40 protein-coding genes and 4 pseudogenes are annotated in these 50,840 nt (G+C 66.7%); 15 read left to right on the top strand and 29 right to left on the bottom strand.

Annotated features, from left to right (window positions below; genetic code table 11):
* Window positions 1-202 precede the first annotated feature (202 nt).
* Window positions 203-2,380: a DEAD/DEAH box helicase family protein gene (locus tag IEW13_RS16255; protein WP_229745259.1), complete on the top strand. Its 2,178-nt coding sequence runs from the start codon at window positions 203-205 to the stop codon at window positions 2,378-2,380.
* A 289-nt stretch (window positions 2,381-2,669) separates the two neighbouring features.
* On the opposite strand, the gene IEW13_RS16250 is transcribed toward IEW13_RS16255, so the two are convergent.
* Entirely contained in the window at window positions 2,670-3,059 is a 390-nt protein-coding gene (locus IEW13_RS16250) for a heavy metal-responsive transcriptional regulator (protein ID WP_188551966.1), read from the bottom strand.
* 152 nt (window positions 3,060-3,211) lie between these two features.
* Between IEW13_RS16250 and merA the strand changes: the two genes are divergently transcribed.
* On the top strand, window positions 3,212-4,534 hold the full coding sequence (gene merA / locus IEW13_RS16245; protein WP_236021854.1) for a mercury(II) reductase: 1,323 nt from the start codon (window positions 3,212-3,214) through the stop codon (window positions 4,532-4,534).
* 222 nt (window positions 4,535-4,756) lie between these two features.
* On the opposite strand, the gene IEW13_RS16240 is transcribed toward merA, so the two are convergent.
* From IEW13_RS16240 to cmtR, 4 genes are all read right to left on the bottom strand, one after another.
* A complete protein-coding gene (locus IEW13_RS16240) occupies window positions 4,757-5,359 on the bottom strand; it encodes a cadmium resistance transporter (protein ID WP_100810821.1) in 603 nt (200 codons plus the stop codon).
* Between the two features lie 76 nt (window positions 5,360-5,435).
* Window positions 5,436-6,011: a signal peptidase II gene (locus tag IEW13_RS16235; protein ID WP_100810822.1), complete on the bottom strand. Its 576-nt coding sequence runs from the start codon at window positions 6,009-6,011 to the stop codon at window positions 5,436-5,438.
* Window positions 6,008-7,912 carry a heavy metal translocating P-type ATPase gene (locus IEW13_RS16230; RefSeq protein ID WP_100810823.1) on the bottom strand — a complete coding sequence of 635 codons (1,905 nt, stop codon included), beginning with the start codon at window positions 7,910-7,912 and terminating at the stop codon, window positions 6,008-6,010. Before IEW13_RS16230 ends, IEW13_RS16235 begins: the two co-directional genes overlap by 4 nt.
* Window positions 7,909-8,268, bottom strand: coding sequence for a Cd(II)/Pb(II)-sensing metalloregulatory transcriptional regulator CmtR (gene cmtR, locus IEW13_RS16225; protein WP_026926287.1), 360 nt, complete (start codon window positions 8,266-8,268; stop codon window positions 7,909-7,911). Before cmtR ends, IEW13_RS16230 begins: the two co-directional genes overlap by 4 nt.
* 120 nt (window positions 8,269-8,388) lie before the next feature.
* On the opposite strand from cmtR, the gene IEW13_RS16220 reads away from it, so the two are divergent.
* Window positions 8,389-8,715: a hypothetical protein gene (locus tag IEW13_RS16220; protein WP_100810824.1), complete on the top strand. Its 327-nt coding sequence runs from the start codon at window positions 8,389-8,391 to the stop codon at window positions 8,713-8,715.
* Window positions 8,716-8,722: 7 nt separating this feature from the next.
* On the opposite strand, the gene IEW13_RS16215 is transcribed toward IEW13_RS16220, so the two are convergent.
* Window positions 8,723-9,847, bottom strand: coding sequence for a DNA cytosine methyltransferase (locus IEW13_RS16215; RefSeq protein ID WP_229745258.1), 1,125 nt, complete (start codon window positions 9,845-9,847; stop codon window positions 8,723-8,725).
* Window positions 9,848-10,094: 247 nt separating this feature from the next.
* Between IEW13_RS16215 and mobF (IEW13_RS16210) the strand changes: the two are divergent.
* Window positions 10,095-11,768: pseudogene (gene mobF / locus IEW13_RS16210) on the top strand (MobF family relaxase); the annotation flags it as partial.
* A 17-nt stretch (window positions 11,769-11,785) separates the two neighbouring features.
* On the opposite strand, the gene IEW13_RS16205 reads toward mobF (IEW13_RS16210), so the two are convergent.
* From IEW13_RS16205 to IEW13_RS16195, 4 genes are all read right to left on the bottom strand, one after another.
* The gene (locus IEW13_RS16205) at window positions 11,786-12,403 is read right to left on the bottom strand and encodes a M23 family metallopeptidase (RefSeq protein WP_229745257.1); all 618 of its coding nucleotides are present in this window, start codon (window positions 12,401-12,403) and stop codon (window positions 11,786-11,788) included.
* Between the two features lie 146 nt (window positions 12,404-12,549).
* Entirely contained in the window at window positions 12,550-14,616 is a 2,067-nt protein-coding gene (locus tag IEW13_RS17605) for an AAA family ATPase (protein WP_229745260.1), read from the bottom strand.
* Between the two features lie 409 nt (window positions 14,617-15,025).
* Window positions 15,026-16,024 carry a MobF family relaxase gene (gene mobF, locus IEW13_RS17600; RefSeq protein WP_229745256.1) on the bottom strand — a complete coding sequence of 333 codons (999 nt, stop codon included), beginning with the start codon at window positions 16,022-16,024 and terminating at the stop codon, window positions 15,026-15,028.
* Between the two features lie 196 nt (window positions 16,025-16,220).
* On the bottom strand, window positions 16,221-17,024 hold the full coding sequence (locus IEW13_RS16195; protein ID WP_188551963.1) for a hypothetical protein: 804 nt from the start codon (window positions 17,022-17,024) through the stop codon (window positions 16,221-16,223).
* Window positions 17,025-17,161: 137 nt separating this feature from the next.
* On the opposite strand from IEW13_RS16195, the gene IEW13_RS16190 reads away from it, so the two are divergent.
* The 4 genes from IEW13_RS16190 to IEW13_RS16175 all read left to right on the top strand — a co-directional run bounded on the left by IEW13_RS16190 (window position 17,162) and on the right by IEW13_RS16175 (window position 19,621).
* On the top strand, window positions 17,162-17,656 hold the full coding sequence (locus tag IEW13_RS16190; protein ID WP_188551962.1) for a hypothetical protein: 495 nt from the start codon (window positions 17,162-17,164) through the stop codon (window positions 17,654-17,656).
* The gene (locus IEW13_RS16185; protein ID WP_188551961.1) at window positions 17,656-18,129 is read left to right on the top strand and encodes a flavodoxin family protein; all 474 of its coding nucleotides are present in this window, start codon (window positions 17,656-17,658) and stop codon (window positions 18,127-18,129) included. Before IEW13_RS16190 ends, IEW13_RS16185 begins: the two co-directional genes overlap by 1 nt.
* Before the next feature lie 45 nt (window positions 18,130-18,174).
* Window positions 18,175-18,501, top strand: coding sequence for a TM2 domain-containing protein (locus IEW13_RS16180; RefSeq protein ID WP_188551960.1), 327 nt, complete (start codon window positions 18,175-18,177; stop codon window positions 18,499-18,501).
* Between the two features lie 253 nt (window positions 18,502-18,754).
* Window positions 18,755-19,621, top strand: coding sequence for an exopolyphosphatase (locus IEW13_RS16175; protein WP_188551959.1), 867 nt, complete (start codon window positions 18,755-18,757; stop codon window positions 19,619-19,621).
* 360 nt (window positions 19,622-19,981) lie between these two features.
* Here the strand turns inward: IEW13_RS16175 and IEW13_RS16170 are convergent, their stop codons facing one another.
* On the bottom strand, window positions 19,982-21,439 hold the full coding sequence (locus IEW13_RS16170; RefSeq protein WP_229745255.1) for a recombinase family protein: 1,458 nt from the start codon (window positions 21,437-21,439) through the stop codon (window positions 19,982-19,984).
* A gap of 83 nt (window positions 21,440-21,522) precedes the next feature.
* Between IEW13_RS16170 and IEW13_RS16165 the strand changes: the two are divergent.
* Window positions 21,523-23,397: pseudogene (locus IEW13_RS16165) on the top strand (ATP-dependent DNA helicase); the annotation flags it as partial.
* 73 nt (window positions 23,398-23,470) lie between these two features.
* On the opposite strand, the pseudogene IEW13_RS16160 reads toward IEW13_RS16165, so the two are convergent.
* A pseudogene (locus IEW13_RS16160) lies at window positions 23,471-23,935 on the bottom strand (bifunctional DNA primase/polymerase); the annotation flags it as partial.
* Window positions 23,932-25,049, bottom strand: a pseudogene (locus tag IEW13_RS16155) (ArdC-like ssDNA-binding domain-containing protein). The pseudogenes IEW13_RS16160 and IEW13_RS16155, both read right to left, overlap by 4 nt.
* A 50-nt stretch (window positions 25,050-25,099) precedes the next feature.
* On the opposite strand from IEW13_RS16155, the gene IEW13_RS16150 reads away from it, so the two are divergent.
* Complete coding sequence (locus IEW13_RS16150) at window positions 25,100-25,246, top strand: hypothetical protein (RefSeq protein ID WP_188551956.1); 147 nt, start codon at window positions 25,100-25,102, stop codon at window positions 25,244-25,246.
* Window positions 25,247-25,290: 44 nt separating this feature from the next.
* On the opposite strand, the gene IEW13_RS16145 is transcribed toward IEW13_RS16150, so the two are convergent.
* Complete coding sequence (locus tag IEW13_RS16145; RefSeq protein ID WP_229745254.1) at window positions 25,291-26,079, bottom strand: helix-turn-helix transcriptional regulator; 789 nt, start codon at window positions 26,077-26,079, stop codon at window positions 25,291-25,293.
* A gap of 520 nt (window positions 26,080-26,599) precedes the next feature.
* Window positions 26,600-28,552: a heavy metal translocating P-type ATPase gene (locus tag IEW13_RS16140; RefSeq protein ID WP_188551955.1), complete on the bottom strand. Its 1,953-nt coding sequence runs from the start codon at window positions 28,550-28,552 to the stop codon at window positions 26,600-26,602.
* 30 nt (window positions 28,553-28,582) lie between these two features.
* Between IEW13_RS16140 and IEW13_RS17845 the strand changes: the two genes are divergently transcribed.
* A complete protein-coding gene (locus IEW13_RS17845; RefSeq protein ID WP_054683002.1) occupies window positions 28,583-28,825 on the top strand; it encodes a hypothetical protein in 243 nt (80 codons plus the stop codon).
* A 217-nt stretch (window positions 28,826-29,042) separates the two neighbouring features.
* Here IEW13_RS17845 and IEW13_RS16130 read toward each other — a convergent pair whose 3' ends face one another.
* From IEW13_RS16130 to IEW13_RS16115, 4 genes are all read right to left on the bottom strand, one after another.
* Complete coding sequence (locus IEW13_RS16130) at window positions 29,043-29,948, bottom strand: NADP-dependent oxidoreductase (RefSeq protein WP_054683000.1); 906 nt, start codon at window positions 29,946-29,948, stop codon at window positions 29,043-29,045.
* An 82-nt stretch (window positions 29,949-30,030) separates the two neighbouring features.
* Window positions 30,031-30,456, bottom strand: a complete 426-nt coding sequence (locus IEW13_RS16125; protein WP_119076073.1) for a cupin domain-containing protein — start codon at window positions 30,454-30,456, stop codon at window positions 30,031-30,033.
* Window positions 30,457-30,561: 105 nt separating this feature from the next.
* A complete protein-coding gene (locus IEW13_RS16120; RefSeq protein WP_054682996.1) occupies window positions 30,562-32,565 on the bottom strand; it encodes a heavy metal translocating P-type ATPase in 2,004 nt (667 codons plus the stop codon).
* 94 nt (window positions 32,566-32,659) lie between these two features.
* Window positions 32,660-32,905: a heavy-metal-associated domain-containing protein gene (locus tag IEW13_RS16115; RefSeq protein WP_054682994.1), complete on the bottom strand. Its 246-nt coding sequence runs from the start codon at window positions 32,903-32,905 to the stop codon at window positions 32,660-32,662.
* 176 nt (window positions 32,906-33,081) lie between these two features.
* On the opposite strand from IEW13_RS16115, the gene IEW13_RS16110 reads away from it, so the two are divergent.
* Window positions 33,082-33,765, top strand: coding sequence for a Crp/Fnr family transcriptional regulator (locus IEW13_RS16110; protein ID WP_054682993.1), 684 nt, complete (start codon window positions 33,082-33,084; stop codon window positions 33,763-33,765).
* An 84-nt stretch (window positions 33,766-33,849) separates the two neighbouring features.
* Here IEW13_RS16110 and IEW13_RS16105 read toward each other — a convergent pair whose 3' ends face one another.
* The 5 genes from IEW13_RS16105 to chrA all read right to left on the bottom strand — a co-directional run bounded on the left by IEW13_RS16105 (window position 33,850) and on the right by chrA (window position 39,061).
* Window positions 33,850-34,641: a ZIP family metal transporter gene (locus IEW13_RS16105; RefSeq protein WP_119076071.1), complete on the bottom strand. Its 792-nt coding sequence runs from the start codon at window positions 34,639-34,641 to the stop codon at window positions 33,850-33,852.
* A gap of 13 nt (window positions 34,642-34,654) precedes the next feature.
* Window positions 34,655-34,987: a ferredoxin gene (fdxA, locus tag IEW13_RS16100; RefSeq protein WP_119076069.1), complete on the bottom strand. Its 333-nt coding sequence runs from the start codon at window positions 34,985-34,987 to the stop codon at window positions 34,655-34,657.
* A 48-nt stretch (window positions 34,988-35,035) separates the two neighbouring features.
* Window positions 35,036-35,764, bottom strand: a complete 729-nt coding sequence (locus IEW13_RS16095; RefSeq protein WP_188551954.1) for a VIT1/CCC1 transporter family protein — start codon at window positions 35,762-35,764, stop codon at window positions 35,036-35,038.
* A gap of 53 nt (window positions 35,765-35,817) precedes the next feature.
* Entirely contained in the window at window positions 35,818-37,749 is a 1,932-nt protein-coding gene (locus IEW13_RS16090; RefSeq protein ID WP_188551953.1) for a heavy metal translocating P-type ATPase, read from the bottom strand.
* An 85-nt stretch (window positions 37,750-37,834) separates the two neighbouring features.
* A complete protein-coding gene (gene chrA / locus IEW13_RS16085; RefSeq protein ID WP_188551965.1) occupies window positions 37,835-39,061 on the bottom strand; it encodes a chromate efflux transporter in 1,227 nt (408 codons plus the stop codon).
* Between the two features lie 218 nt (window positions 39,062-39,279).
* On the opposite strand from chrA, the gene mobF (IEW13_RS16080) reads away from it, so the two are divergent.
* From mobF (IEW13_RS16080) to IEW13_RS16070, 3 genes are all read left to right on the top strand, one after another.
* Window positions 39,280-42,825 (top strand): MobF family relaxase, encoded by a 3,546-nt coding sequence (mobF, locus tag IEW13_RS16080; protein WP_444544411.1) that lies wholly within the window; start codon window positions 39,280-39,282, stop codon window positions 42,823-42,825.
* 119 nt (window positions 42,826-42,944) lie between these two features.
* Complete coding sequence (locus IEW13_RS16075) at window positions 42,945-43,901, top strand: AAA family ATPase (protein ID WP_055344166.1); 957 nt, start codon at window positions 42,945-42,947, stop codon at window positions 43,899-43,901.
* Between the two features lie 140 nt (window positions 43,902-44,041).
* A complete protein-coding gene (locus IEW13_RS16070; protein ID WP_229745252.1) occupies window positions 44,042-46,510 on the top strand; it encodes a S8 family peptidase in 2,469 nt (822 codons plus the stop codon).
* A 19-nt stretch (window positions 46,511-46,529) separates the two neighbouring features.
* On the opposite strand, the gene IEW13_RS17705 is transcribed toward IEW13_RS16070, so the two are convergent.
* The 5 genes from IEW13_RS17705 to phnC form a co-directional block, all read right to left on the bottom strand.
* On the bottom strand, window positions 46,530-47,108 hold the full coding sequence (locus IEW13_RS17705) for a DNA-processing protein DprA (protein WP_188551950.1): 579 nt from the start codon (window positions 47,106-47,108) through the stop codon (window positions 46,530-46,532).
* A complete protein-coding gene (locus IEW13_RS16060; protein ID WP_075850138.1) occupies window positions 47,105-48,142 on the bottom strand; it encodes a phosphonate dehydrogenase in 1,038 nt (345 codons plus the stop codon). The genes IEW13_RS17705 and IEW13_RS16060 overlap by 4 nt, the downstream gene beginning before the upstream one ends.
* The gene (gene phnE / locus IEW13_RS16055; RefSeq protein ID WP_019481144.1) at window positions 48,139-48,975 is read right to left on the bottom strand and encodes a phosphonate ABC transporter, permease protein PhnE; all 837 of its coding nucleotides are present in this window, start codon (window positions 48,973-48,975) and stop codon (window positions 48,139-48,141) included. Before phnE ends, IEW13_RS16060 begins: the two co-directional genes overlap by 4 nt.
* Window positions 48,972-49,868: a phosphate/phosphite/phosphonate ABC transporter substrate-binding protein gene (gene phnD / locus IEW13_RS16050; RefSeq protein WP_050994815.1), complete on the bottom strand. Its 897-nt coding sequence runs from the start codon at window positions 49,866-49,868 to the stop codon at window positions 48,972-48,974. The genes phnE and phnD overlap by 4 nt, the downstream gene beginning before the upstream one ends.
* Window positions 49,869-49,950: 82 nt before the next feature.
* Window positions 49,951-50,751, bottom strand: a complete 801-nt coding sequence (phnC, locus tag IEW13_RS16045; RefSeq protein WP_019481142.1) for a phosphonate ABC transporter ATP-binding protein — start codon at window positions 50,749-50,751, stop codon at window positions 49,951-49,953.
* Window positions 50,752-50,840: the final 89 nt, after the last annotated feature.

The following is a 50,840-nucleotide window of genomic DNA, read 5'->3' as shown; positions in this document are numbered from 1 at the left end:
GCTAGTGCAACTCACATAACTACTGGACCGAATCTAGGGGGTCACTCCAGTGCGCCAACGGCTGATCGACAAGGGCTTCGAGAACCCGATCTTCGGCTCAGCGCGAGAGTGGATGCGGTGCACCCCAGACGATGTGCGCACGGCGATCACTGAGCTTCGCACAGGCGTGAAGCTCAGTGGAACCCATCATGAGAAGTTTCCGATGCGCCCGGAGCAAGCCAGCGCCGTGGACAAGGCCGAGGGCTACTACGAGTCCATCTGGGCCGAGGACTCTCACGCGGTGCCACGGTTCCTGTGGAACGCCAAGATGCGCTTCGGGAAGACCTTCGCCTCCTACCAACTCGCGAAGCGGCTCGGCGCCAAACGCATCCTCGTGGTCACCTTCAAGCCCGCAGTGGAGGACGCCTGGCAGACCGACCTGGAGTCTCACGCCGACTTCGACGGCTGGCAGTACCTCTCCTCGGCCACCGGGGGCAACCCAGATGAGGCGGACAAGACTCGGCCACTGGTCTACTTCGGTTCGTTCCAGGACCTACTCGGGCGAGATCGGAAGACCGGCCTCATCAAGGCGAAGAACGAGTGGGTCCACACCACCAACTGGGACCTCGTCATCTTCGATGAATACCACTTCGGTGCGTGGCGAGAGTCCGCCAAGGAGCTGTTCGAGGGCGAGGACGAGAAAGTCAAGCAGAAGGAACTGGCCGCGGAGTACAACGACGGCCTCGTGGCTTTCGACGAGGAGCTTGACGAACTCGGCAACGACGAGGACGACTTCCTGCCGATCACCACCCGCGCCTACCTGTACCTGTCGGGCACGCCATTCAAGGCGCTGGCAACCGGTGAGTTTATCGAGGAGCAAATCTTCAACTGGACCTACACCGATGAGCAGCGCGCCAAGGCCGAGTACGCCGTCGCGCAACCGGACGCCTGGAACCCGTACGGGGCACTCCCGGAGATGCGTCTGTTCACGTACCAGATGCCTGACGAGTTGATTGCCGTTGCGAATCAGGGAGAGTTCGACGAGTTCGACCTCAACGAGTTCTTCGAGGCAAAGGGCGCCGGCAAGGACGCCGAGTTCACCCGCAAGACCGACGTGCAGAAGTGGCTCGATCTCGTCCGCGGCGCTCACCTGCCCACCCAGGTCGACGCGATGCGAATGGGCACCCGCCCGCCATTCCCGTACTCCGATGTCCGACTCCTGCCGTACCTTCAGCACTCGTTCTGGTTCCTGCCCAACGTTGCTGCCTGCGAGGCAATGTCGAACCTGCTCGCGGAGAAGCAGAACGTGTTCTGGCACGACTACAAGGTCCTCGTCGTCGCGGGTCCCGGCGCGGGCATCGGGCTGGATGCTCTCCCGCCAGTGCGGGCGGCGATCGGCGACGGCCACGACACGAAGACGATCACCCTGTCGTGCGGCAAGCTCACCACGGGCGTCACCGTCAAGCAGTGGTCCTCGATCCTGATGTTGCGCAACCTCAACTCACCCGAGACCTACTTCCAGGCAGCCTTCCGTGTGCAGTCACCGTGGTCGATCAAGAACCCCGACGGCGACAACCCAAGCGCCGAAGCCGTCCTCAAGCCGGTGTGCTTCGTGTTCGACTTCGCGCCGACCCGCGCGCTGCGTCAGATCGCCGACTACGGCGCGGGCCTCTCACCGGAGACGCCGAACCCCGAGCAAGCCGTAGAGGAACTCGTGAAGTTCCTGCCCGTGTTGGCCTACGACGGGTCGAACATGACCCAGGTCGATGCCGGCGGCATCCTCGATATCGCCATGTCGGGCACCTCCGCGACCCTCCTGGCCCGCAAGTGGGAGTCCGCGATCCTCGTCAACGTCGACAACGAAACCCTGCGCAAGATCATGAACAGCCCCGACGCCCTCGACGCCGTCATGAACATCGAGGGTTTCCGTGCACTCGGCAACGACATCTTCGAGACCGTCGTGAACAAGAGTGACGCCGTGAAGAAGGTGAAGAAGGAGAAGGGCGAGGACATCACTCCGGCGGAGAAGAAGGAGCTGACGGCGGAGGAGAAGGAGTACAAGTCCAAGCGGAAGCAGATTCAGGAGAAGCTGGTCAAGTTCGCCACCCGCATCCCTGCATTCATGTACCTGACCGACTTCCGTGAGAACACTCTTACCGACGTCATCACCAAGCTCGAACCCGGCCTGTTCCGCACCGTCACCGGACTGACCGTCGAGGACTTCCACCTCCTCGTGAATCTCGGCGTCTTTAACGCCACCCATATGAACCAGGCCGTCTTCGCCTTCCGCCGCTACGAGGACTCCTCCTTGTCCTACACCGGCATCGAGTCCCACAAGGGCCTGCGTCGCTACGGCCTCTACGACACCGTCGTCGCCGTCAACGACGAGACCGTAGTCTGACCACCCGTCAGCCCGTATCGAGAGAGCCGCATGTCCTTCCAGACCCGGCGCAGCATCGAGGAGATGCTCACCGCCATCCACAAGCGCGAGTATCTGATGCCAGCTATCCATCGTGAATTTGTCTGAAGCACGGATACCCTGTCGGCTCCTTCCTGCTCTGGAACTTCAAGCCCGAGACCGCGCAGTCGTACACGTTCTACGAGTTCCTGACGAACTACCACGAGCGCGACAACCTTACGCGGACAAGACAACGGTTCCCTCCGGGCAGCAAGACCCTTCAGCCGATTGGTCAGAGGTACCGGCAGATCGACTCGGGTGTGCAGGCCTCCGGCGACGTCTGTGCTGCGTTCGCGCGGAGCTCGGCGACGCTGGTACGGAGCAGGCGGAGATGCTCAAGCTGCTCGTCGATCTCGACCAGTCGCCGGTCGAGGAGGTCTCGAACATGACCGCACGGCGACCCGCCCGCGTCACGTACTTCGAGGATCTCGGCGGTTTGCGCGAGGGTGAGCCCTGCTGCGCGGGCCCGGTCGATGAACTCGAGCCGCTGCACCGCCTCGTCGCCGTAGTTGCGGTACCCGGCCGGGGTACGCTCCGGAGGTTGGAGCAGCCCGCGCTCCTCGTAATACCGCAGCGTGGACGCCCTCGTCTTCGCCTTCCCCGCGAGTTCTCCGATCCGCATCGTCACCTCCGCCACCGACTTGACCTTCAAGCATACTTTAAGGTCCATTCTTTCAGGAGTGGCCGCATGAGTGGCCGGTTCGAACTTGAGGAGGCATCGTGACACAGCACACAGAGGTTGATCTCGTGGTGATCGGGACGGGCGGGGCGGCGATGTCCGCAGCGATCCACGCGCGCCTCGAGGGGGCCAGCGTGGTCGCCATCGAATCGGGAACCCTCGGCGGTACCTGCGTGAACGTGGGTTGTGTGCCGTCCAAGACGCTTCTCGCGGCCGCGCACACCCGGCACTCCGCCCTCACGAACCCGTTCTCAGGCGCCCCCAGCTCTGCTGGGATGGTCGATCTCAGCGCGCTCATCGAGCAGAAGGATGATCTGGTTGGGATGCTCCGCCAGACCAAGTACGCCGACATCGCCGCTGCCTACGGGTTTGACATCCTCCCGGGCACTGCAACGTTCACAGACGCGGGAACCCTGCTCGTGGATGGACGACCGGTGCGCGCGAAGTCGTATCTCGTCGCCACCGGCGCCGAGCCGCACGTGCCGGCAATCCCTGGGCTTGAGCAGGTTGATTACCTCACGTCGACCACAGCGATGGAACTGACGGAACTGCCCGCGTCGCTCGTGGTGATCGGCGGTGGCTTCGTCGGCCTGGAACAGGCGCAGCTGTTCGCCCGGCTCGGAGTAGAGGTCACCGTCATCGGTCGGCTCGCCCCGCACGCCGAACCGGAACTGTCATCCGAGCTCCGCAAGGCCTTCCTGGCCGAGGGGATCAGCGTCATCGGCGACCGCGCAGCCACGATCACCCAGCACGAGGGCCTGGTCCAGGTGACGACCCGCAACGGGAAGGACGCGACCGGTGAACGTGTCCTCGTTGCCACCGGTCGCACCCCGCGCACCGAAGGGCTCAACCTTCCTGCTGCGGGTATCGCGACCGACGAGCGCGGCTTCGTCATCGTAGACGAGCAGCAGCGGACCACGAACCCGGCTGTGTTCGCCGCCGGTGACGTCACTGACGTGCCCCAGTACGTGTACGTCGCCGCGAGGACTGGGAAGATCGCCGCGCACAACGCCCTGGGTCACGACGAGCGAGTCGACTACACCGGGTTGCCGTCTGTGCTGTTCACCTCACCCCAACTGGCCTCCGCCGGGATCACCGAAGCCAGCGCCATCGCCGCCGGATACCGGTGCGCCTGCCGATTCCTACGACTTTCCGACGTGCCCAGGGCCATCGCCAACCACGACACACGCGGCGGCATCAAGGTCGTCGCCGACGCCGACACCGGCAAAGTCCTCGGTATCCACGCCCTCGCCGACACCGCTGGGGAGATGATGCTCGCCGCAACCTACGCCATCACCGCCGGATTCACCGTCACCCAACTCGCCGACACCTGGGCCCCCTACCTCACCATGGCCGAAGGCATCCGCCTCACCGCGAACCTCTTCCGCAACGAACTCCCCACCTCCTGCTGCGCCTGACACAAGAGCCGGGCCCAGCGATGTGGTGATCCAAGTGATATCCGCGACGCCTTCAACACCGGCACCGACCGCGTGATCGACGCCTACGCGGTCAGCGTGGGCTCAGTTGAGGCAGCGGCGCCGAGCACGTCGTCTGGGCCGCTCACACGCGGAGCGCACCGGGACACTCAGCCGCCAGGTAGCAACCACAGCACGCTGCCATCTACGCAGTCGGCTACGAGTTCAGAGGCCGAAGGCACCACCACTGACGAGGATGAAGATGCCCAGGCCGATGAGCACGATCGGGAACAGGATGTGTTCCCAGCGTTCCAGGAGTTCGGCGATCGGTCGGCGGGTGGCGACGAACTTGCCCAGGCCGACGAGGGCGGCGACCAGGGCGAGGAACACGATGCAGTACGCCACCACGGCCGCTGGGCCCACGCTGAGGAAGACCGGGACGTAGACGCCGATGTTGTCCCCGCCGTTGGCGAAGGTCACCCCGGCCACCGTCCACACCCCAACCTTCTTGCCCTCGACCTTTGCCTCATCGTCATCGTCGGCACCGCGGTTGCGCCAGGCTTGCCACGCAGCCCAAAGTCCCAACCCCAGCGGAATGAGTCCGAAGTAGGGGATGACCTCCGGCGGCAGGAACGCTCCCGCCCCGAGCGTCACCAGCACGGAAGCGCCCAGGATGCCAGCGAACCCGAGGTACTGTCCGACCAGGATTCGGGCGGTGGTCCCGCGCCGGCCCGCGCCTCGGGCGAAGAACAAGGAGAGCACGATGATGTCATCGATGTTCGTGGCGATGAATAGGCCGATCGCCTGCAGGACGGAGGACAGGATCATGCGCCCACCGCCGCGTTACAGCCGCCTGGCGACCCAGCGGTTCCGGCAGCCGCGTGCCGTTGATACTCTGCGACCATCATTGTCCGTTCCTGGTGTGGTTTGGGCCTCGGAGGTAAAGCAGTACGCCCAGGGCGACGCCGAAACCGAGGATGACGTCGGCAAGGTTGCCGATGAACAGGTTGCCGTAGGCGAGGAAGTCGGTGACATGACCGCGGCCGAATCCGGGAGGGGCGAACAGCCGGTCCAGGAGGTTGCCGACTGCGCCGCCCCACACCAGGCCGATCGCGACCGCCCACCCGGCCGATGGAGCGCGCGCGGCGGCGATGAGCAGGGCGATGGACGCCGCGGTCGCGATGACGGTGAGCAGCCACGTTGAATCGGACCCTAAGGACATGACGGTGCCGGGGTTGAACGCGAGCTGTAAGCCGAGCCAGTCTCCCAAGAGCGGGATTGCGGTCATCCTCGCTGAGCTGAGCTGAGCGAGGGCGAGTGCCTTGCTGCCTTGGTCGATCAGCACCGCGCCGGCGGCGACGGCGCACGCGAGCAGGAACCAGCGGAGCCGGACGCGCGCCGCCGCCGGGCCGGCAGAACTCGCTTCCACGGCATCCGCTTTTCCCGGGGAGGGAGCGGAGCCGTCAAGGGGATCGGTCATGCCTTCGTGCGCCGCGCCGCGCGGAGCCCGTTGAGGATGACGACGACTTCAGCGACCTCGTGTACAAGCACGACCGCGGCGAGCCCGAGGACTCCGGTGATCGCGAGCGGCAGCAGCGCCACGATGATCGCGATCGACAACACGACGTTCTGGTTGATGATGTTGCGGCCGCGGCGGGCGTGGGCGAGGGCCTGTGGGATGAGGCGCAGGTCGTGGCCGGTGAACGCGACGTCGGCCGACTCGATCGCAGCATCGGCGCCCTTGGCTCCCATAGCGATCCCCACATCCGCGGCCGCCAGCGCGGGAGCGTCGTTGATGCCGTCCCCGATCATGGCAGTGGGCTGAGACTTCGACAACTTCGCGACGGCGGTGGCCTTGTCCTCGGGGCGCAGCTCGGCGCGCACGTCCCTGATGCCGGCCTGGTCGGCCAGCGCTGCGGCGGTGCGGGCGTTGTCGCCGGTGAGCATCGTCACCCCGATCCCGCGGCGGTTCAGCGTGGCGATGACCTCGGGAACCTCTGGGCGCAGTTCGTCACGCACCCCGATCGCCCCGGCCGGCTGGTCGCCTCGGTGCACGATGACGACGGTCATCCCCTCGGACTCCATCGCCCGCACCTGGTCGGCCAGTGATCCGGCATCCAGCCAGCGGGGGCTACCGACGGCGAGACGGGCACTACCGAGCGTGCCGGTGATGCCGCGCCCGGCGGTCTCGGTGACGTCGTGCGCGGTCGGGGCGTCGGGGACGGCCTTCGTGATCGCGGCGGCCAGCGGGTGCGTGCTGTGACCTTCCAGGCTCGCCGCCCACGCCAGCACCTCATTCTCGGTCGCGCCGGTGGTGACGACGCGGGTCACCGTGGGCTCGTTGCGGGTCAGCGTGCCGGTCTTGTCGACGGCGAGGTGGCGGATGCCGCCGAACCGCTCGAACGCGGCCCCGGACTTCACGACCACACCGAACTTCGACGCCGCGCCGATCGCGGAAACAACGGTGACCGGGACGGCGATCGCCAGCGCGCACGGCGAGGCTGCGACCAGCACCACCAGAGCGCGGGTGATCCACAGCTCAGGGTCGCCGCTCAACAGCGACCCAAGCACGCCGACCAGCACGGCGAGGATCATCACGCCGGGCACCAGCGGGCGGGCGATCCGGTCGGCCAGGCGGGCACGGTCGCCCTTCTCGGCCTGCGCCTGCTCGACCAGCTCCACGATGGTGGTGAGCGAGTTGTCGGTGCCGGCGGCGGTGGCCTCGACCTCGAGCACGCCGGTGGTGTTGATTGACCCGGCCGAGACGTCGGTGCCCGGTTCGACCTCGACCGGGATCGATTCACCCGTGATCGCGGACGTGTCCAGGCTGCTTCGCCCGGCCCGCACGGTGCCGTCGGTGGCGATCCGTTCGCCCGGCCGGACCACCAGGACATCCCCGACGCGCAGCTCCTTCGCCTCGACCTCGGCGGTGGCGTCGCCGCGCTTGACGAGTGCGGTGTCGGGCACGAGCTTCAACAGCGCCCGCAACCCTGCGCGGGCGCGGTCCATCGCCTTGTCCTCCAGCGCCTCCGCAATGGAGTACAGGAATGCCAGCGCGGCGGCCTCCTCGACGTAGCCGAGGATCACCGCGCCGGTCGCGCTGATCGTCATCAGCAGCCCGATGCCGAACTTGCCCTTGGTGAACAGCTTGCGCAGCGCGCCCGGCACGAACGTGTAAGCGCCCAGCAGCAGGCCGATCCAGAACAGCACCAGGCCCGCGGTCTCCGCGCCGGTCCACTCGCACACCAGGCCGGCGGCGAACGCGACGCCGGAGGCGATCGGGATCAGAACGCTCGGGCTCCGATACCACGGCCGGTCATCGTCATCATCGTGGTCGTCGAGGTCGACGTGCTCGACCTGCGAACCTGTGACCGCGCTCACGCCCGCACCTCCCCCGCCTGGCAACCCTCGACCCCGCAGTCCGGGTCCATGCACGGCACGCTCTCGTCGACCGCAAGCGTGACATCCACCAGCGCCGTCAGCGCGCGGGCCAGGTGCGGGTCTGCCACCTCGTAGCGGGTCTGTCGGCCCTCGGGCTCGGCCACCACGATCCCGCACCCGCGCAGGCATGTCAGATGGTTCGACACGTTCGAGCGCGACAACCCCAGCTCGCGGGACAGCACCGCCGGGTAGCTCGGCCCGGCCAGCAGGGTCAGCAGAATGCGGGAGCGGGTCGGGTCGGCCATAGCTCGGCCGAGCCGGTTCATCACGTCGAGTCGATCGGAAATAGTCAGCATACGATGACTATACACTGTACGATGTATATTCGGCGCCAGGTGTCCTCACGAGCGGCGAGTCAGTTGACAGCTCCCTACCAGCGAGCGTGGCGAAGTGCTCGAAGATCCGTCGTGGAGAATATGTCCCGTTCCTCGGTGCCGGCGTCCCGCTCGATTAAGGTCGACGACTACTTGGCCGCCGCATGCCTGCTGCCGAACCTTCAGTTGCTGGGTGGGGCCGCCAACATCGAGAAGCAGGATGGACTGCCTGCGGAGTGGATGGACACCGCCTTCCCGAGCGAGAACAAGCGAGCTACGTACCTTGCCGAGGACGACCTCGACGGCCTTCCGCTCGACTTGGCCGACTTCACCTCGTTCTTCGAGCAGCGCAAGCAGCGAGTCCGGGTCCGCCTGCTCGCCGCTCTGGGAACGACACCGGGAGCACCGGAGGACGCCGCTCTCGCGTAGCCCACGTTCACGCGGCGAGCAGTGACAGCGCGGACACAGCCTGGAGGGGTAGCACTCCGTTGCCGAGGGCGGTGATCTGTTGATTCTGCGTCAGGTCGCCGCTATCGGTGACCCATCCAGTCGGCAGGCCCATGAGCCATTCGACGAATGCCGGTGCTGGGCGGGGGCCGTCGGCGTCGTTCAGGAGGGCTGGCGCTTGCGCGGGTCGCCCGGTGATGTGTTCCCAACGAGTGATGGCGTCGGCGTAGCGTCCCCATCGCTGAACAGTCCGTCGATCAGCGACCACAGCGTCTCCGATTCGGCTCTCCTGTTCGATGAGCCACCCGGTCCGTGGAGGGCGAAGTCGATGATCTGGTGCGACAGCGCAATCGTCCCTCGTCTCGCTCGCACCTGGTCGAGAGTCTCTCCACCGCGCGATGAGTCCGTCGCCAGCGGGGTGCGGAACAGTGCGCCGGGCGAGGGCGAAGATGCGGAAGCGTTGGTGAGGAGCGCCGACAAGGGAAGCCGGTAAGCCGATCCATCCTGCATCCAGCCGCAAGTCGGCCAGATCGCCGAGAACGGCGCCGAGAGCCCGAAGAGGTCGAGTTGCGTAGTCTCCCAGATGCCACGGGTCGGGTTCCACGTTGCGAAGGGTTGCGCCGTCGGGGGATGCATCGCCTGGGTTGCGTCGGTCATGGTTATCTCCTTCTGCGGATGGCCGCGTCGCGGGTGAGGACAGCAGCCCGCGGACGTTCTCGATGACGACCCATTCGGGCTGGAGCGCGTCGATGGCTACGGCCATGTGCGCCCAGAGACCCGAGCGCGTACCCGGAGCAAGGCCGGCGCGCTTGCCTACCGTGGAAACGTCTTGGCACGGGAATCCGCCGATGAGGATGTCCACGGGCTCGACCTGACTCCAGTCGATGGCCGTGATGTCGCCAAGATTCGGAGCTTCGGGCCAGTGGTGCGAGAAGACGCGGGCGACGGGCGCGTTGAGTTCGGAGAACCACACGGTCGTGGCGTTGAATACGTGCTCGACGGCGAGGTCGAGGCCGCCGTAGCCGCTGAACAGCGACCCGATCCTGAGTCGTGGTTCGCCGCTGATGTCGAGGTCGTGCATAAAGTCTGCTCCGGTGAAGGTCGTCCCCGGCATCCGTGCCTCGTTGAGCACTGATGCCGAGCTGGCCAACTGTCAGGTGCACAACTCCGGCACGCCCGCAGCTCGTCGAGCCACGCGAGCGACACCGCCCGACGCCCCCATCTCCGGCCTTCGCTCTGACCGCCATCCGAGGTCACACGCGTCTTGCAGATCGAGGTGTCAACCAAAGTTGACAGCGCGTTCGCGTGGTCAGCGTCCGCTCACCTGACCGTCGAAGGGCGGTGTCGTGGTGACGGTTTCGATGCGCGTGATGAGCGCGGGCGATGGCTACAAGTACCTGCTGCGCACGATCGCGGCCGCGGATGGGGATCGTGAGCTGTCGACGCCGTTGACGAGGTACTACGCGGAGGCAGGTACGCCACCGGGCCAGTGGCTCGGGTCCGGCGTCGCCTCACTCGGCAAGGGTCAGCTCGTCGTGGGTGATCGGGTGTCGGAGGCTCAGCTCCAGCTCTTGATGGGCATGGGCCGTGACCCGATCACCGGCGACCCCCTCGGGCACGCGTTCCCCGCTTACAAGTCGGTGCCGGAGCGGATCGAGGCCCGGATCGCCGACCTTGACCCGGACCTGAGTCCGGGCGCGAAGGGTGAGGCGGTCGCGCAGATTGAGGCGGAGGAGACCGAGCGCGGCAGGCGGCGGGCGGTGGCGGGGTTCGACTTCACCTTCTCGATCCCGAAGTCGGCCTCGGCGTTGTGGGCGGTCGCCGACGCCGGCACGCAGGCGCTGATTGGGGAGGCGCATCATCGGGCGGTTGCAGAGGTGGTTGCGTTCATGGAGCGGGAGGTTGCGGCCACCCGCACCGGTGCAACCGCGGGCGACGGGGCCGTTGCACAGGTGGATGTCGCCGGCTTGGTCGCGACGGCGTTCGATCATTTCGACTCCCGCGCCGTCGACCCCCATCTGCACACCCATGTCGTCCTCAGCAACAAGGTGCAGACCGTGCTGGATGGGAAGTGGCGGAGCTTGGATGGGCGCCCGATGCACGCCGCTGTCGTCGCCCTGTCGGAGCTGCACGAAGCGGTGTTCGCCGATCACATGACCCGCACCTTCGGCGTCGAGTGGGAGGCCCGCGACATGGGCCGGGACCGGAACCCGGCATGGGCGATCAGTACCGTGCCGGAGGAGTTGGTCCAGGAGTTCTCCACCCGTGCCCGGCACATCGACGCCGAGAAGGACCGATTGATCGCCGAGTACGTCGCCAAGCACGGCCGCCAACCCTCCACCGCCACGATCATCAAGCTGCGCGCCCAAGCCACCCTCGCCACACGCCCGGAGAAGAAGGTGCGGTCGCTAGCCGACCTGACTGCCGAGTGGCGCACCCGCGCCACCGGGGTACTCGGCCAGGACGCCACCGACTGGGCGCGCGCCGTCACCGACAACGACAAGCCGCTGTTGCTGCGCGCCGATGACGTGCCCCTGGACGCCATCGGTGAACTCGGGCAGACCGTAGTCGGGGTGGTGGGTGAGAAGCGGTCCACGTGGCGGCGGTGGAACCTGATGGCCGAGGCGTCCCGGCAGACGATGGACTGGCGCTTCGCCACCATGCAAGACCGCGAAGCGGTCGTGGGGATGATCGCCGACGCCGCCGAGCAAGCCTCGCTGCGGTTGACGCCACCCGACCTCGCCACCTCACCCGTCGCGTTCCGGCGGGTGGATGGCACGAGCGTGTTCCGGCCCAAGCACTCGACCGTGTTCTCCTCCGAGCTGCTGCTGACCGCCGAGGATCGTCTGCTCGACCGCTCCCGCACCATGACCGGACCGGCCGTGCCGCTGGCGGCGGTCGAGAAGGTGACCACGAAGCCTGATCGTGAGGGGCGGATGCTCGGTGAGGACCAGGCCGACGCGCTGATGAAGATCGCGGTCTCCGGTCGGGTTCTCGATGTGCTGGTGGGACCTGCCGGCGCCGGGAATACCACGTGTTGGGTTTGACGCCACTACTCGCTGACGTCGATGACCTCTCCGTTGCGCGGGAGGGTGCCCCTGAACGTGAGGGGCACGGCTATGGCGCGCTCGATATCGGGGGTAGTGATCGCTTGGATGTGGACGTGCGGCTCGGTGCTGTTGCCGGAGTTCCCGCAGCGCGCGAGCTCGGCGCCTATCTGCACGCGCTGTCCCGTCCGGACTCTCAGGCTGCCTTGTTGGAGATGGCAGAGGGCGACCACGACACCACCGGCCTCGATGAGCACGTGGTTACCGGCAAGTGCGATCCACCCTGCTCGGGCACGGCGCTGCTGGGTGAGGGCGTAGCCGATAGACGGTAGTCCGCGATATGCCGGGTGGTCGGGTTCGGTGTCGTGCGCGGAGACGACGATCCCCTCGACAGGTGCCAGGATCATGCGTCCGAAGCCAGGGAACTTCTCTGTCGGTTCGGGCCGTATGAGCGAACTGAACGTGATGGGCGCGGTGCGTCCGGCGTCATCGGTGGGAACGAAGTCGATGGCGTAGGACGTGGCCAGCAGCGCCGTGCCGTGGCTGGGCACTCGGTTGGCGGGGCTGTTCTGGACGAGCCATCTGCCTGTGAACGGGTATTCCAGATCGACAGAAGCAGCCACGCGGCTCCTTTCCATCGTCTGGCGTCAAACCCGCGAACGGGACGCATCCCTAGACCGTTGCGCGTAGCCCATTCTCCCATCGTCCGCGTAGCGGCACCGCCGAGTCAGTGTCGTCCTGATTCGGAAGGTCAGCCGCACCACGGGGTTCAGAGCCTGCGTTCTGGGCCGTCACGGCGTGGACTGCCGCGGTAGGCGTCATGGTCGAGCGGGTCGTGGATTTGCCGTGTCCCTTGAGCCGCATGCCGCTGCGTACGCTCCTTCTCGGCACGCTTGGTCTCGATGCGCCTGGCGGCGTCGCCCGTGGGGAGGCTGCGGAGTTCGTCGGCTTCGGCCCGGACGAGGGCGGCTCGCGTTCGGGCGTCTTGGGCGTTGCGGTGGGGGTTGACCGTGCTCATGCCGAACTGAGCGCGGCGGGCTTGGTCGGCCCCGACCTCACGGGCCAGCAACGCCCTCCGCTCGTGCTGGTGTCGCTGCCTGGTCGCCTTCTGGTCTGCGCGTGCTGTTCCGACGGCGCGGTCGGCATCGGTCACGCGGGGGTCGCTCTCGGCTCGCCGTGCGGCTGCCTGGGCCGCCCATGCGATAAGTGCGTCGCCGGTGCGGGGCGGCTCACCGCCCCAGGCGTCGCGGAGCTGCGCCCGGACGGTGCGCGCTTGTTCGGTCGCGGCATGTTGCTCGGTGCGAGCCTTGCGCCTACCGAACCGCCCCGCCGTTGAGAGGCGAGCACTCGCGGCCGCCTCGTCCTTGATAGCGGCAAGGTAAGCGGCGCTACCCGCCTCGGCCTGGACGATGTGCGGCTGAGTGACCTCGGCACGCACACGCTCGGCTTCTGCCTCGGCGCGGTGCAGTATGTCGGCCTGTTCGCCATCCTCGGCACGATGCGCGGCGCGTTGGGCATCGAGCCGATTGGCAATCTGTTCCCACCGTTCCGCCGCCTGTTCCGCGCGTTCGGCCTCGGTGGTGAGGCGTGCGAGTTCATCGGTGACGAGACGCACGGGGCCGTCTGCGACGAGGCCCTGCACGGCTTGGGCGGCTTGGGCGGCGGCGTGGTCGAGGCCGCGGTCTGACGGGTCGCGTTTTATCGCGTCGATGAACTGTCCCCGAGCATCCGCGAGGTTCTCCGCGACGATGTGAAGCCGGTTCGCCTCGCGGCCTCGGGTCATCCCGACGTAGACGCCTGCCGCGCTCGTCGCCTCCGACAGCACCGTGTGCGAGGCGTCGACGGTTGTGCCTTGGACGCCGTAGGCGGTCGCCGCGTACGACAGGTGCGCATGCTCAGTCACGTACTCGGCGGGCAGGGTGACGGTGCGAGCGTTCCTGCGCCCGCTGCCGACTTCGCGGGCATACACGGTGCCGTCATCGGTGACGCGCTGGACGGCCCACTGCTGCCGATTCGTCACCCCCAGGGCGTTGTCGTTGCGGCGGGTCTGGATCAGGTCACCGGCCCCGATGCGCAGGCCGTCGCTGCCGGTCGCCGTCGTCGTGTCGTCGACCTCGCCGCGCTCGACCCTCCCGGCACGGATGCGCTCGTTCACCGCAGCGGCTTCGTCGTTGGTGGCAACGGTGATCGCGTCCCCGTTCTCGACGGTCTCGGTGATGTGCTCGCGGGCCGCGTCCTCGTCGGCGTGCAGCCTGACGAGGCCCAGGGCGGCGAGCCGGTCGAACACGTCACCGGGATGCGCCCTGTCCCGCATCGTCAACGTCAACGAGGCGTACTCGGCATCAGCGAACCGGTGCAGTTCGGTCATGTCGTAGGTGCGGCCCCTGATCTGCGCGGCCATGTCGAGCACCCCGCCACGGCCGACCGCAGGGAGTTGGGCTCGGTCGCCCACGAGCGCGACCGTCGCGCCTGCTTCTTGGGTGATGGTGAGGAGGGCGTGGGCGGTGTCTTGGTCGAGCATTCCGGCCTCGTCCACAATCACCCGTGTCCCGCGATCCAGTCGCGCGTCGTCGGGTGGCCCGGTGTAGGTGCCGCCGGTGGCGGGGTCGGTGTCACCGGGGTTCAGGCGTGTCCACACTCCGTCGTCGTTCCATCGCCACCCGTGCGCATGCACCAGCGCCGCAACGCTCGTCGCCGGGACGCCGAGTTCGTCATGGGCAACCTGCGCCGCCCGCAACGTCGGCGCAACTACCCGCGCAGCTCTGCCGTGCTCAGCCGCGACCTCTATGGCGATGCGGAGCATGGTGGTCTTCCCGCTGCCTGCGGCTCCCTCCACGATCACGAGCGGGTCGGTCGAGGCGACCGCGGCGGCGGCGACGGTCTGCCCGGCATCGAGTCGAGCGGCTTGCGCTGCACGGGTCACGTCCGGGTGCTCCGGCTCCTGCTCCGTTGCAGCGGAGGTGATCTGGTCGCGCAGCGCTGTCTCGGCGGCGACGACGCTCAGGCTGGTCAGATGCGCAACATGCTCCGGGGCGGGCGCGCCAGGCGGGAGCACGGAGAAGCAATCGGAGGTTGCTAGCCCGGTTGCCAGGGTGATGAACTCCCGCAACTCCGCGGGAGTTGCTTGCACGCCCGCCTCGGTGGTGATGCGGGTGACGTGCTCGGCCACGGTGTGTCGGGTCCAGGTCGATGCGGCAGCGGCGCTCCGGTCCAGTGCACGGCTGGCGACCTCCTGCACCGCCAGGTCATCCAGCGATACCGAGGCAGGCACCTCCCGCCGCCGTGCGCGGGTCGGGTCGTAACCGGCGTCTGCGAGTTCTTGTTGCCACCACTGCTCGTTCTTCAAGGTGGTGGGCTTCTTGCCGGGCCGCTGATGCGCCCAGGCCGCATCCTGCAACCGCGCCGTCAGTGCCGGGCCAGCCACCTCGCCGGGATGCTCCGCCTCCCACTCGGCGACCATGCGGTCCAGGTTTCCGCCTGATCTGCGCCGACCGCTTGCTCATCACCTGGTTGAACGGCTCCAGTTCCGCGAACTCGCCGGATACCGGGTCGAGGGTCAGGCCATGATCCGCGAGGGTCTGCGCGAGTTGGGTGTGTGCGGCGATCACCGCCGTGCCGAGGGCGCGGATCGCTCCTTGCTGCTTGAACAGGGCCGCGGTGGTCAGTGCTCGCCACTTCCCGCCTGCCCACACCCGTGTGCCGATCTGGAAGTGGATATGCCGGTGCGGATCACCCGCACGGCTCGTCTTGTGCGTGATCGCGACGGTCTGCATGTGCTCGACCGGGAGGACTTCCTGCGCGCCGCGCGGCCCCGCCAGCGTGACCGAGTGTCGGCCGAGGAACCGCCGTATCTCCCCGGCCGCGTCCTGCTGCGCCACATCCAGCGCCTCCGACACTTCGGGGTGCAGAGCGGCGGCGACCGACAGGCTCTTGGGGGCGTTGATCGTCATCTCCGCGAACAATGGCGACCCCTTCCGAACCTCGCCGGGCTTGCGTGGGGTGCCCATTGACTCCCCGGTGACGGGGTTGATCCAGTCCACCCACCCCTCGTACTCATCCGCCGACAGCGACCGGGCGGCGGTGACTTCGCCCCTGGCGTCGATCACCGTGTACTCGGCCACCGCGTTGTCCGCGCCGAGGTAGTACTCGTCGGCGCGGGAGCGGTCGGCCTCGACGTACCGTCGCGCGGCAGCACCTGTGCCGCGGAACAGGAGCACGCCGCCCTTCATCCTGGCCTCCCTCATGAGTGGTCTCATGAGGGAGGTGTGCACTACGGCCCCGCCGTAAAATGCGTGCATAGCTTTGTTGGGCAGGAGTGCCGGCGCCTGCTCGGGGGAGGTGAGTTCAAGGAGGAGCGTCGAAGGCGCTGTGGGGCGGGTGTTATCCGTTGTCAGGCATGCGGGATTGTCCGCGTGTGTCGTCAGAGAGTTTGAGGCAGTGTCATGCGTCTTGCGTGGCGAGGATGCTGTTGAGGGTTGAGGTGGCGTCGGTCAGTCGGGCACGGAGTGTCGTGATGCGTTCCGGGCTCCATTCGATGTCGGGATCGGGTTCCCATTCGCTGAGGATCACTCCGGCTTCGGCGTGCGTTGCGGGGCTCCATTTGGCCGGGTAGGTCGATCCGAACGCAGTGCGTTCGGTCGTCTCAGTGACTGCGGCGGGGTCGGAGTAGGCATGGATCAGCATGCCTGTCGCGACGGCGTTAAGGGTGAGGGAAACCTGTTCCCAGGTTGTGGTGGCGGGATCGCGCAATCGGTATCCGAGAAGCTTGGCCAAGGCGTGGAATGTCTGCGACCGACGCTTTGTGAAGCGACGCTCGGTCTCGGAGAGTGCGCGGGCGACGCGGGTGCGGAGTTCGCCGTCGAGAACGCCGATGTACGCGGCACGCAGGGCGATGTATGCCCTCCATTCGGTGGAGGCCAGCATCGCCGTGAAGTCCGTGCCCATGACGATGCGCAGCACCTCGACGGTCGCGTCCCGCCGTCCTTGCGGGGTGCCGAGCCGCGCGAGGAGCGTGCTCGGGATCGATTCGAGGGCTTCTGGCAGCCCCGGCACGTCGCCAGAGAGGTCGGTGGCTTGGGCGATCCTGATGAGCAGGTCGGCGGCGAAGAGACTCTTGGTCGGCCAGCGTCGGTAAGAGGACGTGCGCGAGACGCCCGCAGCCTGGATCAGCTCCTCCATCTGCACGTGTTCGAGGCTCAGCGAGAGCCCTTGCTCCGCCACGAAGCTCAAGCCCGCATCGAGCATCCGCTCCTCAGTCTCGGCGTCCGACAGTCGCGGACGCCGCCGGGGCCGTACTTGCATCTTGTCTGTCACAACGGCTACTCTATCAGTCTATTGGTACTACAAATACCAAGTACCTAAACAAGAGGAGAGGACCTACCTTGGACACCTTCGCCACCGTGCTCCGGTACGTGCACACGACGAACTCATGGCTCGTCCTCATCGTCGGATGCGTCGCTGCGGGCGTGCTGATTGTGGAGGCCGTCCACCGGAGCAAGACGAAACGCGGGGGCCTCGCTCTCGGCGCCTTTGCTCTCCTCGTATATCTCCAAGTCGTGCTAGGTGCCTCCACCGCGCTGGTCAAGAGCGCCGATCACGAAGCACTCTTCGACGGCAACACGGACAAGACGTTCTGGCACGCCGCGCTCGGGGTCGGTGCCGCGATCCTCGTGACGCTCGCGGTGTGGATGCGACGCAAAGACTGGCGCATCGCAGCGATGCTCGGGACGATCATCGCGCTAGTCGCCCCAAGCTTGGGTCGGCTGATCCCGCTTCTTCTGATCCTCGCCATCTGCTGGGGAGTTGCCGAGATCCTCTGGCGACGGTCGACCCCCGCGCGACCTCCCGTTTCCAGCCCTGACAGTAAGGAACACTGATGAAAGCGCTGATCGTCATCGAGACCTGCTTCGGCAACACCGAGCAGATCGCGCACGCCATCGCGGACGGACTGCGTACCGGCGGCGCTGACATCGAGGTCATTCAAGCGGCCGATGCCCCCACGCCCCAGGGATTCGACCTGCTCCTCGTCGGCTCACCCACGCACAGCATGGGCCTGCCCAAGGCGGCGACCCGTCACCAGGCGCGCGCAAAAGGCGGCCACCCCAACGACACCGGCATTGCGGAGTGGCTCGACGCGCTTACGAGCCTGGCCGGGCAACGCGTTGCCGCGTTCTCCACCATCACCGGGGGCATCTTCTCCGGGTCGGCGAGCAAAGCCATCGAAAAGCGCCTCCGCAAGCTCAACGCCACAGTCGTCGGCCGCGAAGACTTCACAGTCCGCGGAACCGAAGGCCCCCTTGCCGACGGAGAAATCGAGCGTGCCAATAACTGGGGAACCTCCCTCACCTGACCGTCTGTACGACCCCGGCCGATCCAACAGAAAGAACAACACACGATGTCCACCACGCCGATCGAACCTCCCCAGCCCGACTCTGGCGTCCCTGGCGGCGGACAACAAGGAGTCAACGCCGCAACCCCGCACGAGCACCTCGATCCCGACGCACGAAGCCGAATCGCAGCCGGAGTCTTCGCCCTCACGCTCGGCTGGGCCGGAGTCCACCGCTTCTACCTCGGATACACCGCCATCGGAATCGCGCAGATCAGCGTCACCATCATCACGTTCGGCATCGGATGGATATGGGCCATCATCGAAGGCATCCTGATCCTCACCCGCGACCGCCGCTTCCTCACCGACGCGACCGGCCGACCGCTCCGCGACTGAAACACCACACCGCGGACCGATCATCAGAGGTTCACGAAGCTGAGTCAACGAACGGCACCGTGCGCTCATCTCCGATGCCAGCGGTTCGGCCACTGAGCGCGACCGGCTCCTGACAACCGTGCCACCGGCGTCAAGACCTTGCACGGCGTGGCATACGCGGCGCACTCGCCCGTGACAGCAGGCATCGCGGCCACGCTAGCGATCGTCCGAGTTTGGACCCTGGTGGGCCACCTCCTTCACGGGAGGTGCCACCGTGACCGAACACACTTCACCCGCCGACAGCAACGACGCTCCGGCACAAACCGGCTCCGCCAGTCACGACCTCGAAGACCCGGAGGCGCTCGGCGCCCTGCTGATTCGACTCCACGAGTCCGGACCAGAGGCCTGGCGGCATGATCGCGAGGCGGCGGAACTTATGCGATACACCGCCGTCCGATACAGACACTTAGCACGGAAGCACGGCCTTGACCCGTGGGAGATTGCCTCAGCCGCATTCGAAGTGATGCTCGCCCCCTCGACCCGGAAAGCTCGGAACCCGTGGGCGGTGGTGACTCGGGCGGTGCAGATCACCTGCGGCGTCGAGCTTCGGGCAGCGGGAATGCTGGTCTCATCCGGGAAGGTACGTCACACGTCCCGGGTCGCCGGTTTCCACGACGCGATCCGGTTCGCCGAGCGCGAGCACCTGGCCGACTACCACCCGGCCTTCGCGGTCAACCCCGCGACCGACAACGAAGACGACGCCGACGACACCAGCACCCGCGTCGCCGCCGCGTTGTCGGCGATAGTGGAGTTGTTCGCCTCGACGGGCTGGGATGCGGTGCTCGTCGCCGACTGCGTAGAACATGTCGCCTACCGGCTTGCCGACCTGAGCTCTCGCGCGAACGCAGTCGAGGTGCTGCGCCGCGACCACGCCATCTCTGTGCTTCTCGACATACCTGCGAGGTCGTGGTCGGCGCTGCTGCGCATCGTGCTCGGGCACCCTGACAAGAAGCACGCGGGTACCCCGACCGGTGACGGGGTTCTCCTGCGCCTCCTCGACGGGGAACCCCTCGACTCCTTGCGCTGCGACACCGGTGTGTTGGCCGCTATCTGGGCAGGCAAGCCCCGAAGCGACCCCTGAACCGTGAGCCCGACCGGAACCACATGTAGTATCTTGATGTGAGCGTGGGTACCACATGTGGTGGTTTGTGGTGCGTACCTGTCTGGCATGAAGGCGACCACAGCATCACCCAGCACACCCAGAAGCACCGTGACTCCTTCGACCCGTGAGCGGCGGGGTCAGGCGCGGAACGGTCTGCCGCCGGGCTTCAACGTGGCGGCGTGGACGCGCCAGGCCTGTGAGCGTTCCGGGGTGCCGGTCGGCGTGAGTGATCCGGTGACGCTAGCTAAGCTCCGTGTGCTGACCCGCCCCGAACGCTGAGCAGTACGCACGAGCGCCGCCGTCCTTCATCGGGGCGGCGACGCTCTTGCCATGGCGGGGTCAGGCCTTGAAGGTGAGTTCCACCCGTTCGGGCCGGAACCTCGCCCCGCGCTTGCTAACCGGTGCTGGTTTGACGACGAGGGTGTCGATCAGGGCAGCGATGATCGCGCGCTTCTGCGGGATCGACCACTCCTCATCCCACGCCGCCCGCAACGCCTCCTCGTCACCGATGGGGATACCCTTCAACGCCGACGACTTCGCGCTACGCCCGAGCACGAGTTCCGCACTGCTGATGGTCGCGGTGGCGGCGGTCTTCGCGGCGTGCAGCTCGGTGCGCGAGAGGAGGCCTGCGCCGTAGTCGCGGGCCATGTCCTCCATGCGCTGGCGTGCGGCGGTGATCTGTTCCATCGCCGCCGACACTCCCGCATCCTCACCCGGCGCAGCAGCGGGCAGGGTGGTTGCGGCCAGGCGGGTGACCATTGCCTCGCTTACGAGGGTTTCGATGCCGTGCGCGGACACGACGAGCCCGCCACGCTCGGGCCTGCCGGGGAGGGGGAGGCAGCGGTAGAAGCGTCGCTTCCCGATCGAGGTCTCGCCCCGGTGCAGCCCGGAGGAGACGAGCGTGTTGCCGCACTTGCCGCAGGTGATCAGCCCCGCCAGGAGGCTCTTGGAGGAGCGGCCGACCCGCCGGTCGGGGTGGTTGAACACCGCCCGGATACGCGCCGTCTCTTCGGGGGTGATGATAGCTTCCCAGTTCCCTGGCCCGAGGATCGCCCGGTCACGGCGCTCCCACGTCGCGGTCGTCTTCGACGCCGGTTCGTAGGCGCGCTGGCCGGAGATTCGCGCTGAGCACAGGATTGAGCCGACGGTGCTCTCGTGCCACACGTTCAACCGGCTTTTCCCCTTCGACGGAGGCACTGGCCCGCCGTCCCGGTTGAGCCACCTCGTGATCTGTCGCACCGACTGCCCCGCGAGGAACCTGTCGGCCATCTCACGGATAACGGCTGCTTCTTCGGGGATGAGGACGCCGCCGACGCCGTACCCGTACTTCGCGCCGCCGTGCCAGTCGCCGCGTTCGGCTTTCTGCTGGTTCGCGCGCCTGATCCGGTCGGCCTTATGCCCGGACTCGTAGGAGGCGATCGCGACGAGCTGGCGCGCCATGAGCCTGCCTTCGTGGGTATTCAGGTCGAACGCGCCGCCCTTGACCGTCTCGATGTGGATCGGGTGCGTCTCTACGAGGTCGATGAGATCTTCCAGCTCGCGGGGGCGACGGTAGAGCCTGTCCACGTGCCACACCACGATCCGCGACGGCCCGAGCTTCACCCGCTCCAACAACTCGAGGTAGCCGGGGCGCTTCTTGCCAGAGTAGGCGGAGATGTCGTTGTCCATGAAGATCGCCGGATCAGTGATCCCGAGCCTCGCGCACGTTTCCAGGCAGTCCTGGCGCTGCCGTTCGACCCCGGCCTCCGCGCCGGTACGATCCTCGGAGATGCGCAGGTACACCACCACCTGCTCCACACCGTTGCTGCCTGATCCTGTGCCGTCCATAACGACCTCCCTCGTTGCCTGGTAGGTACGCCGGTCAAACCCGACACGTCGACAAGACGACGGCGATGTCCGCGCTGCGGCGGGCGTGGGAGAAGGAACACGGCAAGGGCTCAGTGGTTGGGCTCGCACCGTCCGCGGTGGCCGCGCAGGTGCTCGCCGACGACCTCGGGATCAGATGCGAGAACACGGCGAAGTGGTGGCAGAACCACCTCGTCCACGGCGAGGACTTTCGGGCGGGTCAGCTTGTGATCATCGACGAAGCCTCCCTCGCCGGAACCCTGTCCTTGGATCGGATCACCCACCTGGCCGAACGGGCCGGCGCGAAAGTGCTCCTGGTGGGCGACTTCGCCCAGCTCCAGTCCGTGGACGCTGGTGGCGCGTTCGGGCTCCTCGTCGGTGACCGTGACGATGCGCCCGAGCTCGTCGACGTACACCGCTTCACCAACGCCTGGGAGAAGACCGCCTCCCTGGCCCTGCGCCACGGACGTACGCAGGTGATCGACACCTACCTCGACCACGACCGCGTCCGCGACGGTGACGCCGAGGCGATGACCGATGCGGCCTACACCGCCTGGCGCGCAGACCGCGACCAGGGGTTGGTGTCGGTGCTGGTCGCTGAGACCCGCGACGACGTGACCGCCCTCAATCAGCGTGCTCGTGCGGACCTGATTCTCGACGGCACCCTGAAGCCGGGTCGGGAGGTCGAGTTGAACGACGGCGCCATCGCCGGGGTTGGGGACACGATCATCACCCGACGCAACGACCGCCGCCTACGCAACGAGAAGACTTGGGTGCGCAACGGCGATGCCTGGACCATCACCGGCGTTCGCGACGACGGGTCGGTCACGATCCGCCCCATTGGGCGCAGGTTCGGCGGCTCGATCGTCCTGCCTGCGTCGTATGTGTCCGACCACGTCGATCTGGGTTACGCGGTCACGGCGCACAGGGTGCAGGGCGTCACCGTCGACACCGCACACGTCCTGGTGGAACCGACGACCACGAGGGAGAACTTCTACGTCGCGATGACCCGCGGCAAGCACGCCAACCAGGCCTACGTGGTGCTGGACCGGCCTGACGACGCTCACGCCGAGCCGCATCCGGGCGACACCCCCGACGCCACTGGCCGGTCCGTCCTGTATGGCGTCCTGCAACACGTCGGGGCCGAGCTGTCCGCGCACGAGACCATCACCGCCGAACACGCACACTGGGGCTCGATCGCGCAGCTTGCTGCTGAGTACGAGACCATCGCCGCCGCAGCCCAGCACGACCGCTGGGCCACCCTCATCCGCGACTCGGGTCTCAGCGAGGAACAGGCCAACACGGTGATCGAGTCCGACGCCTTCGGGGCACTGACCGCGGAACTCCGCCGAGCAGAGGCCAACAACCACGACCTCGGCCGCTTGCTCCCTCGCCTCGTGGCCGCTCGCGGGTTCGATGATGCCGACGACATCGCCTCCGTCCTCCATTACCGCGTCGCGCGCTCCACCGCACGGCCAGCAGGATCGGGCCGTACCCGCAAGGCACCACGACTGATCGCAGGACTCATCCCACACGCTGGAGGATCGATGCCCGAGGACATGCGCCAAGCGCTCGATGAACGACGCGAGTTGATCGAGCAGCGGGCCGACGTTGTGCTCGGTATCGCCCTCGACGAGAAGGCCACTTGGACGAAGGCACTCGGTACGCCACCTGGTGATCCGCGCAAGGCATTGAGCTGGCGGCGCCACGCCCGCACTGTGGCTGCCTACCGGGACCGCTATGGCATCACCGATGACACACCACTGGGCACGGCGGACGCGACAACCGCACAGAAGATCGACGCTGCCCGAGCCCGCAGTGCACTTGAGCGAGCAGGCGACATCACCCGCGGGAGCAGTGCCCGCGCAGAGCGCAAGGTCATGCGCAGAGAACAGGGACGAGCGCTATAGCGCAACTCGGAGAGGACAGGGGCGCACCCGAAGGCGCTGATAGGCTCAAACTACGGTACCTGGGCCCTCCGGGGAGGATGTAGCCGCCATCACCACGGAAATCGATACCGGCGCGCGCGGCCTGCCACGACCGCTGTTCCCGATCTGGTGTGGCCGGGTAGTAGGCGTGCATCCCACCCGATGGCGTCGCCACGAGGAACTGCCACCCCGACACCAGCCCCGTCCGGTGGGCGCGCTCGAACGCCCGGTAGCCGTCGACGGGCCCGTGGACGTCGACATCGACCACCATCACGCCGGATGCCGCGCCGGTGGGCACGGCGAGGTTCGCGGTCGGGTGCTTCTGCCACCACGCCACGATCTGTTCGAGGTCGGTGGTGGCGTCGTGGAAGCCATGCTCAGTCAGCGGACGCTTCCCACCAGGCAGGCACGGGAACACTGGCACCCCGGCGACGGCCAGGTCCCGCGCCACGACCGAGACCGCCCACGAGCTGGTTGCGCGTATCAGCAGGCTGGCGACAGCATCCACCGAGGCCATCACAAAGCCCGCGACTGTGCCTTCGAGGATGCGGTGACCATTCCGGTCTCGGGCTCGGGCAGCGGCGTGACCCGGCGCGACACAGGGGTCTCGTGGGTCGGCTGCTTGCGCGAAGTCTCCTCGCGCTGTGGTGCCTCGCGGTCCAGGCCGGGCGGGGCGCCGTCGGTCACTTGTGCGGTGTCGAGCCGGTCCAGGATTCCCAGTGCCGTCTTGCGGACTCGCTCACCGGTGGCCTTGACGATCTCGCCGGGCTCTTTGCATCCACCCGCGCTGCCCACGTGGAGACGTACGGGATCGTGTAGCCGGAAGTGTCCATGCCGTGGGCGGCGCCGATCATCAGCGCGACCGATTCCGCCTCGACCTCCCCGATGCCGCGATGCTGACGCGCCTCGTCGTTGTCGGGACCGTGCAGCAGGACGTGGCCGAGTTCGTGGGCGAGCGTTTTCACCTGCGCGGCAGGGTCCATGTTCTCCCGGACCGCCACCGTCTTCGCGGTGTAATCGGTGACGCCGTTGGCGCCATGGATCATGCCCTCGTGCGGCACCCGGACCCCCTCAAACCCCTGAGCGCGCACGTGGTCGGCCAGCCCGTCCCAGAGACCGGTGGGGGCCTCGCCTTCCAGCAGCGTCGGCGCCGGAGGCTCCGGGAGCGGCTCGCCAGCAGTCTGGGAGGCGTCCCACACGTAGGCGGGGCGGACGGTGATCATCTTCGACCGGACCACCTCGCCCGGCCGGGGCCTCTCACCCTTGCCCAGGCGCCGCCACGACTCCGCATCAGCTGGGTTCGATGAGGCGAACCGGCCGGTGACCGGCGCGAGAATCTGGTACCCGGCCTGCCCCTTCTCGACCTGCCGGCCCAGGGTCTTCCACTCCCGGTACCCGGCCACATACGACGGCATCGGCTCCGGTACCCGGCCTGCTTCGTAGGCGCCCTGGTGCTGGACCCAGATCAGCAGTGTGTTCGAGAACGATCTGGCCCTGAACCGAGCCGCGAACGCGAGCGCCCGCGCCCAGTCGTCCCCGGAGACGAGCTGTTCGACCGCGCCGGTCAGCTTCTTGTGCAGCTCGTCGAGTTTCGCCTCCCGCGCCGCCTGGGTGTTCTCCCGTGTCGCGGCCATTCTCGCTGTCCCCTTCCCGATACCCTGAGCACCGGGCCAGTACTGGCTCGGTGACCCTCAGGTACGCCGGGACCACCAGGGGCGAGGAGACGGACAACGAAACGGGCGATGTGACCGTCAGGCGCGGCGGTGAACCCAACGAGTCCCTCCCGGACTACCAGCCCACAACCCAGATACGAGCCGGGATCGACCGATGATGCGGATCGGCGTATCGCAAATGCGAAGATGTGTATCGAAACGGTCAGACGTCGCCCTCATCCCGGCTGAGTTGCCGGTACCGCGTCGGGGTGACGCCGACGGCCTGGCGGAACAGTCGAGCGGCGTGACCCCGGCTGCGCCAGCCGACCTCACCCATCGCCACCTCGATGGGCAGGTTCGTCTCGCGCAGCAAGCGGGCCAGGAGTTCGGCACGCAGTGTCGTCAGGTACGTCATCGGGGTGGCGCCGTAGGCCTCGACGAAGACCCGACCGAGCTGCGACGGCGACAAGTGCACGGCACCGGCTAGTTCTCGCAGCGTCCATCTCAGAGTCGGCTGCTCGCGCAGGAGGTGGGCCGCAGCGCGGGCCTCGGAACGCAGGGGTGCGAACCGGCGATGGTGTGGCAGGCCGGGCCGGGTCGATTTCCGTTGTCTCGGCGTCCGTCGCATGGTAGTCGTTCTCACGTACGGCGTCACGATATCCAGCACGGCGAACAGCAGTGCTTGCAGCCGGTAGAACCGCTCTGGCGAGGGGCCGTCAATGCTCAGCGCCACAAGCTCATCGAGCCACGGCATCAGCATCCCGGCCTGGTCCTCGCCGAGCTGGAGTATCTGGGCTGGCTCGGAGTACAGCTTCTCGGCGAAGTCCTGCGCGTCCCATCGATCCGCTAACTGCGCGGCGTACTGCCAGAACACCTGATCGACCACGTAGTCATGGTCGAGGTAGAGAGTGGTTACCGTGATCGAGCACTCAGGTTCACTGCCGCACAGCGTGTTGGCACCGAGCATGACGACGTCGCCGATGGTCACCGGTTTCTCGCCGAACTCGCTCAATAAGATTGCTGAGCCGGCGCGTACGAAGATCAGTTTCACGCAGTCGTACGCCACCGGCGCGATGGGGTGGTGTATCGACCTCGTACGTGCGACGACCGGCGCGAACCGGTCGAGATCAGGTGTATCGGGGTCCCCATCTCGACTCACCAGTGGTCCGATTGATCCTCGCGGCCAGCGCTCCGAGTCATCCTTACGTCACACGGGTATGCGTCGTCCGGAAGCGTCGGCTACGGCGCTGAGCCTGGCGTCAGCAACAGGCCTTGACAGCGCGGGTGGACGCTTCAACGACCCAGTGAGTCCGTCTGGGACTGCTTGACGTCTGGAGGCCTGCTTCACGTTCTGTCGAGGTGCGGAGGTCAGCGTTTGGAATGCAAGCAGCAGAGGTTTGAGACAGGTGCATGCGGGGCGCATCCAACCACGGCCGTTCAAAACTTGACCAAGCGGTGTTTTGGTCTCGGTGGCCATCCTGTCTGCTCCTGTTTCGTGGCTTGGCGAATCTGATGTCGGTCCGGTCGGGTATTCACCCGGACGTATCGCGGTCGAGGAACCTGGAGGTGCTGTGGGCTGGAGTCAGATCTAGCCGACGCAGCAACTGGGCGTTGAGCGCGACCACCACGGTCGAGGCGGACATGAGGATCGCGCCAACGCTCATCGGCAGTACGAATCCGATCGGTGCGAGCACTCCGGCGGCCAGCGGTACGGAGATGAGGTTGTAGCCGGCGGCCCACCAGAGGTTCTGCTTCATCTTCCGGTACGAGGCCCGAGAGAGGTCGATGACCGACAGCACCGAGCGCGGGTCCGAGCTGGCCAGGATGACACCGGCGGAGCCGATGGCCACGTCGGTGCCTGCGCCGATGGCGATGCCGACATCGGCTTGGGCCAGTGCCGGGGCATCGTTGACTCCATCGCCGACCATGGCCACCTTGCGGCCCTCGCCCTGAAGTTCGGCGACCATGGCGGCCTTGTCCTCCGGCCGGACCCCGGCGAAGACTCGGTCGATGCCCAGCTCGGCGGCGACGGTGTCGGCCACGGCCTGGGCGTCGCCGGTGATCATCACGACCTGCGCACCGGCAGCGTGGAGCGCATCGATGGCGTCGCGGGACTCGGACCGGACCTCATCGGCCAACCGCAGCGCGCCGATCACCTGGCTGTCGGCAAGGATGTGCAGGATGATCGCGCCCTCGGTGCGCCACTCATCGGCGACGGCGAGTTCGTCGAGGCCACGCTGGTCCAGGAGGTGGGGGCCGCCGACCTCGACTACGGTGCCGTCCACCCTGGCCCTCACACCCACAGCGGGCGAGGAGGAGAAGTCGGTCGCCTCGGCCACGGCCAGCTCACGGGCGCGCGCCGCCCCGACCACGGCCCTTGCCAGCGGGTGCTCGCTGTCGCTCTCGGCTGCTGCGGCCAGAGCCAGCACCTCGTCTTCGGTGTGCCCTTCGATCGGTTCGATCCCGGTGACGTTGGGCTCGCCCTTGGTCAGGGTTCCGGTCTTGTCGAACAGGACGGTGTCCACCGTTCGCATCGACTCCAGCGCGAGGCGGTCCTTGACCAGCACTCCGCCGCGGGCGGCGCGTTCGGTGGCGATCGAGACCACCAGCGGGATCGCCAACCCCAGTGCGTGCGGGCAGGCGATCACCAGCACGGTGATCGTCCGTACCACCGCCGTATCCGGCATCCCTAGGAAGCTCCAGATGACGGCGGTGATCGCGGCCGCACCGATTGCGAACCAGAACAACCAGGCCGCCGCCGTGTCGGCGATGCGCTGAGCGCGCGAGGATGATGCCTGCGCGTCGGTCACCAGCTTCTGGATACCGGCCAGGGCGGTGTCCTCGCCGATCGCGGTGACCTCGATGCGCAAGCCTGAATCGGTGGCCACCGTGCCGGCGACCACCTGCTCGCCGGTCTCGCGTCGGACGGACTTGGATTCGCCGGTGACCATGGATTCGTCCATGCTCGCCGAGCCGTCGGTGATTCTGCCGTCGGCGGGCACGGAGGCGCCGGGGCGCACGATGACGATGTCACCGACCGCGAGGTCGGCCGGAGCGACTGTGACCACGTCGTCGCCGTCGATCTTCTCGGCCTCGTCGGGCAGCAGGGCAGCCAAGGAATCGAGTGCGGAGGTGGTCTGCGCCAGGGAACGCATCTCGATCCAGTGGCCCAGCAGCATGATGACCACCAGCAAGGCCAGTTCCCACCAGAAGTTCAACTCGAGATCCAGAATTCGCAGACTCGCGCCCCAGGAGGCGATGAACGCCACGGTGATCGCCAGGCCGATGAGAAGCATCATGCCGGGTTGGCGGGCGCGGAGCTCAGAAACCGCGCCGGTCAAGAACGGCCGGCCGCCCCAGACATACATCACGGTGCCCAGAATTGGGGAGACCCACCACACCCATCCGGCATCGGGGAGCTGGTAGCCCAGGAGGTCGGCGAACATGTCGTTGAAGCCCACCACTGGCACCGCCAGAACCAGCATGATCCAGAACAGCCGCCTGAACTGCCCGACGTGGTCGCCGTGGCCTGCATGACCGCCGTGGTCCTCGTGCCCGGCGTGGTGCTGGCCGGCCTGACCGTGATCGCCATGGTGGCCGGCGTGCTCGTCACGGTGTGCTGGGTCATGATCTGGACTGCCGTAATGGAAAGGCGCGTGATGATGGTCGTGACCGCCGCCATCGGAGTGCTTGTCGCCGTGATCCGTGGCGCCCGAGTGCGTGTCGGGATGGTCTCCGTGCTGCTCAGGTGTGGGTGATTCTGGCGTTCGGTGATGATCGGGTCGCGTCATCATGCTCCTTTCTTTACCCGGTATGGGTATGCGGCGGGCGGGCTTAAGGACACCCGGCTCGTCAGCCAATGGAAGCGGCCCAGTGCCGGTGGTCGTTCCCATGGTGGTTATCTGTTGTCATGTGTTCGTCTTCGGATTTGCCGGTTAATCACCCACGCCCCCGGTGGTGTCGGTGGAGCCAGCCTTAGGGCACCACGATGATCTTTCCAGCGGCGTGTCCGGTCTCCACTGCGGCAATCGCCTGATCTGCTTGATCAAGGGCGAACTGAGCGTCCACGTGGGGATCGACCAGTCCGTATTGGATGACCTCGGTGATCTTGGCCATGGCCTCATCCGTGCGTGCCAGGGCCAGGCCGCCCAGCTCGGCGGCGGTGTCTGGGTCCGCTGCGGAGATGATCCGGGTTCGGTCGGGCACCAGGTCCGCAACAGCACGCAGCGCATCGCCACCGACGAGATCAACAATCAGGTCGGGGCCGTCGGCACTCACCTGCCGCACCCGATCGGCCACCCCTGGACCGGATTCGATGAAGGTGGCACCAGTTGACTCGACGAGTTCCCGCTTGGTTGCGCTGGCCACGCCGATGACCGTGAACTCGTGCACGCGACCAATCTGGGTCGCCATCAGTCCCACTCCGCCGCCGGCGCCGAGCAGTAGCAGGGTCTGTCCAGGTTTGAGTTCAATCTGGTGGGTGGCGTCGTAGGCCGTGGCTGCGGCCACCGGGATGGTGGCCGCGTCGGCGAAGGAGATCTCCTCGGGCTTGGCCACAGTCGTGGAGGCGCGCAGCAGTGTGTGCTCGGCCATTCCACCCTGCCCGGGCGCCACCAGGCCGAGCACCTCGTCGCCCACGGCGAAGTCCTCGACCCCGTCGCCGACCTCAGTGACTACGCCGGCGGCTTCACGGCCCATCGGCGCCGGCAGGCTCCAGTGACGGCCCAGCTGGCCTTCCCGGATCTTCCAGTCCGCCGGATTTACACCGGCGGCTCGGACTTCGATGGCCAGTTCCCCGGGCCCGGGCGTTGGAACAGGCCCCTCGATCAGTTGCTGGGTCTCGGGTCCGCCGTAGCCGGTGAAGACATAAACCTTGGACATGAATCGAATCTCCTTCTGATCTGGACTGGGTGGCGCGTCGTCGACGTCCCGGGTGGGTCTTTCGTGGCGGTGGCGGTGGCGGTCAGGACCGGGGCGGTTCGTCCTCACCGGCGGCTTCGGCGGCGTCAGCCTCTTCCCGGGTGGCGAATACGGCGCCGGTAGCGTGCTCGGGTGGGCTGTAGTTGGTGTACAGCACCAGCGGCTCGTCGCCGGTGTTGCGGAAGTTGTGCTGGGCACCGGCGGGTACCGCGCACTGGTCACCGGCATCGATGGGGTGGGTGTGGCCATTGAGGTCGGCTTCGCCGGTTCCGGAGACGAAGGTCAGGATCTGATCGGTGTGTTCGTGGACCTCGTCTCCGATCTCGCCACCGGGCGGAATGGTCATCACCACGATCTGGGTGTGTTCTCCGGTCCACAGCACCTTCCGGAAGTCAGGATTATCCCTGGCCACGTCCTCGATGGTGAAATGCTCGACGTTGTCGCCAAGGGTGAAGTTCTTTTCGCTCATGGTCGGTCTCCTCTGTTTCGTGTGTTGATTTTGGTGTTCGCGTCGTTGTTTTGAGTCTTGGAGGTGCCCGGTGTCCGGGGTGGGTCCATTGCCCCGGGATGGGCGTCAGGCGGCCACCTGCTCCGCAGCTGTCCCGATGGTGCGTTCACTCTTTGGCATCGTCGTGGAGTCTCGGGTGTTTCGCAGCAGCCGCATCGCGTTGGCGATCACCACGAGCACGGAGGCTTCGTGGACGAGCATGCCGATCGACATGGTCACTCCGCCGGCGAAGACTCCGGCCAGTAGCAGCACCACGGTGATCAGGGCGATCGCGATGTTCTGCTTCATCACGTTCACGGTTCGCTTGGCCAGGCCGATGGCCTCGGGCAGCTTGAGCAGGTTGTCGCCCATCAGGGCGATGTCCGCGGTCTCCACGGCCACGGCCGAGCCTGCCGCACCCATCGCCACGCCGATGTTCGCGGTGGCGAGAGCCGGAGCGTCATTGACGCCGTCACCGACCATCGCGATCGTGTGGCCCTGGCGCTGTAGCTCGGTGACAGCGTCCAGCTTGTCCTCAGGGAGCAGGGAGGCGTGGATCTCGTCGATCCCGGTGGCTTTGCCGACGGCCTCGGCCACCAGTCGGGTGTCACCGGTGAGCATGACGACCTTCTCGACGCCGGCCCGGTGCAGTCGCGCGACCATCTCCGGTGCGTCCTGGCGGATCTGGTCCGCGACGGCGACGACGCCGATCACCCTCCCGTCAACAGCGACGATCATAGGTGTTTTCCCGGCGGCGGCCAGGTCCTGGGCGGCCTGCGCAGCCTCGGCGATGCCCGAGGCAATGCCGTACTGCTCCAGTAGCGGCGGGTTGCCGATCAGCACCTGGCGGCCATTGACGTTCGCCACGATGCCCTTGCCGGGGACCGGGGTGACGGCGCCGGGGATGCCCTGCGGGGCAACGCCCTCCTCGCGGGCGGTCTCCAGGATGGGGCGGGCCAATGGGTGTTCGGAGCCGGCCTCAGCTGCCGCGGCCCAGCGCAACACCTCCGTACGGTCGAGCGTGGAATCCAGGATGATGACGTCGGTCAGCTGCGGTTTGCCCTCGGTGAGGGTGCCGGTCTTGTCCACGGCGACCGCCGTGATCTTCGCGGAGGTCTCCAGGAACTCGCCGCCCTTGATGAGGATGCCGTTGCGCGCGGCGCGGCCGATGCCCGCCACGATGGCGACCGGGATGGAGATCACCAGGGCGCCCGGGCAGCCGATGACCAACAGGGTCAGGGCCAGCACCACGTCTCCGCTGATAAGTCCGGCCACCAGGGCCAGGACCATGACGGCGGGGGTGTACCACGTGGAGAACCGGTCGATGAAGGCCTGGGTCTTGGCCTTGGCGTCCTGAGCCTCTTCCACACGGTGGATGATGCGGGCCAAGGTGGTATCTGCGCCGATGCCAGTGGCCAGGACCTGTAGGAAGCCGCCGCGGGAGACGGTGCCGGCGAAGACCTGCCCGCCTTTAGTTTTCTCCACCGGGATGGACTCGCCGGTGATGGAGGCCTCGTCGATGGCACCGGTGCCGGAGACGACCTGGCCGTCCACGGGGACCTTCGCACCGTTCTTGACCAGGACGATCTCGCCCATTCTCACTTGCCCGGCAGGGATCTCCTGTTGCTCGCCATCGCGCACAACGATCGCGGAATCCGGGGCGACGGCGACGAGTTCGGCCAGTGCCGAGCGGGTCTTGTTCAGGGTCGCAGCTTCCAGCGCGTGGCCGATCGCGAACAGGAACGTGACCGCCGCGGCCTCCCAGAAGTTGCCGATGATGACCGCGCCGATAGCCGCAACCGACACGAGCAGGTCGATGCCGACGACCTTGGCGATCAGCGCGCGCACCGCCTTCACCACGATCCCGTAGCCGGCAACCACGGCCGCGGCGATCATGAAGACATCCCCGAGGGTGAAAGCCGCGCTGGCGTGAGTGGCGTGGGCCCCGGCGTCGAGCCACCACTGGGGGCTGACGGTGAGGTTGGCGACACCCCCGGCCAGCCACTGGATGGCGAAGGAGATGATGATGAGCACGCCGGACACGACGGGGACTGACCAGTTCCCATAGACCCATTTTTGGAGCCTGTTCACTTTCGGGTACGACCTTTCTGGGTCTCGTGCCAGCAGACCGGCAGAGTGGAATGTCGGAAGGATGTCCGCAGGCGGCCCGCGGGGGCCGTTGGCCTCAGAAGGCAGACGGTGCGGCCCTGTAGCCGGCTTTGGCGATAGCGGCGACGAGGTCATCCACGGAGATGCGCTCGGCGTCATGGTCGACCTCGATGCGGGCGGAGGCGAAGTGGACCTTCACGTTCTCGACACCCTTGAGTCGCCCGACCTGCTTCTCGATCTTCGCCACGCACGACGGGCAGGAGAATCCCTCCGCTCTCAGGACGGTGTGAGTGGTGGTGGGGGTGGAGGTGGAGGTGGCCATTGTGGACCCCTTTCGTGATGTGTTCCTTATTGGTACCTTCACGATAGGTTTGCGGCGCCCGGAACTCCTTGACATAGATCATGTTCGGTGCGCGCCTGCTACCGAGGCGTCGCTGCCGCTGCCGCTGCCGCTGTCCGGTCCCGCGGCGCCGATGCCGACTCCGGTAGACTTGCCACATGCCTGTGGATGATTTGTGCGTCAGCCGCGTGCCGATCTTCCAAGGACTCACCCGCGAGGAGCAGTTGCGGGTCGCGGAGTTCGTCCGCCCGGTGCATGTTGCCAAGGGAGAGACGGTCTATTCGCCAGGACAGTCGGTGTCGCGTCTGTTGGTGATGCACAGCGGACAGCTCAAGGTCAGCCATGCGGCGGCCAATGGCCAGGAACAAATCCTGCGCACGGTGACCGACGGTGATGTCGTGGGCGAACGGGCCTTCCTGACCGGCCACCTGCCCAATGACCTCGTCGTCGCGCTGGAAGACAGCCGGATGTGCGTCTTCGACCACACCGACCTCTCGGCCCTGCTGCGCGACTACCCTGATGTCGGTCTGCGGATGCTGCGGACTCTGTCCGACAGGCTCGCCTCCGTCGAGCGATTGCTGGCCGCCATCACCTCCAGCGATGTCAGTGCCCGCATCGCGGCCTACTTGCTGGATCTGCCCGGCAGCATCCGAGACGGCGTGCCCACAGTGTGGCTGCCGTTGGCGAAGTACGAAATCGCCTCCTATCTGGGCACCACGCCAGAAACTCTGAGCCGACGCCTTGCCGCGCTCTCCGCCTCCGGTGTCATCGAACTCCACGGGCGTCGTGATGTCACGATTCTCGACATTGATGGGCTCGAACGCGTAGCCACACCTCGATAGACCGGTATCGCCATGGCTTGGCTAAAGGTGGCGTGCGACCGGGCCCGTATGCGGCTTGCCCCGTCCTCGGGTGCGTAAGCATGGTCACATCAGCATCATGAGGATGAGAAATAGCAGGAAGCCGCCGGCTGCCATCGCGATGGTGCCGGTGCTCTCTTTGATTTCGTAGGCTTCGACCAACAGCTCTGCGACGGCGGTGAAAAGCAGGGCGGCGGCACCAAAGCCGAGGCCTGCGATCAGCACGGGGGCTGAGACACCGGCGAAGACGACAGCGCCGAGCACCGCGCCGATAGGCATCATGACCGCAACGAAGGCGCCGACACCGATCGCGGTGCCGAGGGAGCCGCCGCCCGCGCGCGCGGATCCCGCTGTGGAGGCGGCGACGAACAGAAGCTCGATCGACAGCGCGATCGCGATCAAGAGGGCTGCCGCCCCGCCGGCGGACAAGGCGATGCCGATGATGGCGCCGTCGATCAAGACAACGACCGCGAGGGCGACGACGAGGCGGAGATTCACACCCGTGACCGCCTTGGTCTGACTATCACCGTGCCCGTGCCCGTGCCCGTGCCCGTGCCCGTGCTCGTCGCCGTGGGAATGGCCGTGGCCGAACCGGGTGAGGAGCGCGCGCAGCGCCAGCATGAACGCAGTGCCTAGCACGAAGCCGATGATCAGCGGCCAGCCGCCACCCAGGTGGAGCGCCTCCGGGAGCAGATCCAGTGTTGCCGCGGCGATGATCAAGCCTGCGGCGAAGTGTTGTACATAACTGGTGAGTGTGGAGGTCTGGCCACGCGTCGCGAGAGCCGCGATCACCGCCCCCAGGACACCTGCCACCAGGCCGATCGTGCCCAGTCCGAGCGCCTGTCCGAACAGTTCCATGTCGATTCGCCAGTTAGAGGCTGGCGTCTTTATTTTGCGGGGGCAATGCCGCAACCAATGGATGATCCCTGCCGGTGTTGCCGAGTTTGACGGCGCCACCCGGTGAACCCAGTTCGTCAAAGAACTCGACATTCACTCTGTAGTACTCCGCCCATTGATCGGGGGTGTCATCCTCGTAATAGATGGCTTCAACCGGACAGACGGGCTCGCAGGCCCCGCAGTCCACACACTCGTCCGGGTGAATGTAGAGCGACCGCTCGCCTTCATAGATGCAGTCCACCGGGCACTCTTCAACGCAGGCCTTGTCCTTGACGTCTATACAGGGCTGGGCGATTACATAAGTCATGGGTGAACGCCACCTTCACGGTCAGCTGGGTTCAGCGGTCGTCTCCGCTCAGCCAACAGCGACGCCGAAGAGCAGGCCGATGAGGTAAGTCGCAATCATCGTCGCTGAGCCCATCACCACGTTCCGGAGGATGGCCCGGCCGCGCGGGGCCCCGCCGAGGGCGGCGCTGATCCAGCCGGTGAGGAACAAGCCGATCACCACTGCAACCGCGGCGATCCAGACGCGATTCTCGCCGAATGGCAAAAGGATCATTACGAGCGGGATGAGCGCTCCCAGCGCGAACGAGACGAATGACGAGACAGCCGCCGCCCAGGGGCTGGTGAACTCTTCGGGGTCGATTCCAAGTTCAACCTCTGCATGGGCTGCGAGGGCGTCCTTCGCGGTGAGCTCGACCGCGACCTGATGCGCGAGGTCGTCCGAGAGCCCACGCTGACGGTAGAAGCCGGCGAGTTCTTCGAGTTCTTCCTGAGGTATGGTCTCGAGTTCCCATTTCTCCTTGGCGATCAGCGCCTTCTCGGTATCGCGCTGGGTGCTCACCGAAACGTACTCGCCTCCGGCCATCGAGAATGCGCCAGCGACCACTGCGGCGATTCCTGCCGTGGCGATCGCGAGAACGTTGTTCGGGGTCGCCGCTGCGACACCGATCACGACGCCAGCGGTCGAGACGATGCCGTCGTTCGCTCCCAGTACCCCGGCGCGCAGCCAGTTGAGTCGCTGGCCGGTGCCCCGGTCGTGAGGTTCGCCGGGATGGGCTTGGGGTGCTGTTTTTCTAGCCATGGCTCGGTGCCTCCATAGTGATTCTCAGTGGGTTCGCTGGCTCTCTCGGCCTGTCAGCGGTGTGCGCCGTCTGCGTTGGCTCGCGACGCCTTGAGTTTGCGCTCGGCGCGCGGGCCGACGGCGCGCAGCGCGCCCAGGATCGCGACGAGGTCGACGACTTCTTGGAGCCAGGCCCCGATCAACGCGGGAAGGAACCCGAACGCTGCGACGAGCATGAGACCCACGCTGATGATGATGCCGAGCCAGATGCTCTGGAGAGCGATCCGCACCGTGTCCTTTCCCACGCGTACCGCCAGGGGGAGGGAAGCGAGGGTGTCGTACCGGTTCACAATGTCGGCGGACTCGCTCGCGGCGGTCGCGCCCCGAGCCCCCATCGCGAAACCGATATCGGCAGCGGCGAGCACCGGGGCGTCGTTGAGGCCGTCGCCGACCATGATGAGCGGCCTGGGCTGCACCGTGCTCACGATGCGTACTTTGTCGGAGGGCCGGCACTCGGCGTGCACCTCGTCGATGCCGAGGCTCGCGGCGATCGGCTCGGCAGTGGTCGCCACGTCGCCGGTGACCATGAGCGTGCGTTCGATCCCGAGCCCGTGCAGCTCGTGGAGCGCCTGCGCAGCCTCGTCCCGCGTCTGGTCGCGCATCACGATCGCGCCCGCGAAGCGGTCGTCGACGGCGACGTAGATCGCGAGCTCCCCGGGCTCCAGCGGGGCGAGCGCGAGGGTCGGGGCGAACTCGCGGAGCCAGGAGGGCTTGCCTACCCGTACCGTCGCCACCGCACCGTTTGTGCTGTCGGACGCGAACTGCGCGGCGACGCCGTTGGTGGCGATCTCCTCGGCTCCGAGCACTTCCAGCAGCGGATATCCGTGCTGCTTGGCCGCCGCGACGACCGATTCTGCGAGCACGTGGGACGAGTACACCTCGGCCGATGCGGCGAACCGGAGCACGCTCATCTCGTCGAAGCCGGGCTCAGCAAGGATGCGTTCGAGCACGGGCCGCCCGGTCGTGATGGTGCCGGTCTTGTCGAACGCCGCGGAGCGTACCCGCGAGAGCTGTTCGAGAGTGCCGCCGCCCTTCACGATAAGCCCGAAGCGCGCAGCCCGGCTCATGCCGCCGAGGAACGCGACCGGTGCGGCGATCAGCAGGGGGCACGGCGTTGCGACCACCAGCACCTCGGCGAATCTGACCGCCTCCCCGCTGGCCACCCATGCAACGCCCGCGATGACGAGCGAGAGTACCGTGAACGGCACCGCATAGCGATCGGCGAGCCGCACCACTTTCGCCTTGCTGCCCGCGGCCTGCTCGACCAGACGCACGATCTGCTGGTACTCGCTGTCTGAGGCGAGCGCGACAGCCCGCATCGTGACCGCACTCGCACCGTTCACCACTCCGCTGGAGACGCGCTCGCCCGCCACGCGCTCGACCGGCAGGCTCTCACCCGTGAGCGAGGATTCATCGAGCACAGCATGCTCTGACACGAGCACCGCGTCGACCGGTACGAGCGCGCCGGGCCGTACAAGCAGCAGATCGCCGACCTCGACGGCTTCGACCGGCACGTCCTCGGCGACCGCCTCGAGGGTTGAGCGGCCCGCCGGGGCGGCCTCGTCGCGCAGCAGCCTGGTGGCCTGCTGCGGGGCTTTGCGCAGCAGCGCGGTGAGCTCGCGCTTGGAGCGGTTCTCAGCGTAGTCTTCGAGGGCCGCGCCGCCGGTGAGCATGAGCACGACCACGAGCGCGGCCCACGGCTCACCGACGAGCACAGCCGCAGTGATCGCGGTGACCGCGAGGATGTCGAGCCCGGCGTGGCCTTTGAGGAGCTGGCGGATCATGCCGACCGCCTCCCACGCTGCGATCGCCAGCGCATACGCGCCGACGAGCCACGGGGCGGTTTCTCGGGCAGGGGTGGTGAGCAGGATCAGGCCGACCATCGCGATCAGCAGGGTCGCGAACACCAGCGGATACGCCTTGGCTGCGGCAGAAACTCGTCTCACGCTGCAAGCTTCCCAGCTCGCGGGCGTCGGCGCATCGCAGGCGGGCCTTGCCTCAGCATGCTTCGGTCTCGGCCGAGGGCGTGGTTCAGAGCAGCAGCGCCCCCAGCCCAGCAGCTCCCAGCACCACCGCCCAGGCGGGAGCCTTCCACGCGGTCAGTGCGACGAATGCCACTGCGACGATTACGAGAGAGTGCGGTCCGGTGACGCCCTCGTTGAACACCGGATCGTACAGGGCCGCCGCGAGCAGGCCGACGACTCCCGCATTCACGCCCTTCAGCGCTCGCTGCACCCTCGGGGCTCGGCGCAGCCGATTCCAGAGCGGCAGTACGCCGATGATGAGGAGGGCCGAGGGGAGGAAGATCGCGACGAGGGCGATCGATGCTCCGAGCGCCCCCGAGGGGCCGCTCGTCGTGACCGCGCCAAGGAAAGCGGAGAACGTGAACAACGGACCAGGCACCGCCTGCGCGGCTCCGTACCCGGCCAGGAACGCGCCGGGCTCTACGAGCCCTGTCTGCACCGTCTCCGCCTGCAGGAGCGGCAGCACGACATGGCCGCCCCCGAACACGAACGAGCCCGCACGGTAGAAGAGGTCGAACAGACTGAGTGCCGCATCTCCTGTCGCTGTTGCGAGGATCGGGAGGGTCACCAGCAGCAGGGCGAACGCGATCAGGCAGCCGATCGAGACGCCCCGGTGCAGGCGCACCGGAAATCGATCCTCAGTCCTGGCGGGTGCCCCGGTGTGCGCGGTGCGCGCAAGGAACAGCAACCCGGCGATGCCCGCGGCGATCATGGCACCAAGCATCGCGAGCGGGCCCGGCACGAGCAGCACGAGCACCATGACCGCGACCGCGATCGTCGCGCGACGAGCATCGGGGGTGAGCGATCTTGCCATGGCGAGCACAGCGTGGGCGACTACCGCGACCGCAGCCGCCTTCAAACCGAGTACCCAGCCCGCCTGCGAGAGATCCCCGCTCGCGCCGATACCGAGCGCGAAAGCGAAAAGCAGCATGGCTGAGGGGAGCGTGAAGCCGGCCCAGGCGGCGAGCATGCCGAGGATACCGGCGCGCTGCAGGCCGATCGCCATGCCGACCTGACTCGACGCCGGCCCGGGCAGGAACTGGCACAGCGCGACGAGATCCGCGTAGGCGCGGTCACTGAGCCATCCTCGCCGCTCGACGAACTCGGTGCGGAAATAGCCGAGGTGAGCGACCGGCCCGCCAAACGACGTCAACCCGAGCCGCAGGAACACGAGGAAGACCCGTCCCGATGAACCCGGGAATGGGCGAGACGCAACTGAATCAGGGAGTCCCATCCCACCAAGTCTGCCGTTGAGCCCGCGCTCTGGAAAGCAACTCGCCAGCTGACACCTAACGTTCATATTGGTTCGCATGACTCCGAAACGCATTTGCCTCCTTGCTCCCGGATCTACCCCGTTCCCCTCCAGTGCTCTCGGCAACAAGATGGAAGCCGTCTGGAGCTCAGGGCTTGAGCCAAGCCTCGGATTCCTACCTATCGGATGTGACGGTTTCGATGCGCGTGATGAGCGCCGGTGACGGCTACAAGTATCTGCTGCGCTCCGTCGTTGCAGGCGACGGCGACCGGAGCCTTTCGACGCCGCTGACTCGCTACTATGCCGAGGTCGGGAATCCTCCCGGCAGCTGGCTCGGCTCTGGCCTCGCCCAGCTCGGCGAAGGTCGCATCACTCCCGGCGAGGAGGTATCGGAGCAGCAGCTCCAGCTCCTCATCGGGATGGGCTGCGACCCGGTGACAGGCGACCCGCTCGGCCGCGCCTACCCGGTGTACAAGACCCCGGCCGAGCGCATCGCCGAGCGTGTCGAGGCTCTTGACGCGGATCTCGGCCCGGCCTCGCGTGCGGAAGCGATCGCCGAGATCGAGGCCGAAGAACACGGACGCGGAACGAGGAAGGCCGTCGCGGGATACGATTACACGTTCTCGCTGCCGAAGTCGGCGTCGGTGCTGTGGGCGGTCGCTGACGCCGGAACCCAGGCGCTCATCGCCGAAGCGCATCACGCGGCGATCGCCGAGGTGATCGACTTCATGGAACGAGAAGTCGCCGCGACCCGTGTTGGCATGACCGGCGCCGACGGTGGAGCGGTCGCGCAGGTCGATACCTTCGGTCTCGCCGCGACCGCCTATGACCACTACGACTCCCGTAGTTCCGACCCTCACCTTCACACGCACGTCGTCGTGTCGAACAAAGTGAAGACCACGCTGGACGGGCGGTGGCGGTCTTTGGATGGGCGGCCGATGCACGCCGCGACCGTCGCGCTCTCCGAACTGCACGAGGCGATCATCGCCGACCACCTCACCCGACTGCTCGGAGTGGAGTGGGAGGCGCGGGATCGCGGCCGCGACCGCAACCCCGCCTGGGCGATCTCGACGGTGCCGGAAGAGCTCGTGCTCGAGTTCTCCACCCGCGCCCGCCAGATCGACGCCGAGAAAGACCACCTCATCGCGGAATACGTCGAGAAGCATGGGCGGCAGCCCTCGGCCGCGGCGATCATCAAGCTCCGTGCTCAAGCCACGCTGTCCACCAGGCCCGAGAAGCAGGTGCGATCCCTTGCCGACCTCACGACCGAGTGGCGCAAGCGCGCCACAGCACTGCTGGGGCGGGACGCGTCGGAATGGGTGCGAGAGGCGATCCCGGCAGCACCCGCACGGGTGCTGCGCGCCGACGACCTTCCCTTGGATGAGATCGAGAAGATCGGCCGCGCCGTGATGGAGGCCGTTGGTGAGAAGCGGTCGACCTGGCACCGCTGGAACCTGACCGCCGAGGCCGCACGGCAGACGATGGAGTACCGCTTCGCGACAACACGGGATCGCGAGGCCGTCAGCGGGATGGTCGTCGATGCCGCCGAACACGCCTCGCTGCGACTGACTCCGCCGGAACTCGCGTCGACGCCGGCCCGGTTCCAGCGTCCGGATGGGTCGAGCGCGTTCCGCCCCCGCCACGGCATCCTGTATTCCTCCGAGGCGCTGCTCGATGCGGAGAAGCGGCTCCTCGAACGCTCCCGAACCCTGACCGGCCCCGAGCTCCCGCTCGCCCTCATCGAGAAGGTCACGAGACGCCCGGACAGGGAGGGGCGGATGCTCGGCTCTGACCAGGCCGACGCGCTCACACGGATCGCGGTCTCAGGCCGTCAGCTCGATCTCCTCGTCGGCCCGGCCGGCACCGGGAAGACGACCGCGATGCTCGCGCTCCGCACCGCCTGGGAACAGCAGCACGGCACCGGCTCCGTGGTCGGACTCGCCCCGTCAGCGGTCGCTGCGGAAGTGCTCGCCGGAGATCTCGGGATCAAGACCGAGAACACTGCACGGTGGTGGACGCTACACATCATGACCGGCAGCACCTTCCAGACGGGTCAGCTCGTGATCGTGGACGAGGCGAGCCTCGCCGGCACCCTCGCACTCGACCGCATCACCGGGGCTGCGGCGAAAGCCGGCGCGAAGATTCTGCTCGTCGGCGACTACGGGCAGCTCCAATCCCCGGCAGCGGCAGGTGCGTTCGGGCTCCTCGCCGGCGACCGCCCTGACACCCCGGAGCTTTCCACGATCCACCGCTTCACGCACGAATGGGAGAAGACCGCATCGCTACGCCTCCGCCTCGGAGAACCCGACGTGATCGATGTCTACCAGGACGCCGACCGGATCATCGGCGGCACCACCGACGACATGACCGCCCGCGCCTACGAGGCGTGGAGGGCGGACCGTGAAGCCGGGATCGAGTCGATCCTGGTCTCGGACTCCGGCGAAGCGGTTGCAGCGCTGAACCTGCGCGCCCGTACCGAGCTCATCCTCGCCGATGTCGTGAACCCGCTCCGAGGCGAAGTCACGCTGAACGGCGGCGTGCAAGCGGCTGTGGGTGACACGGTGATCACGCGGAAGAACGAGCGGAAGCTGCGCACCCGGTTCTCGTGGGTGCAGAACGGGAACAGGTGGACGATCACGAAAGTGCGCCCCGACGGATCAGTGACCGTGCGCCCCGCCGGCCCAGGCCGTGGCGAGTCGATCGTGCTCCCCGCCGACTACGTCGCCCAGCACCTCGACCTCGGCTACGCAGTCACCGCCTACCGCGCCCAAGGCGTCACGACCGACACTGCGCACGTACTGGTCGAACCGACCTCGACCAGAGAGACCTTCTACGTCGCGATGACCCGAGGACGGCACTCGAACCACGCCTACGTGGCTCTCGACCGCGCAGACGACCATGCGCAGCCGCACCCCGGCGACGATCCGCATGCTACGGCGCGAAGCGTGTTGTACGGCGTTCTGCAGCACAGCGGGGCCGAACTCTCGGCGCACGAGACCATCGTGGCCGAACAGGAACAGTGGGGCTCCATCGCTCAACTCGCCGCCGAGTACGAGACCATCGCCGCCGCAGCTCAACACGACCGCTGGGCCACCCTCGTCCGGGGCTCCGGGCTCACCGAGGACCAGGCCGAGAGCGCCATCGAGTCCGAGGCGTTTGGCCCGCTTACGGCCGAACTGCGCCGCGCCGAAGCCAACCACCACAACGTCGATACGCTCCTGCCCCGCCTCGTCGCCGCGCGCGGGTTCAGCGACGCCGACGACATCGCCGCCGTCCTTCATTACCGGGTGGAGCGTGCGACAGCGCGTCCCGCAGGCTCCGGCAGGACTCGCAAGCCACCGCGACTCATCGCCGGCCTCCTTGCACAGGCGCATGGAGTCATCGACGTCGAGATGCGAGCAGCGCTCGACGAGCGAGAGGAGCTGATCGAGGCACGCGCCGACGCCGTACTCGACGGCGCGCTGACCGAGAGCGTGCCGTGGACGAAGGCCCTTGGAGCGCAGCCGAACGACCGACGACGAGCGGCGACCTGGCGCAAGGCCGCCCGCGTAGTCGCCGCCTACCGAGACCGCTACCGCATCACCGACGACGCACCGCTCGGAGCCCCGCCCGAGTCGGCCGCACAGAAGATCGACGCCGCAAGGGCGCGCGCCGCGCTCGACCAAGCGCGAGTGGCCGCTGAAGCCCTGGATGATGCTCATGTGGTTCGGAGCCCGTCAAGAGGCGGTCCGTCGCGGGCGCTGTAGGGCCAGTGGTGTCGGCGGCAGGGTGCGGACGGTCGAATGTCGGCGCGGCCAAGTAGCCTCGGAGCCACACGCCAGTAGACTTGAACCCACATGACGACACGGCTGAAGGAGGCGGGACGATGGCGCGCGCTGATCTACTCCTAGACCTCGTCGAGGCCGAACGCCGCGGTGATCGGGAACGCTTCAAGGTGCTGGTTGAGTCGGTCATCGCCGAAGAGCGCGCCAACCAGCATCATCTTCTCGCTGATCGGCTCTCGCAACTCATCACGACGACGGGGCAGGGACCCGTCCGTGACGACCGAGCAGCGGCGATCCGCGATCTCGTGCATGAGGTCGTACCGAACCGTCGGCTACATGAACTCGAACTTGCACCGGTCCCGCAGCGAGTCGTTACCGAACTGATCGAGGAGCAGAAGCGCGCGGAACTTCTGCGTAGTTACGGTATTGAGCCGCGCAACCGCCTTCTGCTGTCCGGCCCGCCTGGAAACGGGAAGACGAGTGTGGCCGAAGCGATCGCGGCAGAACTGATGCTTCCCTTCTACGTGATCCGCTACGAAGGTGTGATGTCGAGTTTCCTCGGCGAAACGGCCGCACGGCTTGACAACGCCTTTGAGTTCGCGCGGACTCGCCGTTGCGTGCTGTTCTTCGACGAACTGGACACCATCGCCAAAGAGCGAGCGGACGAGCATGAGACCGGCGAGATCAAGCGAGTGGTGTCGACGCTGCTGCTCCAAATCGACAGACTGCCACCCCACGTGATCCTCGTTGGCGCAACGAACCACGGCGAGCTGCTGGATCGGGCGGCATGGAGACGGTTCCAGATTCGGACGGAGTTGGGAGCGCCTAGCCGCGCACAGGCGACGAGATTCCTCGAACGTCTCGCTGAGCGCCTCGGAGGCGACCTCGGTTTCGCTCCTCGGACCCTCGCTGACAAGTTGGCCGGCGCGAGCTTCGCCGAGTTGGAAGAGTTCGCACTTGATGTGCGCCGCCGTGCGGTACTGGAACTTCCGGATGACAACATCCGCCGGATCGTGCAAGAACGGCTTGAACACCGCCGAGGTCAGGCGGCAGGGTGACAGTTGAGCGTAGACCGCTCCTTGCGTTCGGGCCGGCGGAGGTTGTAGCGCGGCCAACTCAGACCCCGCGTGATCTTCCACGTCTGTCAAGGCCGGGCGCTGGGCGACAAGGTGAACGCCTGACTCCTCAGTTCAAGGACTTGGCCGCGGCTTTCGAAGCCGAACGTGCCCGTCTGAGCGCAGACACCCCAGAGGAGATCGACCCCGCACTCGTGGTCGTGTTTGATCTGGCGGGAAGCGTCAAGGACTTCCGCAACGCGATCAACCGGATCGATGGCCTGGAGTTTCTGTCTGAGCTTCTCGGGGATCAATCTGACCCCGACGACGATTTCCACATGAGGGAGCGTGAAGCTGGACGGACCGACAAGCGCGTCACGCACTCGCTGTACCTGGTCATGTCCAACACCAAAGCGATCGACGAACTACTCCGGCTCTTCGCTCAATGGCAGGCCGACCCGTCCGCGTCGTTCGAGCACGGGCTCGGCAAGTTCAAGACGGCCTTCCAGCAACTGACAGCGATACGTCGGTGGGGCGCTGAGGACCGCATCCGTGAGACTGGTCTACGAGAGCGCTGGGAAGAGACTCTCAGCATGGTCGGTCAGTCAGTAAGCACCGTCCTCGTCGAAGTCGAGCTCTGGCACAGGCGTGATGCCGCCCAGCGTGCGGCTGCCGAGGCGCACGTCGAGGAAGTCATCACTTCCAGCGCCGGGCGAGTCTTGGATCGCTCGCAGATCGGAGAGATCGAGTACCACGCGCTCCTGGCTGAACTCCCGATCCAGCAGGTCCAGTCCGTGTTGACCAACGGAGCTTCGGCCATTCGGCTCCTCACGACTGATGATGTCATGTTCGTCAGCCCCTTCACCCCGATGAGCGTTGCGCCAGGGACTCTTGAGCCAGTTGCTCAAACCCAACTTGCTCGCAGCGACAGAATCGAAGGCAAGCCTCGGATCGCGCTGCTCGACGGGCTGCCGTTCACCAACCACGACGCGCTCCAAGGTCGGCTCTCGATCGATGACCCTGATGAGATCGGTGAGAACTACCCCGTCGCGGCTCGCCACCACGGAACCGCCATGGCGTCACTCATCATTCACGGCGACCTCACTGATGGCGGTCCACCGCTTGATCGTCCGCTCTACGTACGACCGATCCTGCAGCCCCACGAGTTCATGCCTGGACACGAGCAGGTAGTCCCAAATCGTCTGCTCACCGACGTCCTTCACCGCGCATTCAGACGGATTGTGAAAGGCGAGGGGAACCAACCTGCCGCAGCGCCGAGCGTCCGGGTTGTGAACCTGTCCATTGGCGCGCAGACGCGAGCACTCACGCGCCGAATGAGCCCCGTCGGGCGCCTGCTGGACTGGCTCGCCCACTCGTACAATCTGCTGTTCGTCGTCAGCGCGGGCAACCACACCGACGAGTTCACGATCCCCGCCGATGCCGCGCACGACACCGAGGCCGCTCGCCTGGCTGCAATGCGGGACGGCTTCGAGACGGCGCTGCTGCGCGGCATCCTTCCGCCTGGCGACGCCCTGAACGCCCTCACCGTCGGCGCCACGCACTCAGACGGCCTCGGTGAGATCGAGGTTCCGGACACGGTATGGGACATCACCCACCCGGACGCTCCCGCACACTATGGGTCTGTTGGGCCCGGCGTCGATCGGTCGGTCAAGCCGGACCTTCATCACTCCGGAGGTCGCGCCCTCTACACGCGCCCCATCGTCCTGCCCGGTCAGACTGACGTTGCCGTCGGCCTGGCTCATACCGCCGCGACGGGACCCGGCTTGCAGGTGGCCGCTCCGGGACGAGGCGGTGCTACCAACAGCACGGTGTTCACGAACGGCACCAGTAACGCGACCGCGCTCGTCACCCGTGAAGCCAGCAGGCTGTTTGACCTCCTTGAGTCCGACAACCGCGACCCCGAAGACGCACCCCTTCCTGATCCGCAGTACCACCCGCTGCTCGTGCGTGCCCTCCTTGCCCATGCAAGCAGCTGGGGCGCCTGGGAGAACAGCCTGCGCAACGGTCTTGGTCTCAATGGCCAGGACGCTCGGCGGCAGCTGACGGCTCTGCTCGGCTACGGTCGCCTCGACCTCAGCAGACTCGGCGAAGCCGCATCCAACCGAGCGGTCCTCGTTGCCGGCGGTCAAATCGCACGGAACGAGCGCCATACTTACGGCTTCCCACTGCCTCCCTCACTCCGAGCGAAAGCGGAATGGCACCGCTTCACCATCACGCTGGCATTCATGGCTCCAACGGTCGGCCAGCTCACTCGGTACCGCAGCGCCAAGGTCTACTTCAGCACGCCGGACACGACCCTGGCGGGTGGAGACCGAACCGATGCAGAGCACAACGCCGTGCGGCGAGGCAGCCTTCAACACGAGATCGTGCAGGGCACCCGCTCGATGTCTTTTGTAGATGGCGATGCCTTCCCGATCCACGTCGAGTGCATGGACGATGCCCAACGACTCCGTGCCGGTAACACCATCCGATATGCGCTGGTCGTGTCAGCAGAGACTGCCGAACAGACATCAAACACGATCCACGATGAAGTTCGCGACAGACTGCGACTCCGCGCGCGCGAGCGTGCCCGTGATCGCATCCGCTCGTAGCGCGATCTGAGACAGCGGCCTACAGCTGCCGCACTTCCCGAGCGCTGCTGACTGTGCGTTCAGGCATCAACAGAGATGCAGAACTCCCGCGCTCGACGTCGCGGGTCTCCAACGCGCGGTAGAGGTCAGCAGCATCGGTGATGACGGCGCAGTCCTTGTCGCGCAGCAGGCGGTGCGGCCCTGCGCTTGTTGCGCTGGTCACCGGACCGGGTACCGCGCCAACAATCCGCCCCAACTCTTGGGCGCGCTCTGCCACCTTCATTGATCCTGAGCGAGCTCCGGCCTCGACAACGACAGTCGCTGTGGAGAGCGCGGCCATCAACCGCGCCCGTGCAATGAAGCGGTGGCGCGTCGGAACCGCGCCTGGTGGAACCTCGCTGACCAGGAGGCCTAGGTAGCGCCTCTCCAGCTCAGCCAGTGCTGCCCGCGCGGTGAGTCGGCTGACCCCGAGCTGACCGGCAAGCTCGTCTTCTGACGGCAGGCGAGTCCCCACGGGCTGGTCAGCGATCTGCTCAGCGAGGGAGTCCGCGGCGGCCAGGTACAACGGGGTGCGAGAGGCAGGCTTCTTCGTCTTGCTGTGATCGATAGGACCGATCATAGGGCAGTAGGCGTTCCAGCAGATCCCACGCCACACGGGCGGTTGACGGCTCCGTGTGGTTCATGCCCTGCAAGGGCCTGCAGTATGGCAGTGGCGGCGTGCTCCTCAATTTTGAGACGAGTCGCGGCCACGGCAGATCCCAGGTGTGGCGTGAACAGCGTGCGGTCCTGCATCGCCAACAGCTCGGCGGAGATGCCAGCGGGCCGGTCCGGTCGGGACAGGTCCTCGAACTCGAAAACGTCAGCCGCGAAGCCACCGAGCTGTCCGGCGCGTAAGAGCTCGATCACCGCGGATTCGTCGACGACGGAGCCGCGGCCGACGTTGACGAGTAGCGCCCCCGGTCGTATTGACTCGAGCCGGTTCCGGTCGAGCAAGTGGACTGTCTCCGCGGACAGTGGGGCGCAGACCACAACGGCGTCGCTGCGCTCCAGCAGGTCGGACAGGTCCGCACGCCGGATGTCGAGCAGTGCTTCATCGGCCGCCGATAGCGGTTCAGGGTCGAAGTAGAGCAACTCGGGTGCGAATCCCCGCAACATCCGTGCAACAGCCCGGCCGAGGTTGCCTGCCCCTACGATGCCGATCGTCGATCCTACGAGGGTGCTCCCGTAGAGCGTCGGCCGCCACCCGGCGAAATTCGAGCGCACCCGGCGGTCCCCGGCGGTGATGTTCCGCGCGAGCCCGATGAGCAGTCCGACCGCCAGTTCTGCGGTGGGCTCGGTCAGGAGGTCCTCGACCCTGGTCAGCCAGATGCCTCGCTCTGTGCAAGCCTCGACGTCGATGTTGTCGTTCCCTTTGAGGGCTCCCGCGACGACCTTCAGGTTGGGGCATGAGTCGAGGAGCTCTGCATCGACCCGGTCGGGCATGAACACCATCAATCCGTCGGCCTCTGCTGCGCGGCGCCGCACCTCGGAGGCCGGGAGACTGCTGTCGCTCTGGTTGGCGACAACTTCGCAGCTTTCGCTGAGCAATTCGAGGATCGGCGCATGCACGCGGTGCGTCAGTACGACCTTCGGACGTCGACTGTGTTGTTTCATTGGAACCTCTTTCGCAACGCTCCGCCGAGAGCGTCGACTACGGTCACGGTGGCCAGGATGACGAGCAGGATTGCGGCGACCTCGTCGTACTGGAGGGTTCGCAGGGCGGCGATGAGTTCGAAGCCGATGCCGCCGGCGCCGACGACCCCGACGACGACCGACGCTCGGAAATTGAACTCCCACCTGTAGACGGTGACGTCGGCCATCTGCGGCAGCACCTGGGGCAGGATGCCGTGGAGAATCACTTGGGCCGGGCCGGCTCCTGTCGCCCTGGCGGCCTCGACAGGGGCTTCGGCAGCGTGCTCAATCGCTTCGGCGAAGAACTTTCCCACCATGCCGGCAGAATGGATCCCCAATGCCAAAGCCCCGGGCAGCGCGCCGAAGCCGACGGCGGCGACGAATACGATCGCCATGATCAGTTCGGGCACTGATCGCAGCACGTTCAGGATGAGCCGCGCGACCCAGTAGATCGCCGGGTGCGGTGAGGTGTTGCGTGCTCCGAGCAATGCGAGAGGGACGGAGAGCAGCACAGCCAGTGCTGTGGCCGCGATGCTCATTGTCATCGAGTCGAGCAGGGGCCCCCACCAGCTGTTCAGATGGGTGAAGTCCGGCACCCACATCTCGCTGAGCAGGTCGGCAATGTCGGCGAGGCCTGTGACCATGCGGTTGGCGTCGAGCAGACCCACGGCCCAGGCACTCAGGATCACCGCGACGAGGATCAAGCCCGTGATGGAGAACGAGCGCCTCCAGCCGGATTGTGCCTGGTCGGTGATTCGCTGGTATTCCTGCTCTCTGCGATCCTCGCGCGGCACGCTGACCGCGGGGCTGCTCACTGGTAATCCTCGAGATCGATGTCGAGCAGCGGAGCGAGGTCGCGAACCTGATCGTAGTCCGAATCGGCAACCTCTGCGAAGCCGGCGGCTCCGAATGGTTCGAGCACCTCGGGATCGTCGAGTTCCAGGAACGCCGCCCGCAGCTTCTCCTTCAGGTCCTCGGGCAGATTGGACTGCATCGTCCAGGGGTAGTTGGCATAGGGATCCGATTCCTGGACTTTCACGACAGTCTCGGAGTCGATGAGCCCCTCCTCGACCATGCGCTCATAGATGGGCAAGCTCATGCCCCCCGCGTCCGCATTGGCGTTCTGCACTGCCAAGGCCACAGCATCATGGGAGCCGACGTGCTGTTCCTCGTAGTCACCCTGGTCTACTCGGAGGTCCGCCTCTTCGGCGAGCATGGCCTTGGGAATGAGGTGACTGGACGTGCTGGCCTGGTCTCCCCACGCAACGGTCTTGCCGGCGACATCCGCGAGGTCCTCGATGCCGGAATCCGCGTTGGCGATGAACACTGCCTGGTATGTCGGGTCCTCACCCTCGACTTCCTGCAAGGCGGCGAAGGGCTCGATGTCGGCCTTCTCCTGGGCGAGGACGTAGGACAGAGGGCCGAAGTAGCCGAGGTCGATGCGGCCGCGGGCCATCGCCTCGATCATCGAGGAGTAATCGGTCGTCACCACGAGCTCGACGTCAAGCCCGAGTTCCTTTTCGAGGTGCTCCTTGAGGGGCTCATTGTTCTTGATCACCTCCGACGCGTTCTCGTCGGGAAGCAGCGCAACGCGGAGGGTTTCCGGGGCGGTGGTTGCCTCTGAACTGGCACCACAACCGGAGAGGACGAAGGTGAAGGCAGTCGTTACAGCGATCGCGGCAGTCGCCAAGCGGGTGGGTCTAGGCATGGGAATTCACTCCTGTTTCAGCAGTTCGGAAGGTGGTCGATCTCGGGGGTGGCGGTCGAGGTTATTGAGTCCTGAGCGTTTGCTAGTCAGCAGAAGTCGGCAGCGAAACGGTCTGTGCCGACAGTGGAAGGGCATCGGCCTGCTCGTCGGCGGGCACGCCGCCGTAAATCACCAGCAAATCCTCATCGGTGACCCCGGCTGCAGGGCCGTCGTAGACGATTTCCCCGTGTGCCAGGCCGACGATGCGGTCGGCGTGCTCGAGCGCGAGGTCGACCTGGTGGAGGCTGGCAACCAGGGTGATGCCGCTCTCCTGACAGACTCGGCGCAGCAGCTCCATCACGCGACGCGCAGAGTTGGGATCGAGGCTGGCGACCGGCTCATCGGCAAGGATCAGGTCCGGTTGCTGCGCGAGCGCTCGAGCGATGCCTACTCGCTGCTGCATGCCACCGCTCAGGTTGTCTACCCGGGTCAGGGCCTTGTCCAGCAGTCCGACGCGCTCGAGCGCTTCGAGCGCGATGCGCTGGTCGCCGCGACTGGAGGGCAGGATGCTCTGCCAGAAGCTGTGATAACCGACCCGGCCGAGGAGCACGTTGCGCAAGGCCGAGAAGCGTGGGATCAGCTGGTGGTGTTGGAATACCATCCCCGTGCGGCGGCGGTGTCGACGCAATTCGCGGCGGGAGTCGAGTGACGCCGTCCCGTCAACCCGCACGGAGCCGGTGGTGGGTTTGACAAGCAGGTTCATGCATCGCAGCAAGGTCGACTTGCCGGCACCCGACGGGCCGAGCAGCACGGTGACTTTTCCGCGCTCGATCGACAGATCGGTTCGGGCCAATGCTTGAACGCCGCCTTCGTAAGTCTTGCTGACATCGACGAGCTCTATCATGAAAGTCGGGACTGCCGCACCGATAGGTGACATCTGATCTGGCTTGCCCACTGGGCGGCCTGGAAGGATGTGTACCATGCCCGCTCCCT

It is taken from the genome of Sediminivirga luteola, assembly GCF_014639315.1.
GTDB classification, from domain to species: Bacteria; Actinomycetota; Actinomycetes; order Actinomycetales; family Brevibacteriaceae; genus Sediminivirga; species Sediminivirga luteola.
Note: the sequence above shows the minus strand (reverse complement) of the source record. Positions and strands in the feature narration are given on the sequence as shown.

Coding starts and splice junctions, on each gene's coding strand:
- IEW13_RS16255 (WP_229745259.1), top strand. CDS start 203: ATGCGCCCGGAGCAAGCCAGCGCCGTGGACAAGGCCGAGGGCTACTAC.
- IEW13_RS16250 (WP_188551966.1), bottom strand. CDS start 3,059: ATGCGGATCGGAGAACTCGCGGGGAAGGCGAAGACGAGGGCGTCCACG.
- merA (WP_236021854.1), top strand. CDS start 3,212: ATGTCCGCAGCGATCCACGCGCGCCTCGAGGGGGCCAGCGTGGTCGCC.
- IEW13_RS16240 (WP_100810821.1), bottom strand. CDS start 5,359: ATGATCCTGTCCTCCGTCCTGCAGGCGATCGGCCTATTCATCGCCACG.
- IEW13_RS16235 (WP_100810822.1), bottom strand. CDS start 6,011: ATGACCGATCCCCTTGACGGCTCCGCTCCCTCCCCGGGAAAAGCGGAT.
- cmtR (WP_026926287.1), bottom strand. CDS start 8,268: ATGCTGACTATTTCCGATCGACTCGACGTGATGAACCGGCTCGGCCGA.
- IEW13_RS16220 (WP_100810824.1), top strand. CDS start 8,389: ATGTCCCGTTCCTCGGTGCCGGCGTCCCGCTCGATTAAGGTCGACGAC.
- IEW13_RS16215 (WP_229745258.1), bottom strand. CDS start 9,847: ATGCCGGGGACGACCTTCACCGGAGCAGACTTTATGCACGACCTCGAC.
- mobF (WP_229745256.1), bottom strand. CDS start 16,024: ATGAGGGAGGCCAGGATGAAGGGCGGCGTGCTCCTGTTCCGCGGCACA.
- IEW13_RS16195 (WP_188551963.1), bottom strand. CDS start 17,024: ATGCTCGATGCGGGCTTGAGCTTCGTGGCGGAGCAAGGGCTCTCGCTG.
- IEW13_RS16185 (WP_188551961.1), top strand. CDS start 17,656: ATGAAAGCGCTGATCGTCATCGAGACCTGCTTCGGCAACACCGAGCAG.
- IEW13_RS16180 (WP_188551960.1), top strand. CDS start 18,175: ATGTCCACCACGCCGATCGAACCTCCCCAGCCCGACTCTGGCGTCCCT.
- IEW13_RS16140 (WP_188551955.1), bottom strand. CDS start 28,552: ATGCTGGTTCTGGCGGTGCCAGTGGTGGGCTTCAACGACATGTTCGCC.
- IEW13_RS16130 (WP_054683000.1), bottom strand. CDS start 29,948: ATGTCCAAGGTTTATGTCTTCACCGGCTACGGCGGACCCGAGACCCAG.
- IEW13_RS16125 (WP_119076073.1), bottom strand. CDS start 30,456: ATGAGCGAAAAGAACTTCACCCTTGGCGACAACGTCGAGCATTTCACC.
- IEW13_RS16115 (WP_054682994.1), bottom strand. CDS start 32,905: ATGGCCACCTCCACCTCCACCCCCACCACCACTCACACCGTCCTGAGA.
- IEW13_RS16110 (WP_054682993.1), top strand. CDS start 33,082: ATGCCTGTGGATGATTTGTGCGTCAGCCGCGTGCCGATCTTCCAAGGA.
- IEW13_RS16105 (WP_119076071.1), bottom strand. CDS start 34,641: ATGGAACTGTTCGGACAGGCGCTCGGACTGGGCACGATCGGCCTGGTG.
- fdxA (WP_119076069.1), bottom strand. CDS start 34,987: ATGACTTATGTAATCGCCCAGCCCTGTATAGACGTCAAGGACAAGGCC.
- IEW13_RS16095 (WP_188551954.1), bottom strand. CDS start 35,764: ATGGCTAGAAAAACAGCACCCCAAGCCCATCCCGGCGAACCTCACGAC.
- chrA (WP_188551965.1), bottom strand. CDS start 39,061: ATGGGACTCCCTGATTCAGTTGCGTCTCGCCCATTCCCGGGTTCATCG.
- mobF (WP_444544411.1), top strand. CDS start 39,280: ATGCGCGTGATGAGCGCCGGTGACGGCTACAAGTATCTGCTGCGCTCC.
- IEW13_RS16075 (WP_055344166.1), top strand. CDS start 42,945: ATGGCGCGCGCTGATCTACTCCTAGACCTCGTCGAGGCCGAACGCCGC.
- IEW13_RS17705 (WP_188551950.1), bottom strand. CDS start 47,108: ATGATCGGTCCTATCGATCACAGCAAGACGAAGAAGCCTGCCTCTCGC.
- IEW13_RS16060 (WP_075850138.1), bottom strand. CDS start 48,142: ATGAAACAACACAGTCGACGTCCGAAGGTCGTACTGACGCACCGCGTG.
- phnD (WP_050994815.1), bottom strand. CDS start 49,868: ATGCCTAGACCCACCCGCTTGGCGACTGCCGCGATCGCTGTAACGACT.
- phnC (WP_019481142.1), bottom strand. CDS start 50,751: ATGATAGAGCTCGTCGATGTCAGCAAGACTTACGAAGGCGGCGTTCAA.